This window comes from Bradyrhizobium shewense (assembly GCF_900094605.1).
In the GTDB taxonomy this organism is placed as follows: Bacteria; Pseudomonadota; Alphaproteobacteria; order Rhizobiales; family Xanthobacteraceae; genus Bradyrhizobium; species Bradyrhizobium shewense.
The window spans coordinates 1-57,528 of record NZ_FMAI01000034.1 but is presented as its reverse complement, the minus strand read 5'-3'; the positions used below and the strand labels follow the sequence as shown (position 1 = coordinate 57,528).

General features: G+C 58.6%; 51 protein-coding genes, 1 tRNA gene and 5 pseudogenes (1 of these 57 only partly in view). 32 read left to right on the top strand and 25 right to left on the bottom strand.

What is annotated here, in order from left to right; translation table 11 throughout:
• Together GA0061098_RS37815 and GA0061098_RS37810 are read right to left on the bottom strand one after the other, a co-directional pair.
• A protein-coding gene (locus tag GA0061098_RS37815) for a type IV toxin-antitoxin system AbiEi family antitoxin domain-containing protein (protein WP_091966406.1) crosses the window boundary here: on the bottom strand, nt 1-729 show its 5' portion. It extends 126 nt beyond the left edge of the window; 729 of the gene's 855 nt are visible here — the first part of the coding sequence; it begins with the start codon at nt 727-729; the stop codon falls past the left edge of the window.
• Nucleotides 730-876: 147 nt separating this feature from the next.
• Nucleotides 877-953, bottom strand: a tRNA-Met gene (locus GA0061098_RS37810).
• 770 nt (nt 954-1,723) lie between these two features.
• Here GA0061098_RS37810 and GA0061098_RS37805 point away from each other — a divergent pair.
• The 5 genes from GA0061098_RS37805 to GA0061098_RS37785 all read left to right on the top strand — a co-directional run bounded on the left by GA0061098_RS37805 (nt 1,724) and on the right by GA0061098_RS37785 (nt 7,670).
• Entirely contained in the window at nt 1,724-2,887 is a 1,164-nt protein-coding gene (locus tag GA0061098_RS37805; RefSeq protein ID WP_091966405.1) for a Fic family protein, read from the top strand.
• Entirely contained in the window at nt 2,884-3,723 is an 840-nt protein-coding gene (locus GA0061098_RS37800) for a S1 family peptidase (RefSeq protein ID WP_245323872.1), read from the top strand. Before GA0061098_RS37805 ends, GA0061098_RS37800 begins: the two co-directional genes overlap by 4 nt.
• 211 nt (nt 3,724-3,934) lie before the next feature.
• Nucleotides 3,935-4,972 carry an SIR2 family protein gene (locus GA0061098_RS37795; protein WP_091966430.1) on the top strand — a complete coding sequence of 346 codons (1,038 nt, stop codon included), beginning with the start codon at nt 3,935-3,937 and terminating at the stop codon, nt 4,970-4,972.
• The gene (locus GA0061098_RS37790; RefSeq protein WP_091966404.1) at nt 4,969-6,714 is read left to right on the top strand and encodes an ATP-binding protein; all 1,746 of its coding nucleotides are present in this window, start codon (nt 4,969-4,971) and stop codon (nt 6,712-6,714) included. The genes GA0061098_RS37795 and GA0061098_RS37790 overlap by 4 nt, the downstream gene beginning before the upstream one ends.
• Before the next feature lie 26 nt (nt 6,715-6,740).
• Nucleotides 6,741-7,670 (top strand): DUF6602 domain-containing protein, encoded by a 930-nt coding sequence (locus GA0061098_RS37785; protein WP_129591051.1) that lies wholly within the window; start codon nt 6,741-6,743, stop codon nt 7,668-7,670.
• 312 nt (nt 7,671-7,982) lie between these two features.
• Here GA0061098_RS37785 and GA0061098_RS37780 read toward each other — a convergent pair.
• Together GA0061098_RS37780 and GA0061098_RS37775 are read right to left on the bottom strand one after the other, a co-directional pair.
• A protein-coding gene (locus GA0061098_RS37780; protein ID WP_091966402.1) for an IS3 family transposase occupies nt 7,983-9,172 on the bottom strand; the annotation gives its coding sequence in 2 pieces (ribosomal slippage) (nt 7,983-8,923 and nt 8,923-9,172; 1,191 coding nt in all).
• A 31-nt stretch (nt 9,173-9,203) separates the two neighbouring features.
• Nucleotides 9,204-9,551, bottom strand: a complete 348-nt coding sequence (locus GA0061098_RS37775; RefSeq protein ID WP_091966401.1) for a hypothetical protein — start codon at nt 9,549-9,551, stop codon at nt 9,204-9,206.
• A 464-nt stretch (nt 9,552-10,015) separates the two neighbouring features.
• On the opposite strand from GA0061098_RS37775, the gene GA0061098_RS37765 reads away from it, so the two are divergent.
• Entirely contained in the window at nt 10,016-11,572 is a 1,557-nt protein-coding gene (locus tag GA0061098_RS37765; RefSeq protein WP_091966399.1) for an ISL3 family transposase, read from the top strand.
• A gap of 395 nt (nt 11,573-11,967) precedes the next feature.
• Here the strand turns inward: GA0061098_RS37765 and GA0061098_RS37760 are convergent, their stop codons facing one another.
• From GA0061098_RS37760 to GA0061098_RS37750, 3 genes and pseudogenes are all read right to left on the bottom strand, one after another.
• Nucleotides 11,968-12,312, bottom strand: a complete 345-nt coding sequence (locus GA0061098_RS37760; RefSeq protein ID WP_091966398.1) for a DUF1236 domain-containing protein — start codon at nt 12,310-12,312, stop codon at nt 11,968-11,970.
• A 183-nt stretch (nt 12,313-12,495) separates the two neighbouring features.
• Nucleotides 12,496-14,623, bottom strand: a pseudogene (gene mdoH / locus GA0061098_RS37755) (glucans biosynthesis glucosyltransferase MdoH).
• Nucleotides 14,611-16,119 carry a glucan biosynthesis protein G gene (locus tag GA0061098_RS37750; RefSeq protein WP_091966397.1) on the bottom strand — a complete coding sequence of 503 codons (1,509 nt, stop codon included), beginning with the start codon at nt 16,117-16,119 and terminating at the stop codon, nt 14,611-14,613. Before GA0061098_RS37750 ends, mdoH begins: the two are co-directional and overlap by 13 nt.
• A 219-nt stretch (nt 16,120-16,338) precedes the next feature.
• Here GA0061098_RS37750 and GA0061098_RS37745 point away from each other — a divergent pair, with 219 nt between their 5' ends.
• Entirely contained in the window at nt 16,339-16,794 is a 456-nt protein-coding gene (locus tag GA0061098_RS37745; protein WP_091966396.1) for a hypothetical protein, read from the top strand.
• 353 nt (nt 16,795-17,147) lie between these two features.
• Here the strand turns inward: GA0061098_RS37745 and GA0061098_RS37735 are convergent.
• Nucleotides 17,148-17,403 (bottom strand): annotated as a pseudogene (locus GA0061098_RS37735) (transposase); the annotation flags it as partial.
• A 383-nt stretch (nt 17,404-17,786) separates the two neighbouring features.
• On the opposite strand from GA0061098_RS37735, the gene GA0061098_RS46535 reads away from it, so the two are divergent.
• Entirely contained in the window at nt 17,787-18,023 is a 237-nt protein-coding gene (locus tag GA0061098_RS46535) for a hypothetical protein (protein WP_245323881.1), read from the top strand.
• A 282-nt stretch (nt 18,024-18,305) separates the two neighbouring features.
• On the opposite strand, the gene GA0061098_RS37725 is transcribed toward GA0061098_RS46535, so the two are convergent.
• The 5 genes from GA0061098_RS37725 to GA0061098_RS37705 form a co-directional block, all read right to left on the bottom strand.
• Complete coding sequence (locus tag GA0061098_RS37725) at nt 18,306-19,700, bottom strand: M20 family metallopeptidase (protein WP_091966428.1); 1,395 nt, start codon at nt 19,698-19,700, stop codon at nt 18,306-18,308.
• 31 nt (nt 19,701-19,731) lie between these two features.
• The gene (locus tag GA0061098_RS37720; RefSeq protein WP_091966395.1) at nt 19,732-20,859 is read right to left on the bottom strand and encodes an ABC transporter ATP-binding protein; all 1,128 of its coding nucleotides are present in this window, start codon (nt 20,857-20,859) and stop codon (nt 19,732-19,734) included.
• Nucleotides 20,856-21,998, bottom strand: a complete 1,143-nt coding sequence (locus GA0061098_RS37715; RefSeq protein ID WP_091966394.1) for a M24 family metallopeptidase — start codon at nt 21,996-21,998, stop codon at nt 20,856-20,858. The genes GA0061098_RS37720 and GA0061098_RS37715 overlap by 4 nt, the downstream gene beginning before the upstream one ends.
• A 123-nt stretch (nt 21,999-22,121) precedes the next feature.
• Nucleotides 22,122-23,858 carry an ABC transporter permease subunit gene (locus GA0061098_RS37710; protein ID WP_245323879.1) on the bottom strand — a complete coding sequence of 579 codons (1,737 nt, stop codon included), beginning with the start codon at nt 23,856-23,858 and terminating at the stop codon, nt 22,122-22,124.
• A gap of 66 nt (nt 23,859-23,924) precedes the next feature.
• Complete coding sequence (locus GA0061098_RS37705; RefSeq protein WP_165637858.1) at nt 23,925-25,040, bottom strand: ABC transporter substrate-binding protein; 1,116 nt, start codon at nt 25,038-25,040, stop codon at nt 23,925-23,927.
• A 127-nt stretch (nt 25,041-25,167) separates the two neighbouring features.
• On the opposite strand from GA0061098_RS37705, the gene GA0061098_RS37700 reads away from it, so the two are divergent.
• Complete coding sequence (locus GA0061098_RS37700; protein ID WP_091966391.1) at nt 25,168-25,650, top strand: Lrp/AsnC family transcriptional regulator; 483 nt, start codon at nt 25,168-25,170, stop codon at nt 25,648-25,650.
• A gap of 15 nt (nt 25,651-25,665) precedes the next feature.
• On the opposite strand, the gene GA0061098_RS37695 is transcribed toward GA0061098_RS37700, so the two are convergent.
• Nucleotides 25,666-26,889 (bottom strand): diaminopropionate ammonia-lyase, encoded by a 1,224-nt coding sequence (locus GA0061098_RS37695; protein ID WP_208610719.1) that lies wholly within the window; start codon nt 26,887-26,889, stop codon nt 25,666-25,668.
• Nucleotides 26,890-26,977: 88 nt separating this feature from the next.
• On the opposite strand from GA0061098_RS37695, the gene GA0061098_RS37690 reads away from it, so the two are divergent.
• Nucleotides 26,978-28,339, top strand: a complete 1,362-nt coding sequence (locus GA0061098_RS37690; RefSeq protein ID WP_430649291.1) for an aminotransferase class V-fold PLP-dependent enzyme — start codon at nt 26,978-26,980, stop codon at nt 28,337-28,339.
• 147 nt (nt 28,340-28,486) lie between these two features.
• Entirely contained in the window at nt 28,487-28,723 is a 237-nt protein-coding gene (locus GA0061098_RS37685) for a hypothetical protein (protein WP_091966424.1), read from the top strand.
• Here the strand turns inward: GA0061098_RS37685 and GA0061098_RS37680 are convergent.
• The gene (locus GA0061098_RS37680) at nt 28,720-28,965 is read right to left on the bottom strand and encodes a hypothetical protein (RefSeq protein WP_091966389.1); all 246 of its coding nucleotides are present in this window, start codon (nt 28,963-28,965) and stop codon (nt 28,720-28,722) included. The two genes, GA0061098_RS37685 and GA0061098_RS37680, sit on opposite strands and share 4 nt — an antisense overlap.
• Before the next feature lie 778 nt (nt 28,966-29,743).
• Between GA0061098_RS37680 and GA0061098_RS37670 the strand changes: the two genes are divergently transcribed.
• The 4 genes from GA0061098_RS37670 (at nt 29,744) to GA0061098_RS45385 (ending at nt 32,917) form a co-directional block, all read left to right on the top strand.
• Nucleotides 29,744-30,034 (top strand): DUF3892 domain-containing protein, encoded by a 291-nt coding sequence (locus tag GA0061098_RS37670; protein WP_091966388.1) that lies wholly within the window; start codon nt 29,744-29,746, stop codon nt 30,032-30,034.
• Between the two features lie 707 nt (nt 30,035-30,741).
• Nucleotides 30,742-30,969: a hypothetical protein gene (locus GA0061098_RS37665; protein ID WP_245323870.1), complete on the top strand. Its 228-nt coding sequence runs from the start codon at nt 30,742-30,744 to the stop codon at nt 30,967-30,969.
• Between the two features lie 527 nt (nt 30,970-31,496).
• Nucleotides 31,497-31,715, top strand: a complete 219-nt coding sequence (locus GA0061098_RS37660) for a hypothetical protein (RefSeq protein ID WP_091966386.1) — start codon at nt 31,497-31,499, stop codon at nt 31,713-31,715.
• 1,046 nt (nt 31,716-32,761) lie between these two features.
• A complete protein-coding gene (locus tag GA0061098_RS45385) occupies nt 32,762-32,917 on the top strand; it encodes a hypothetical protein (RefSeq protein WP_165637857.1) in 156 nt (51 codons plus the stop codon).
• Between the two features lie 533 nt (nt 32,918-33,450).
• On the opposite strand, the gene GA0061098_RS37655 is transcribed toward GA0061098_RS45385, so the two are convergent.
• Nucleotides 33,451-33,801, bottom strand: coding sequence for a restriction endonuclease (locus GA0061098_RS37655; protein ID WP_245323868.1), 351 nt, complete (start codon nt 33,799-33,801; stop codon nt 33,451-33,453).
• A gap of 1 nt (nt 33,802) precedes the next feature.
• Here GA0061098_RS37655 and GA0061098_RS37650 point away from each other — a divergent pair.
• Nucleotides 33,803-34,261, top strand: a pseudogene (locus GA0061098_RS37650) (IS66 family transposase); the annotation flags it as partial.
• Nucleotides 34,262-34,490: 229 nt separating this feature from the next.
• Here GA0061098_RS37650 and GA0061098_RS37645 read toward each other — a convergent pair.
• The 3 genes from GA0061098_RS37645 to GA0061098_RS37635 all read right to left on the bottom strand — a co-directional run bounded on the left by GA0061098_RS37645 (nt 34,491) and on the right by GA0061098_RS37635 (nt 37,265).
• Entirely contained in the window at nt 34,491-35,702 is a 1,212-nt protein-coding gene (locus tag GA0061098_RS37645; protein ID WP_129591049.1) for a hypothetical protein, read from the bottom strand.
• A 523-nt stretch (nt 35,703-36,225) separates the two neighbouring features.
• Entirely contained in the window at nt 36,226-36,765 is a 540-nt protein-coding gene (locus GA0061098_RS37640) for a terminase small subunit (protein ID WP_091966384.1), read from the bottom strand.
• 71 nt (nt 36,766-36,836) lie between these two features.
• Nucleotides 36,837-37,265, bottom strand: a complete 429-nt coding sequence (locus GA0061098_RS37635; RefSeq protein WP_129591048.1) for a hypothetical protein — start codon at nt 37,263-37,265, stop codon at nt 36,837-36,839.
• A 689-nt stretch (nt 37,266-37,954) separates the two neighbouring features.
• Here GA0061098_RS37635 and GA0061098_RS37630 point away from each other — a divergent pair.
• A complete protein-coding gene (locus tag GA0061098_RS37630) occupies nt 37,955-38,167 on the top strand; it encodes a RusA family crossover junction endodeoxyribonuclease (protein ID WP_129591047.1) in 213 nt (70 codons plus the stop codon).
• 750 nt (nt 38,168-38,917) lie between these two features.
• On the opposite strand, the gene GA0061098_RS37620 is transcribed toward GA0061098_RS37630, so the two are convergent.
• Nucleotides 38,918-39,379 (bottom strand): hypothetical protein, encoded by a 462-nt coding sequence (locus GA0061098_RS37620; protein ID WP_091966380.1) that lies wholly within the window; start codon nt 39,377-39,379, stop codon nt 38,918-38,920.
• Nucleotides 39,380-39,524: 145 nt separating this feature from the next.
• Here GA0061098_RS37620 and GA0061098_RS37615 point away from each other — a divergent pair.
• A pseudogene (locus GA0061098_RS37615) lies at nt 39,525-39,674 on the top strand (transposase); the annotation flags it as partial.
• A 113-nt stretch (nt 39,675-39,787) separates the two neighbouring features.
• Here the strand turns inward: GA0061098_RS37615 and GA0061098_RS37610 are convergent.
• The gene (locus tag GA0061098_RS37610; protein ID WP_091966379.1) at nt 39,788-40,663 is read right to left on the bottom strand and encodes a DUF4062 domain-containing protein; all 876 of its coding nucleotides are present in this window, start codon (nt 40,661-40,663) and stop codon (nt 39,788-39,790) included.
• Between the two features lie 204 nt (nt 40,664-40,867).
• Here GA0061098_RS37610 and GA0061098_RS46530 point away from each other — a divergent pair, with 204 nt between their 5' ends.
• Nucleotides 40,868-41,287, top strand: coding sequence for a hypothetical protein (locus GA0061098_RS46530; protein ID WP_091966378.1), 420 nt, complete (start codon nt 40,868-40,870; stop codon nt 41,285-41,287).
• On the opposite strand, the gene GA0061098_RS47100 is transcribed toward GA0061098_RS46530, so the two are convergent.
• On the bottom strand, nt 41,284-41,412 hold the full coding sequence (locus tag GA0061098_RS47100) for a hypothetical protein (protein WP_283808031.1): 129 nt from the start codon (nt 41,410-41,412) through the stop codon (nt 41,284-41,286). The two genes, GA0061098_RS46530 and GA0061098_RS47100, sit on opposite strands and share 4 nt — an antisense overlap.
• A gap of 435 nt (nt 41,413-41,847) precedes the next feature.
• Between GA0061098_RS47100 and GA0061098_RS37595 the strand changes: the two genes are divergently transcribed.
• The 6 genes and pseudogenes from GA0061098_RS37595 (at nt 41,848) to GA0061098_RS37570 (ending at nt 48,118) form a co-directional block, all read left to right on the top strand.
• Complete coding sequence (locus tag GA0061098_RS37595; protein WP_091966376.1) at nt 41,848-42,135, top strand: helix-turn-helix domain-containing protein; 288 nt, start codon at nt 41,848-41,850, stop codon at nt 42,133-42,135.
• Nucleotides 42,132-43,415 (top strand): type II toxin-antitoxin system HipA family toxin, encoded by a 1,284-nt coding sequence (locus GA0061098_RS37590; RefSeq protein ID WP_091966375.1) that lies wholly within the window; start codon nt 42,132-42,134, stop codon nt 43,413-43,415. The genes GA0061098_RS37595 and GA0061098_RS37590 overlap by 4 nt, the downstream gene beginning before the upstream one ends.
• A 180-nt stretch (nt 43,416-43,595) precedes the next feature.
• Nucleotides 43,596-46,216, top strand: a pseudogene (locus GA0061098_RS37585) (error-prone DNA polymerase); the annotation flags it as partial.
• 77 nt (nt 46,217-46,293) lie between these two features.
• Nucleotides 46,294-46,602 carry a hypothetical protein gene (locus tag GA0061098_RS37580; RefSeq protein ID WP_091966374.1) on the top strand — a complete coding sequence of 103 codons (309 nt, stop codon included), beginning with the start codon at nt 46,294-46,296 and terminating at the stop codon, nt 46,600-46,602.
• A 77-nt stretch (nt 46,603-46,679) separates the two neighbouring features.
• Entirely contained in the window at nt 46,680-47,180 is a 501-nt protein-coding gene (locus GA0061098_RS37575; protein ID WP_129591045.1) for a hypothetical protein, read from the top strand.
• Nucleotides 47,181-47,350: 170 nt separating this feature from the next.
• On the top strand, nt 47,351-48,118 hold the full coding sequence (locus GA0061098_RS37570) for a S1 family peptidase (RefSeq protein WP_091966372.1): 768 nt from the start codon (nt 47,351-47,353) through the stop codon (nt 48,116-48,118).
• A 12-nt stretch (nt 48,119-48,130) separates the two neighbouring features.
• Here GA0061098_RS37570 and GA0061098_RS37565 read toward each other — a convergent pair whose 3' ends face one another.
• Together GA0061098_RS37565 and GA0061098_RS37560 are read right to left on the bottom strand one after the other, a co-directional pair.
• The gene (locus tag GA0061098_RS37565) at nt 48,131-49,039 is read right to left on the bottom strand and encodes an ImmA/IrrE family metallo-endopeptidase (protein ID WP_091966371.1); all 909 of its coding nucleotides are present in this window, start codon (nt 49,037-49,039) and stop codon (nt 48,131-48,133) included.
• The gene (locus GA0061098_RS37560; RefSeq protein ID WP_091966423.1) at nt 49,026-49,421 is read right to left on the bottom strand and encodes a helix-turn-helix domain-containing protein; all 396 of its coding nucleotides are present in this window, start codon (nt 49,419-49,421) and stop codon (nt 49,026-49,028) included. The genes GA0061098_RS37565 and GA0061098_RS37560 overlap by 14 nt, the downstream gene beginning before the upstream one ends.
• 119 nt (nt 49,422-49,540) lie before the next feature.
• Between GA0061098_RS37560 and GA0061098_RS37555 the strand changes: the two genes are divergently transcribed.
• From GA0061098_RS37555 to GA0061098_RS37525, 7 genes are all read left to right on the top strand, one after another.
• Nucleotides 49,541-50,299, top strand: coding sequence for a multiubiquitin domain-containing protein (locus tag GA0061098_RS37555; protein ID WP_245323866.1), 759 nt, complete (start codon nt 49,541-49,543; stop codon nt 50,297-50,299).
• Nucleotides 50,296-50,628, top strand: a complete 333-nt coding sequence (locus GA0061098_RS37550; protein ID WP_091966369.1) for a hypothetical protein — start codon at nt 50,296-50,298, stop codon at nt 50,626-50,628. Before GA0061098_RS37555 ends, GA0061098_RS37550 begins: the two co-directional genes overlap by 4 nt.
• Nucleotides 50,625-51,128 carry a hypothetical protein gene (locus GA0061098_RS37545; protein WP_091966368.1) on the top strand — a complete coding sequence of 168 codons (504 nt, stop codon included), beginning with the start codon at nt 50,625-50,627 and terminating at the stop codon, nt 51,126-51,128. Before GA0061098_RS37550 ends, GA0061098_RS37545 begins: the two co-directional genes overlap by 4 nt.
• Entirely contained in the window at nt 51,125-52,024 is a 900-nt protein-coding gene (locus GA0061098_RS37540; RefSeq protein ID WP_165637856.1) for a HesA/MoeB/ThiF family protein, read from the top strand. The genes GA0061098_RS37545 and GA0061098_RS37540 overlap by 4 nt, the downstream gene beginning before the upstream one ends.
• Before the next feature lie 162 nt (nt 52,025-52,186).
• Nucleotides 52,187-53,332: an AAA family ATPase gene (locus GA0061098_RS37535; RefSeq protein ID WP_091966366.1), complete on the top strand. Its 1,146-nt coding sequence runs from the start codon at nt 52,187-52,189 to the stop codon at nt 53,330-53,332.
• Complete coding sequence (locus GA0061098_RS37530; protein ID WP_091966365.1) at nt 53,329-55,551, top strand: S8 family peptidase; 2,223 nt, start codon at nt 53,329-53,331, stop codon at nt 55,549-55,551. Before GA0061098_RS37535 ends, GA0061098_RS37530 begins: the two co-directional genes overlap by 4 nt.
• 40 nt (nt 55,552-55,591) lie before the next feature.
• Nucleotides 55,592-56,692: a hypothetical protein gene (locus GA0061098_RS37525; RefSeq protein WP_091966364.1), complete on the top strand. Its 1,101-nt coding sequence runs from the start codon at nt 55,592-55,594 to the stop codon at nt 56,690-56,692.
• Nucleotides 56,693-57,252: 560 nt separating this feature from the next.
• Here the strand turns inward: GA0061098_RS37525 and GA0061098_RS37520 are convergent.
• The coding region (locus GA0061098_RS37520) for a transposase domain-containing protein (protein ID WP_129591044.1) at nt 57,253-57,528 on the bottom strand (276 nt) is incomplete at its 5' end.

Below are 57,528 nucleotides of genomic sequence, written 5' to 3'. Positions count from 1 at the left end.
GGCATGGTTGTGGCGGTCGGCGAAGTAGAAGAATAGACGCTTGACCTTCACGCTCGCACAATCGTGCAAAAGTTTTTGCAAACGGTCCGGCCGAAGGTTGGCAAGCCCACCAAGCAGGGAATCGACCTGTTCAAAGCTTTCGTTGTTAGGCAGTTCATCGAGCAGCTCGAAGACGGCACGCTCGGGCGTCGAGAGCGTTAGAGGCCAGTCCCATTGCCCCCAGTTCAGTTGCGTGACGTCACCGCCGCGAAACGCTGTGACATCTGTCATCTTTCCGGTTTCGACATTCCAGCGGACGCTGCTTATGCCCTTCGCAACGGGATCGTTTTTGAAGAGCCTCCGGTCATTGTGATAGACGAACTTGACGGGCAGCAGCAGCTTGTGGACCCACGGCGGCGGCGCCTTAGGTCCATAGAGATGAACGCGAGTGGTCGATTGCGGGAGGTAGTGCGCATAGCCCTGTAGTTCGAGTGCCGTTCGTCCTCCGAGGACGAGAGGCGAATACTTCAGGATCGTCTGAAGCGAGATCACCACCTGTTGCCAGCTCAAGCTCCCGCGCGGTCGACGAAAGACACCGCGGGCAGGCTGCTCAAGCCAACCGGATTTGACATACTGGTGCTGAAGTTGGGTCGAATAGCCGTGGGCCTTGAGCCAAACCGCATCGACGAGCATTCCTTCCGGAAGGATGTTCGCGAGTTGGTTTAGAAGTTTCCCTCTTTGTCTATTCATAATTGATAATATAGCATACTTTCAAACCAAAGTCGAGTTTGAAAATAGGCCTATAGATCAAGCTGTTATTGATCAATCGATAGTTTTCTAAACCAGCTCGACAGCGGAGAGACGGCCCAGCCGGAGGCTTCTCGACGCCTGCGGCGTTGGTTGCGGGAGCTGGATTTGAACCAGCGACCTCAAGGTTATGAGCCTTGCGAGCTACCAGGCTGCTCCATCCCGCGGCCTGAAGAGGGGACCGGTATGCTCGCAACACCTTAAAGTTGCAAGATATTTATTTTCCTCCTGAAGTGTGTTCCCATCGTCGCGATCGACGGCCGACTGCGGCGAATGCTTCAAACGGAGGCTCCAGATCCGGGCCGGCACTCAAGGCATCTTGCGTGAGCACAGCACCCTTTTTTTTGTGCCGCTTTGTGCCAGTTTTGTGCCGTGGAATTTGTAGGAGAGATCGGGAATCTCGGACGGAATTCCCGTAACCCATTATGAAATAATGGTTTTTGCTGGTAACCGGTGAGAAGGATTTGTAAGGAATGAAAAAGCCCGCCAGAGGCGGGCTAATTCTTTGATTTCATTTCGAAATTTTGGTTGCGGGGATAGGATTTGAACCTATGACCTTCAGGTTATGAGACGGATGGTAATTGACGCAACCATTTGAAATATATTCACTAAATCGACGTCAAAATATTTACGTGCTAGCACTTGTGCTAAATCAGCGACTTGGACCGCCCCGAGTGTGATAGATGTCACACTATTGGGCAACGTTCTTGACGGGACCCCCAGCCGGGACGGATGGTCTGCTATCGCCTCGCTACCGAGCTCATCCACCGGAGCCTGCGCCCCTCCCCGCTCCTGCCCGCAATTCAGCACAGTTGCCAACCGGCAAAGAAACCGGCAAAATAACCGGCAATTTCAAGAACTTATTTTGTCATAAGCCATTGATTTACATACATTATAACCGGCAAAGAAAGCGGCAAAATTGACATCTCCTACCACCATGGAACCCCTCATTCCCGAGGAGAACAAGGCTCTTTCGGACCTTGCAACAGACTTGGTTGCCAAGAGCAACGCTCTGGCTGGCCGCCTGCACCCCGTTATTCAGCAAGGAATCGGCGACTTGGTCCGTTCGATGAACTGCTACTACAGCAACCTCATCGAGGGGCATCATACTCACCCGGTCGACATCGACCGCGCGCTCGCCGGGGATTACAGCGCCGAACCCGAGAAGCGCAATCTTCAGCTTGAAGCCCGCGCACACATTGATGTGCAGCGGAAGATCGACCTTGAACTAGCCCCCTCCCCCTCGACATCGAAGGAGTTCGTCCTTTGGGTCCATAAGGAGTTCTGCCAGCAACTACCTCCCGAACTTCTCATCGTCAAAGACCCGAAGTCAGGGAAGGAAGAAAATGTCGTCCCGGGCGAGTTGCGACAGATACACGTCAAGGTCGGCCACCACATCGCCCCGGCTCCTGAGGACCTAGCTCCGCTGCTCGAACGCTTTGCTTCCGCCTACGGAAACGAGAAGCTCCCGAAAATCCAACGCATCATCGGGGTAGCAGCCTCGCATCACCGGCTCTTATGGATTCACCCGTTCGCGGACGGCAACGGACGCGTTGCGCGGCTGTTCTCGCACGCCTTCCTCAAAGAGCTTGGTATCGGCTCCAGCCTCTGGTCAGTCTCGCGTGGCCTGGCCCGCGCCGTTGACAAATATAAAGCAGCGCTTCAAGCCGCTGACGAGCCTCGCCGTGGCGACCTCGACGGCCGAGGTAACCTGACCCAGGCTGGCCTTGTAGAGTTCTGCACGTTCTTCCTCACAAGCTGCGTAGATCAGGTGGCCTTCATGGAATCCCTGTTCGAACCCGCCGAACTCCAGCGACGCATGGAAATCTGGTGCGAGGAGGAAATGCGCGCCGATCGCCTGCCGAAGGGAAGCTGGCCCCTGCTTCGCGAAGCTCTGCTTGCAGGAGAGTTCTCTCGCGGCAAGGCGCCTGAACTTACGGGCTATCAGGAACGCCAAGCGAGAACCGTCCTCAACTCTCTCATTGAAAAAGGTTTCCTGGTCTCTCCGACCTCACGCTCGACAGTCCGGCTGGGCTTCCCGCTCGCTGTCGTCGACCGTTGGTTTCCTCGTCTGTACACCGGGCCAGCGGTTGCGGCATGACGGACACTTTGCGAGAGCAGTTTTCAAAGATTCCCTGGTCCTCTTTCGGGCGCCCGACACCTGTATCCAATCTTGCCCGCTCAGTTTTGCCAGTAGGTAATTTTCCGACACGAATGCCGTCGCGCGAATCCGGTTTCACCGTGGCCCTCGGCGAACCGGACTATGAAAAGTACCTGATGGACATTCAGGGTACAGCTTTCCAGGTCGGGCGCGGAAAACTGGTGACGTGCTGGCACGTCTGTGAGGCTCTCAAAGTAAAGGAGGGCCATGCGTATATCCAAACAACGTATCAGCGCGCGGACGGCGTGTGGCTTAAAGGCTATTGGCCCGTTGAAGGCCAGTTCAACTTCATCGATCCCCGCATTCAAAGGGGAAATCCTGACGTGGATATCGGGATCATAGTCAGCACAGCGGTCGGCGATGAAGTGGTTCCTTATGACGTGCCTCCCGTAACCTGGGGAGACTCTACGCAACTGGGTGTCGGCGATCGGGTACTTATCGGTGGCTATCCCTTGGGGAGGGATATGTTCCTGGCCCTCTCGACCAACCGTGGCATCGTCCAACCGACCTTCTACGACGGCATCATCAGTGCGATTATCCCAGCCACCAAGGAAACCGAGACGCGCCTCATCCAGATCAGCACGATTTCGATGGGCGGCATCAGCGGCGGTGTTGTCTGCGATCCGACCTCGGGCGCCGTTCTTGGCATGGTAACCAGCGGTCTTGAGACGGCTGGTCAGTCGATGCCAATCACCTATGCGATCCCAAGCGAAGTCATCCGCCCCTACGCAGACGCAATCAGCTTCAAGGTCAAAGGCGGAGAAGTCTGGCGATAGCAGCTCGCTGCTTAGCAAGCGGAGCCAGCTCGTTCAACCGGACTAAAGTACCCCACTCTGAACATGGACTCCGGTCTGCCGCGTGCAGCAGGCCGCCATCGTCCATCACACCAAAGTAGTGTTTCGGATTTTTACAACTATAATGCTAAGATAGATTCGCTCAATCCGCTCTTGAACTCAATAACCAGGTTTGAGCCAAAGAGGGATTAACTTGGATCTGCACGACCTGAAACTGATATTGCAACGTCACTTCTCCGACGGACTGGTGACAGTTGTGGGGTCGGGGTTATCCTGTGCCGAGGGATTACCTGGCATGGGCGCTCTCGCCGCTCATCTCCAATCGACAATCGAGGTCGACCTGTCGGCGGATGACAAGCTCATCTGGTCGGGATTGGCGCCCCAAATCTCCGCTCTTGGCCTTGAAGCAGCACTTCTAGCAACGCCACCTACTCCTACGCTCGAAGCCGCAATTGTTGCCAAGACCGCCGAACTGATCGCCCGACGCGAACGTGAGATCGTCACCGAGGTGTTCAACAAGACACGCACGCTAAGATTCACGAAACTTCTGAATCATCTTCTGAAGCAGGAAGCGGGCATACCAGTTGTCACAACAAACTACGATCGGTTGATAGAGATTGCGGCTGAGGAAGCTGGCCTTGGTGTGGACACGCTCTTCGTCGGTCAGTTTGCAGGGCACCTGAATGAGCAGGAGAGCAGATTAAGCTTTTGCCGAGAAGTAACTCTTCGAGGCAAACACGTTCAATACCGTTATCGACCAAGGGTGAATGTCTACAAGCCCCATGGGAGCCTGGATTGGTACCATCGCGATGGAAAGCCCGTCAGTTACGCGGGCGATCTGCCCCTCCCTCGCTTGATTATAACGCCCGGTCTGAACAAGTTTAGGAATGGCTACGAAAGCCCGTTTGACCGCCATCGCGAACGGGCGAACAGCTCCATCGACAGGGCCAGCCGCTTCTTGGTGCTGGGCTACGGATTCAACGATGACCATCTTGAGACCCATCTTACGCCCCGGATCAGGGGCGGCATTCCGACGGTTCTACTGACCCATACACTATCCGGAAATGCGCTAAAACTGGCGCAGGGGCATGACAACGTCATAGCGATTCAAAGTGGCAACGCCTCCGGCAAATCTGGCTCCTCGATCATCATCAACAAGAATGAACTCTTCGTTCCGGACCTTGCGTTGTGGGATGTCGATGCATTCGTATCGGAGGTACTCGAACCATGACCGAAGCCGCCCTGCAATTTGCGGAAACCGACAAGATCGGGCGTGTCGCCTCTGTCGATACCAGTCGCGTCGCGATCGACGTAACTAACTCGGTCCTGCTTACCCGCTTGGGAATCGGCCAGATCATCGCGATCAGAGGCACCACAGAACGAGAATACCTCATAGCGATGACGGAACGAGTTACCAGAAACATTCGGGATGAACTTCCAGAGTTGGAGGAAGCTGGCGGGGACGGAACTATCCTCACCACGGTCCCCACCGATCTCATCCAGGCGGTACTTATCGGAACATTCCGTACAGTCGAAGGCGCCAAGACCAACACATTCAAAAGAGGATCCGATAGCTTCCCACAGATAGAGCGTGAATGCTTCATCGTTGAGGGCGCCAATCTTCAACGCTTCATGGGAATACTTGGCAGCGGTTTTGCCCCCGACGAGCGCTTGAAGCTCGGCACTTTTGTCGCTGATCGCTCTGCTGACGCTATCGCCAGTGGCGACAAATTCTTCCAACGACATGCCGCGATCCTGGGCAGCACCGGCTCCGGCAAGAGTTGGGCGGTGGCGTTGATCCTGGAGCGCGCGGCGAAACTGAAGTTTCCCAACATAATTGTCTTCGATATGCACGGCGAATACGCGCCACTTGCTGACGAGAGCAAGGGAGGATTCGCAAAGCGGTTCAGGGTTGCGGGGCCCGGTGACCTAGAGAAGCCGGGTGAGGACGTCCTGTTTCTGCCATATTGGCTTCTAAACCGCGACGAAATGCTTTCAATGATCCTCGACCGGAGTGATCAGAATGCACCAAATCAGGCATCTCGCTTCACTCTTCATGTTCGAAACTTGAAAGGACAGACTCTAGACAAAGAGAAGCGGGAAGCCGTCAAGAAGACATTTACGGTCGACTCTCCGATACCATACGATATCAGCGAACTCCTCAGGCTATTGAATACGGATAACACCACAAAGGGTGTTGGAAAAACCGGACCAGTCAAAGGCGAATGGGAAGATAAGCTCACTAGGTTCATATCAAGATTGGAAGCAAAGCTGGAGGACCGCCGCTACGGCTTCATGTTCGAGCCTCCGCCGCAGGCCATGAACTACGATTGGCTGGCGAAGCAGGTGCTGAACCTCCTTGCATCAAGTGGAGGAGCGGGAATCAAAGTTATTGATTTTTCAGAGGTACCAGCAGACGTTCTGCCGGTCGTCACCGGAACGCTCGCCCGATTGCTATATGACATTCAGTTCTGGATGAACGCGGAAACCCGCACGCCTGTCACGCTCCTTTGCGATGAGGCCCATCTCTACCTGCCGGTTAGGGACGATGCAGATGCTGTACAGCGCCAAGCCCTTGGCTCCTTTGAACGCATCGCGAAAGAAGGACGAAAATATGGTTTCTCTCTTCTCGTCGTCAGCCAGCGGCCATCGGACGTTAGCAGAACAATTCTGAGCCAATGCAATAACTTCCTGGCTCTTCGGCTCACAAACGACACGGATCAAGGGGTCATCAAGCGACTGATGCCTGATTCCCTGGCTGGTCTTACAAGCATTCTCCCACTTCTCGACACGGGCGAGGCTTTGCTCCTGGGGGACGCCGTTCTTCTTCCCACACGTATAAAGTTAGATATGCCCAAGGTTACGCCCGATAGCGCAACGCGGGACTTCTGGAAGGAATGGGGAACCATTCGGCCAAATGACGACGCCATTCGTTCGGCCGTCGAGTGCTTACGAAGCCAATCACGCAAGTAAGCGCCATCCAGAGGAGAACGTTGCAATTGAAGAAGTCTTTCCAGGAACAGGTGGGAGAAGTTATCCGCTTTTATGAAATTGAGCAGGCGAAGCTTCTCCTCGATTTCGAGAAGGTTTCTCTCTTTACGAAACACCCAACGTCATTGGGGCAATTCCGTGAAAGTCGTCTGAGGCAGTATCTGAGGGACTTTACGCCGTCCCGCCTGACGGTTGGTACCGGCTTTGTGAGTGCTTGGAATCAGGGATCCGGAAAAATCAGTGACGACCAGAGCAAGCAAATCGACTGTCTTATATTCGACTCTCAGACATTCTCGCCCTTGCTCCACACGGATGACTATTCCATCATCTCCCCAGAGGCATTCTATGCGGCGATCGAGATAAAAAGCTCCCTCACCTTTCATCGCGAAAATTCGGGAACGAAGACGCGGTCCGAAAAATATCCCCTTGGCGGCGGCCATCAGGAATCATACCGATGGTCCGGCACGATGATGGAGGCACTTGCCAACATCGCGTCGCTTACACGCACTATCAAAGGTAGAACGAAGGGCAAGTTCCAGGGTGTCTTCGCTTACAGCATGACGTTTGATTGGAATCTTCTCTACCATGCCTTTGATAATAATGAGATCCAGACCCAGCTCGGCATTACGCACATCGACGAGTTGCCCGTCGCCATTTGCGTACCGGGCTCATTGATAATCCATCTTTCGCCCTACGACATGTTTGAGACTGCTCCGCACCATGACGAATCGAGCTCATTTTTCAATCTGATCCAGGCGACCGAGACACATCCTGCCTATCCGCTCCAGTTCTTTTCCACATTCTATACGAACCAGATCAATCATAAGCTGGAGAGCAAGAAGCCAGACAAGGGTGGGCTGTTTTCGGCCGTGGGGAGCAAGGTAGCAATCTGGAGCCATCATTTCGATCTGAACTCCAAGGGCTATGAAGACCAATAGCTTTACTCTAATCTCCAGCCGAGAGGACGATGAGCGCGTAGAGCAACAGCAGCAATGCAATGGCGGCGCCCCACAGGCAGGGTTCAAGGCATCTGGGCTGCTCTCCCGGAACAAACCACCGATAGAGACGAAGGATCTGCTTCTCTGAAGGGAAGAGGTATCGAACAACTAAGCGGATAGCGGTCATCGTACTCCAAGCCTTTTCTCACTTCGTCTGGACTTGATAACGGGGTGCACAGGTTTCTTGCGCAGCAGAACTTTCCTAATGTTCACGTGACGCAAGCTCATTGCCTGTGACCTTGCCCCCAAGTTTTATCCAGTCCTGAGTTCGCTCTGGCTGGTGGATTTACCCGAATGGGCGGTGGTAGCGACGGGAGCTGGTGCGGAGCCATCGGCATAGCGCAGCGCCAGATCCCGTCGCGGGTTGCAGGTGAAGGCGAACTCGGATGGTGTTTTCCATCCGAGTTGCGAGTGGGGTCGCGTATCGTTGTAGTCGGCCCGCCAATGTCCGAGTTCGACCCTGGCCCGGGCCAGCGAAGTGAACAGCGTCTCGTTCAACAATTCGTCTCGGAGGCGGCCATTGAAGCTTTCGATGAAGGCATTCTGCGTCGGCTTGCCGGGTGCGATGTAATGCCAGGCGACGCGGCTCTGATTGGCCCATGTCAGGATGGCGTTGCTGGTCAATTCGGTGCCGTTGTCGCTGACCACCATTTTGGGCTTGCCGCGCTCGATGATCAGCCGGTCAAGCTCCCGAGCCACCCGGGAGCCCGACAGTGAGGTGTCGGCCACCAACGCCAGGCACTCGCGGGTGCACTCGTCGACCACGGTCAGGATGCGGAAGCGGCGGCCATCGGTAAGCTGATCCGAGACAAAGTCGAGCGACCAGCGGTCATTCGGCACTATCGGCACCACTATCGGCGCCCTGGTCCCGAGCGCCCGCTTGCGGCCACCACGGCGACGGACCACGAGCCTCTCTTCCCGATAGAGCCGGAACAGCTTCTTGTGGTTGACCAGATAGCCCTCCCGCTTGAGCAGAACATGCAGGCGCCGATAGCCGAAGCGACGGCGCACCTCGGCGATCGCTCTCATGCGTTGGCGTAGGGCAGTGTCATCCGCCCGGGTTGTCCGATATCTGATGGTCATGCGGCAACAGCCGATGGCTTTACACGCCCGCCGTTCGCTCATCCCGTGGGCGTCCACGAGATGGGCGACAGCTTTCCGCTTCCCCGCGGGCGTCACCACTTCTTTCCCAGGAGGTCCTTCAACGCCGCATTGTCCAGCATGGCGTCGGCCAAAAGCCGCTTCAGCCGCGTGTTCTCGCCCTCCAGCGTCCTCAGCCGCTTGGCCTCCGAGACCTCCATCCCGCCAAACTTGGCTTTCCATTTGTAGATGCTGGCATCGCTGACCCCGTGCTTACGGCACAAATCGGCAACCGACACGCCAGCCTCGTGCTCCTTCAAAATCCCGATGATCTGCTCTTCCGTAAAGCGGCTGCGCTTCATGCTCTGGTCCTCATATGGGCCAGAGCGAACTTCAATCTGGATTAAGTCCAGGGGGCAAGGTCACCTGGGTAACGGTCGTCCAAGTTTCGCTGTATCCCGGCAGAAAATCCAAACCCCACGGCGAAGCGCCCTCACAGAAAATGACTCTGGCGAGAGGGTTGTGCCTTAGCGCAATGCGGGCCAGTTGAACCATCGCGCGGTACTGTGCGGACGTGATGGATATCCATTCGTCCGGCATCTGGACCAAGATCGTGAGATTGCTGACCTGGACTTCCGGATTCTTGGGCTTCAGGCTGCCATCGCGTCTGACAACCACCGTTGGCTTCGGCATTTCCTGCTTGTAGACAGAGAAGGTGACCGTCTCCGGAAATTCATTCATGCACCGCCTCCCAAACTCACTGAGTGATGCTATACACCTGTCGGCACCAGTTTTGATGGAGCACAACGATGAAAGCGTTTTGGGTCGACCACAACGTTGCGCACAAGATGGCCTTGCTCCGTGACGACATCCAGCTCTCCATTCTGGCGGCACTCACGGTATTCTTCTGCTTGGCCACTATAGCGCTCGTGGGCTCAGATTTGCTTTTCGGCATACCACTGAAAGCTCGTTGTGCCGCAACAGAAGCCCCAGCATGGGCGTCCCCCACGCTGGGGCCGAAGTAAGCGCGACCACGCGGTGTATCTGCGGGCAGGCGTCGGCAGGGCCGACCTGACTGGCTATCTCCTGGCCGCGTCCCGTGCGGCTCGAATCCTGGTGTCATTCGGCCTGCAATATTGGCTCTGACTCACTTTTGATGCAGTTCGGGCGATGTGTGGAGTTTTGATTGGAGGAGAATCAACGCCATGCAGCAGGCACTCCAGCGCTCTAGTCTGGTGCCGAGTGGGTTTGTTGTAGAGAGTGCGTGCTTCGAAGGTGATAAGATCATTATTGCGGTCCGTTCGTCGGGAAGCGTTGGGCGTTGCCCATGCTGCGGAACAATTTCCCGACGTGTCCGCAGCCGATACAAGCGCCATGTGATCGATCTTCCTCTTTCGGGACGGATCGTCCAACTCGAAGTGATTGCGCGGCGTTTTCGATGCGACGCAGTCCTTTGCGGACGCCAAATCTTCACTGAGCGCTTCGCCGAAGGCGTGCTGGCTCCATCGGCGCGACGCACGGCGAGACTGGATTCTATTGTCCATCATCTCGGTCTGGCGCTTGGCGGTCGCCCGGCGGCCGGCTTCGCAAAACGACTAATGCTGCCAGTGAGCAAGGATACGCTGCTGCGTGTAGTCCGACGCCGCAGCCGCCCGCCGACCGATCCACTCCGAGTTATCGGCATTGATGATTGGGCGTGGCGGCGCAATTATCGATATGGCAGCATCGTCTGCGACTTGGAAAGGCGCCGAGTGGTAACCCTGCTGCCGGATCGTGAACCTGCGACCGCCCAAGCGTGGCTTTCTGGTCATCCTACGATCGCGGTCGTCGCCCGAGACCGCGGTGGAGGATATGGCGAAGCGGCCGCAAGGGCGCTGCCGCACGCGGTACAAGTCGCGGACCGTTGGCATTTGATGGAGAACGCCAGCCGGGCCTTTCTTGACGCGGTTCGCAAATCGATGCGCCAGATCCGCCATGCAATCGGTGCGACAACCATCAATCCCCAGTTACTCACCGCTGCCGAGCGCCTGCAGTATGACGGATACCTCCATCGCGAGGAGACCAACGCGACTATCCTGGCTATGTCCAAAAGCGGAACGCCGATCAAGAAGATCGTGCGCGAAACCGGCCATAGCAGGAAGCTGGTCCGGCAAGTGATCCGTGGCGAGCGCCATGACGTCTTCCGGACCCGGCAGAGTTCGCTTGATCAGCACCTGCCCTGGCTCGACGGTCAGTGGGCGTCCGGCTGTCGTAATGGTGCCGAACTTTGGTGTCGTTTGAAGACGCGTGGCTTTCGAGGTTCCCTGCGCGTTATAAGTGAGTGGGCGACCCGTCGACGGCGGTCAGAAACGGCCGACGCGCAAAACCTCCAGCGGATTCCGTCGGCCAGGACAATTGCGCGCCTCATGACAATCGGACGGGACTTGCTCACCAAAGCGGAAACCATCACGGTCGCAGCGATTGAAACCGGAGCACCAACCCTGGTTGAGGCACGCGAGATCATCGCCAAGTTCCACTCGATGATCCGGCGCAACGCCGAGGCCGAATTGTCACCCTGGATCGAGCGCGCTCGCACCAGTCTTGTAGCATCGTTCGCCCGCGGCGTGACGAACGATGAAGCGGCGGTTCGCGCGGCGATCATCTCGCCCTGGTCGAACGGACAGACCGAGGGTCAGATCACGCGCCTCAAACTCATCAAACGCCAGATGTACGGTCGCGGCAAAATCGATCTGCTTCAAGCTAGACTCGTCGGTGCCGAATGATCGAAGCTGCACCAGAATTGCGTCAGAGCCAAATTTGAACGCCGATTGACACATGGCTTCTCGCATTTGCTGCCGGGGTTCTTCAGGGAGCGGATCGGCCTGAGCAATTGTCGGCACATCGGGGCGTGGACGCGTGTCGAACACGATCTTCTCGGGTAGCGTTCGCCCTGAGGCGATCCGGATGACGGTCCTGTCTGGATCGGGCGGGCCCGCGCGCTCGACAGGGGCCGGTAGGTACCGATCCGCAGCGAAGAGCAGCGCCAGCAGCAGCTCGCCGACGAAGACAAAATAACGGATGATCGGCATGAACGGCCGCTCGCAAATGGAGAGTCAGGTATCGGAGGGGCCGGATGGGGGTTAGCGGGCCGCTGCAATCAGCGACCCGCCAGGAAGGCTTAGTCGATCTCCTGGACGACCGTGCGGGTCGACGGATCGACCAGCATCACGCGTTCGCCCGAGTAGACATAGCGGTACTTGGTCAGCGAAGGACCCCAGTCGGCGGGCACCGCCTCGAGTTCGACTTCGCGCGGCAAGGGCTGACCGACCACGATCTTCTCGCGGGTCTGCACCGGCCGTACCTTGTGCTCGGTGACGTAGGTGCGGATCTTCGTGCGGTATTCCGGCTCGATCTGCACGGCGGCCGCGTGACCAGTGCCCGTGGTGGTGACGACCGTCGACTGCGCCAGCGCGCCCGTCGAGATCAGCGCAGCCATCGCCGTCGTCAGTAGAAGCTTGTTCATGTTGTTCTCCTCGCCGCCAGATGCGGCATTCGAGAACCCGCTTATGATGGCAAGGTTCCGGAACGCGGCAGGAGAATTGCCTGATTTCCCTAGTCTCAGAGACGAGAGCTCCGTGGCCCGCGACTGAGAAGTCCGGTCAATGACTGGTTCGACCCAAGGGGGTCCGCCAAGGCTGGGTGCGCTTCATCGCTTCTGCAGTACGGTCGAGAGGGCTGAGCCGTCGTTCAAGATCGAGAAGACCTCCCGCGAAGACAGATGCGCGGCGGCCTCCTCGAACGTCTCGCTCACATCCGCCCTGGCACGGCCGACAGCCAGGTTGACATCGACCGTATCGGGCCGGGCGGCGCGAGGAGGCGGCAGCTGAGCGACGTGAAAGGCCAGCAGCTCGGGGTCTTCGCGAAACTCCACCAGAGCGGGTTTGATGCCGGCCTCCGCCGCCGCACTCAATTCGTTGGACCGGCGCAGGACCGAAGGCGGTTCTCGGTCTTCAGGGGTCGCAAACAGCTTGCCTGGCGCCGGCTTGGCGGTCAGGGCCCCGATGGGGACAGCGAACAACAGCCCAATGATGACCGGCGACATCCAGAGCAGAAGCGGCAGCGAAACGGCGTAGGCGCTTGCCGCCATCGCAACGCCGCACAGGGTTGGAACGCCGTATTTCCGATAGAGCTCGCGGCGCTCCACGGTGCCGTCGTCGCGCCTTTGAGTCTGCCAGCCAGCATCGCGGCCGGCCAGAATCTCGACGACCGCGATCGACTGAAAGATCATCATCACCGGCGCCATCAACGCGGAGACGACGATCTCCGCGAGAACTCCGGCTAAGGTTCGCAATGCCCCGCCAAATTCGTGCCGCTCCGAGCGCCGCATCCAGACGAGGAGCAAGGCTGAGCAGCTTCGGCAACAGCAGCAGCCCCATGGTGGCGACGAACACCCAAATGGCGAGCACCGGATCCTGGGCCGGCCAGGTCGGAAAGAGCGAGAAGCCCTTGGGAAAATACTCCGGACGCACGAAGCGGGCCTGCAGCGAGATCAGCATCCCCAGCAGCAGGAACAGCAGCCACAGCGGCGCCGTCAGATAGGCCCCGATCCCCACCATGAAATGCAGGCGCGACAGCCAATGGAGACCGCGTGCAGGCACGACAGCGAGATGCTGAAGATTCCCCTGACACCAGCGCCGGTCGCGCGCAGCAAAATCGAGCAACGACGGCGGCACCTCTTCGTAGCTTCCCCGGAGCGTCGGCAGCATGTAGATGCCCCACCCAGCCCGCCGCATGAGCGCAGCCTCGACGAAATCGTGGCTGAGGATGTGCCCGCCGAACGGCTTGCGCCCGTGAAGCTGCGGCAGCGCGGCCGCTTCGGCGAACGCCTTCACCCGGATGATCGCGTTGTGGCCCCAGTAGTTGCCTTCGGACCCATGCCACCAGGCCACGCCGGCGGCGATCATCGGTCCGTACAGGCGGCCCGCGAACTGCTGGACGCGGCTGAACAGACTTCTCGCGTTGACAATGATGGGAAGCGTCTGGACGAGGCCGGCAGTGGGATTGGTCTCGATGGCATGGACCAATCGGACGATGGTCTGACCGCTCATGAGACTGTCGGCGTCGAGCACGATCATGAAGTCGTAGACGGCGCCGAACCGCTTGATCCACTCCGAGATGTTTCCGGCTTTGCGCTCCGTGTTGTCGGCCCGGTGACGATAGTACAGCTTCGGCGTTCCGACCGCCTGTCGCAAGGCGAGGAGCGCCTTTTCTTCGGCGACCCAGATGTCCGGATCGGTGCTGTCGCTCAGAACGAACCAGTCGAACAGCTCTCCATGGTTCGTCGCTTCCAAGGACTCGATGATCGCCCGCAGCCGGGCCGTCAATCGGTGGGGGTCCTCGTTGTAGGTTGGAAGCAGCATGGCCGTGCGGCTTGCGATTGCCGGCAGCTCCACACCGGCGGCGAAGGCGTCCCCGTCAAACCGATGGCCCAGCAGCACGAAGAACCCTGCTACCGCAGAAGCGAAGGAAAAGGCGACCCAAGCGAGCAGAACCAGAAAGAGCGTCAGCACCATGGCTTCGAGGACGGTGACGCCCCCGACCTCCAGCACGCGATACATCTCATAGCCGCCGCCACCCGTGAGGGCCGCCGTCGAGAGCAGGATGAGGCCGCGTCGCCAGGCCATCGCGGGCGCAACCGCCGCAGGAACACGGTCGGGCACCCGGTTCTTTCCGAGGTCGCCAGGAGCCATCGGGAGGGGCGACTCGCGCGGCAGCAGGCGCTGCGTCGCGATATCGCCGGCGGCCGGCCGGGGCGCCGTGTTCAGGGTGCCCATCGGTAGACCCAGACTTCCGACAACGCCTTGTCGCCCTCGGTCAGAAAAGCCCGTAGCTCGATCGGCTCTCCCTTCACCTGGCACTGGAAGCTCAGCCGCCAACCACCGGTGTAGGAATTGGGCTGCGTGACAATGTTCTTCACTTCGGACTTCTCCGCCGTCACCACGCCTTTGACACCCGCAGGATCAATGCCCTTGAGGTTGTCGCCGATCAGGTCGAGGACGAAGAGGCGGGAGTCTTCGCCCCTCGCCCCTATGCCGCTTCGCGTGAAGCGGGCCAACGAATGCGGCTTCGGATTATCCGGGCTCCAATGCAGTCGATAGGTGTAGTTGTGTTCGCCCTTGGCCTGCAGCGGGTTCTTTGGCCGCCAAAATGCGGCGATGTTGTCGTGGACCTCTTCCTTGGTCGGGATCTCGAACAGCATGACGCCGCCCTCGCCCCAATCGCCGATCGGCTCCATCCAGAGACTAGGCCGTTTTTCGAAGCTGGATTCGATGTCCTGGTACGCGAAAAAGTTTCTCTCTCGCTGCATCAAGCCGAAGCCACGAGGATTGAGATCCTGAAAGGTGCTGATCTGGAGGTCACGGGGATTGCTGAGCGGCCGCCAGAGGCTTTCGCCCTTCCCATTGAAGATCGCAAGGCCATCGGAATCGTGGACTGACGGACGGAAATCGTCGATGTCGTTGCGATCGTTCGGACCGAAGAAGAACATGCTGGTCATGGGCGCGAGACCGGCTCGCTGCATTTCGACCCGCGGATAGACCGACATCTCGACGTCGAAGATCGTCGTCTCCCCGGGGCGCACGGTGAAACGGTAGCTCGCTGCGCAACTCTTGCTGTCCAGCAGGGCGTGGATGACCATCGAGGTGGCACCCGGCGCCGGCCGCTCCAGCCAGAACGCCTTGAACAGCGGAAATTCCTCCCCCTTGGCTTCGCCAGTATCGATCGAAAGTCCCCGCGCTGATAGCCCGTACCTCTGCCCCTTGGCCACGGCGCGGAAATAGCTGGCCCCCAGGAACACGCAGACCTCGTCGTAATAGTCGGGACGGTTCATGGGCGCATGTATGCGGAAGCCCGCGAACCCGAGATCGGCGTCCTCGAACGCCGGCACCTTCTCGCCGAAAGAAAAGTCCGCCTTGCGGTACTTGAGCTCGGTGGCCTTTCCCTCGGCGACCTCGAAGATGGTCACTCTGTTCTTGTAGAAGAAGCCGCGATGGAAGAACTGCGCTTCGAACGGCAAATTCTTGCCGCGCCAGAGCGAACGCTCAGGCAAAAAGCGAATCGAACGGTACTGATCGTAGTCGAGGTCCTTCAATCCGCCCGGCAGCTTCTCGTCCGGCGCCTCGAACGGCTTGCTTGCGACCGTACGGGCCAGGTCCCTCACCGTGGACGGCCCGAATGAGTCATCGGACGCAGCGGCGGCGAATCCGCTTCGCGATGCGAGCAGCAATGTCGGCAGCAACGCCGACCCTCGAACAAGCTGGCGTCGGTTCACGTGCACTCCTCGCTACTGCTGCCGCGGCCAAGCAACGACCATTACGCCCGCGAGTTCCACCGGTCGGCCGTTGCTGGGCCCAGGTGGACTTAACGGCCCCGTCAACCCACAAAAAGAGCTGAAATCGGAGGACCGAGCATCCCTCGTCCTGTCCCGAACTTGTGGGGCGATCCTGCGGAACGTCTCGGCTTCGTGCGCCTTCTCTGATCGGAGGACAAAATGGCGCGCGTCTGGGAAACACCGATACTCGCTATCGCGACCTTCTATTTTACCGTCGATGCGCTGTTCTCGGCGATCACGGGGCAGATCACCGCCTGGCTCAGCAGAAAGAGGCTCTTGGAACGGGTTCGGCGCTGGGTAACGTCGTTGGGGCCCCTATCAGTCCTTCGCCCTGTTTGCTGTACTGTCATCGTACTGGAACCGGCCAAGCCGCTGAGCGCCTATCTGCTCGGTACCGGCCATTTTCTGCCGGGAGCGATCGTCTTCATCGCCGCGGAAGTCCTCAAGCTGACCGTCGTGGAGAGACTTTTTCAGTTGAACAAGACGAAGCTGGTGTCGACACCTCTCTTCGCGTGGGGCTACGGATACTGGCGGCGAATGATGGACTTTCTGGAGTCCACCGCCGCGTGGCGGACTTCTCGCCGGGTGCTCTCCGAAGCTTGGCAGCGGACCTGATATCTGAAGTCGAGATTGCGATCCCGATTCCGTTCTGCCCAGGCGAGCCGCGTCGACTAGGCCGCCAACGCCCAGGTCCGCTCGCGCAACGGCGTCGCCGCAAAACGTCAGGAACACGTGGACAAGCCTGAGCTCCCCCGGTTTCGAATCCCTGCCCCGTGCTAACCGCCAGCGACGAGCGGAGGACCGAAGGATTCGTCCCGGCAGGAGCGATCTCGATGCTGACGCCCAAGGCAAGGCGACCCGCAATCCGAACGCTCCGCGGTTGGGCGATCACGGTGTTGCACGAAGCCGGTGCGATCCGCGAGTGCGAGGACCACCGCTGGATGCAGGACCGCGCCGATCCGCATGCCGGGGAAGTAGGAGCCTTTGCGCAGCTTGGGAATGCGCAGCTCGACCGTGCCGGCGCGGGTCTCCCCAAATGCGGTCGCGGTAGCCGTTGCGCTGCGCCAGACGCTCGGGATTCTTCTCGCCCTAGGTGGCCCCGGTCTGGCCTTCCACTTCCAACTCCATCAGTCGCCGGGCGGCAAAGCCGATCATCTCGCGCAGCAGATCCGCATCAGGGGTCTTCTCCACAAGCGTCGGCAGGTTCATCATCTCATCGGTCATCGGTGGTTTCTCTTTAGGTTGGTGTCAGCAACCCGACCCTACCGGCGAACCGCCGGTGACCACCGCAAAGCCGCCCGCCCGCTACGGCGTATGGGAGGGCGCGCGTGCGGACGGCTTTGCTCTATCGAGCTACACCACATCCGGGGACACGACCTACCGGAAAGCGCGTTTCTCGTCTGAATCCTGAATCCGAATGGGTAATCCAAGAGGTCCCCGAGCTACGCATTGTCGATCAGGAAACGTGGGATGCGGTCAAGGCGCGTCAGCAGACGCTCGCCTACGAGCCTTCAGCGCCTGGCGAGAACAAGCTTAATGATCGCCGCCGGCCCAGATACCTCTTCGCCGGCCTTGTGAAGTGCGGATGCTGCGGCAGCGGCTACACGATGATTTCGAAGGATCTGCTCGGCTGCGCAACGGCGCGCACCAAGGCAACGTGCAATAACCGCTTGAACATTCGGCGCGTCGCGCTGGAAGCGTGCGTTTTGAGGGGGCTAGACGCATCTCATGGAGCCCGAATCGTTCAAGGAATTCTGCCAGGAATTTACCCGGGAGGTGAATCGGCTGAGGATCGAGCGCGGAGCCGATATCGTGGCACAAGGGCGCGAGCTCGAGCGCACTGAGCGCGAGCTGGATAAGACGATTCAAGCTATCCTTGAGGGTGTGCCGGGAACGAAGTTGAAGGAGAAGATTGGTGCTCTGGGAGCACGCAAGGCCGAGTTGGCTGACCTCCTCGCGAACGCTGAGGAGCCGCCACCCCTCCTCCACCCGAATATGGCGGAAATTTACCATCAGCGCGTGGCCGCCCTGTACGAGAGCCTGCAAAGTGAGGGCGAGAGAGCCGAGGCGGCGGAGGTTTGCCGCACGTTGGTCGATCGGGTGACACTCGTCCCCGATGAATCGGTTCAGCCTCGTCGCACCGGCGGAAGGGTATCCAGCTCCCCCAGATCCCAATATAGGCCCGCCATAATCTCCAGGGCCTCACGCGCGAGCTCGATCGGCAGGTGCTCGTCGGCTGCGTGTTGGTGGCATCCAGGATAGGCATGGGGCACCCACAACGTGGGCAAATTTAGCAGGTTGGCAAAAATGTCGTTCGGAAGCGAGCCAGCAAAATTGGGCAAGACCGCTGGCGATTTCCGCGTCGTCCGAACGATCGAGGCTTGGGCCCATTTGGCCCAGGGATCCTCAGGATCGAGGCGCGTGGCGAGAAAAACATCATCCTCAGGGCTGGGCGTCACCTGGACCATGTCGAGACCGGCCTTCGCGAGATGTTGCCGCAGCGCCGGCACGACGTCCTCGCAATCAACGCCGACCACGAAACGGAGCTGACAGCGCGCCCAGGCGCTCGCGGGAATGGCATTGACCGGCGCCTGCGGATTTCCGCAACTGATAGCGAGAACATCAAATGAACACCAGCCATACACCTGCTCTGCCGGAGTCAGTCCCGGCTCGCCCCAGGCCGGATCGATCTCGGGTCCGTCGGGTCCCCCGTCAACGACACAATCGGCAAGCACCCGCCGGACGGAATCAGGCAGCTCACTTGGAAGCCATTCTGCGATCAGGATGCGGCCGGTCGGAGAGACGATCGCAGCCAGGGCATGCGCGAGCTGGATTGCGGGATCGGAAAGCAGACCTCCCCAATTGCCCGAATGATATGCGCTCTGGCGCGCATTAATTGAGATATCGAATGTAACACATCCCCGCGAGCCCAGGAATACTGTCGGCCGATGCTCGGACAAGCGCGGTCCGTCCGACGCAACGAAGATATCTGCGCACAGGAGCTTCTTGTGGGTTGTACATAGTTCGCGGAGGCCAGGCGAATCGACTTCTTCGCCCATTTCGATCAGGTATTTCAGGTTGAATCCGAGCCGACCTCTTGTTTCGAGCACAGCACGGAGGCTGGCAATGTTGATGACGTGCTGTCCCTTGTTGTCGGCGACACCACGTCCGTACCAGCGATCATTCAGCTTTGCGAGGCGCCATGGGGACCTTCCTGCGGCCCACGATCCGTCCATTCCCCGAACTACGTCGCCGTGCCCATATCCGAGCACTGTCAGCAATGATGGATCTTCTATGCGTTCTGCATAAAGGAATTGCGCGCCTGCAGCGGCCAAAACCTGGCAGTCACAGCCGAGCTCTTCAAGTATGCAGCGGAGCTGATCAAGATACTCAGCAAGCTGACGTTTTCGCTCCGGATTCTGACTCTCGGAAGGAATAGCAACGAGCCGCGAGAGCACAGTCTCGAAGCCCCCAGATTCCAGATGGCTTCTCGCGCGTGAGATTGCGTCGTTCCGGCTCATTAGGGGCAGCTCCTCGCAAGCCAAAGGCGGCTCAACGGGCAGCTGGAAACACCCGGGTATGCGCAGCATCGATCTCAATGCGGACGCGTTGACCGGATTGGAACAGCGGCCGTCCGGGGCTCACCGAAGTCCGAGCGGTCAATCGAATGCACCCCACCTGCACAAGCACGCTCTGGTTCGTGCCCGTGTAAGCAGATTCCAAAACGGTCGCGGTAGCGCGCTCGTCCGGTGTCAGGCCGATATACTCCGGGCGAACCGCCAGCAACCCTCGGTCGCCTGACGTCAGCACCTGACTGGCCTCCTGCACAACCTCGAGGCTGAGATCGGCGCTGCGGGCACAGATCTCGCCTCCAGCTTGCCGCAACTCAACCGGCAGAAAGTTCATCTCACCGATGAAATCCGCGACAAATGCAGTCGCCGGCTGCTCGTATAGCTCACGCGGTGTCCCACACTGCTGCAAGCGGCCTCGCTCGAGAACGGCAACGCGATCGGCCATGGACAGCGCTTCCTCCTGGTCGTGGGTAACGAAAATGATCGTGCTGCCGACCTCCTTATGGATCAGCTTGATCTCCATTTGGAGCTGCTGTCTGAGCTTGCGATCTAGTGCACCGAGCGGCTCGTCCATGAGCAACAGGGGCGGACGGAAGACAAGAGCGCGGGCCAGAGCGACCCGCTGCTGCTGCCCACCCGACAGCTGGCTTGGAAGTCGCGTGCCATATCCGTCGAGTGCAACGAGCTTCAGGGCTTTTGTGACCTCACGTTCGACGTCTCCGCCACTCAAGCCCCGGCGCCGCAGCGGATAGGCGATATTCTCAGCGATGGTCATATGGGGGAACAACGCGTAGCTCTGGAACACCATGCCGAAACCGCGACGATAGCTCGGAACATCATTGATCCGCACGCCGTCGAGCATGATATCGCCGGAGGAAGACACTTCGAACCCGGCGATCATCATCAGAAGAGTTGACTTTCCTGACCCGCTCGGTCCGAGCAAGGCAACGAACTCTCCTGGCTCTATCGACAGTGAGACGTCGTCGACCGCCTTGACCGGACCGAACATCTTGGTCAACGAGTTGACCGAGACGGAGCCACGTTGACTTTGCGACGTAGCTACACTTGCCGTTGCCCTTTCGCTCACCATTGCTGTGCTGACGCTCATTTCGGCCTCGTCTCGAATATCTTGCGCGGTATTGAGGTCAATCGCTTCCCACCCGAACTGGTCACCACGACGGACTCGCTGAAGGCAAGGCCAGCAGCGGATGTGTACATGTGAAAGACCATTCCTTCCTCGATGGCCCAATCCGAACGAGGCGTGAAACAGCGATATAAGTCACTCGTGTGCTGGGAAACGAGCGGAGCGGTACCAAGCGTGTACCCGGTGATATTATCGTAGCTCTCGCGCAATCCTGCCGCGACAACGCCTTCCCGCACGATGCGGTCGACATCAGCGGCAATCGCGCCTGGCCGGAGCGCGGCGATTTGGCGATCTTGGAGCTCGATTAGAGCCTGGGCTGCGGCTTGCTGCTCGCCGGTTGCCCGTCCCACGATGACCGATCGCATGATTCGTACCGTATAGAAGCGTAACCGCGGCAAGAGCTCGATATGAACGATATCGCCATCGACCAGCGGTCTCTCTGCGAGGAACCCATGCAGCGAATCCCAGCCCGATCCGACATTGAGAGGCCCAACAAAGCCATCGTCGAACCCAAGCCGATAGTAGGCCGCAGCGGCAGCTGCAGCGATATCACGTTGGCTCTTGCCGCTCGCCACCTCCTTGACAGTCGCCTCGAAGGCCGCATCCAAGAGTGAACCGGCCCGGGACATATGCGCAATCTCTTCCGGAGACTTGCATCGCCTGAGATCCCATCCCGAACGCTCAAGGTCAAAAAACTCGGTATCCGGCAAGAGCTTGCGAAGCGATTGGAGTCTTTGGATCGTGAACGAATTCGATTGAAACTCAGCGCCGATCCGGGCGGGCACCGAACTCCTTTCCCGCAAAGTGCTGACCAGCACCGCCAGCGGATCGTCCCAATCGCCAAACCCTACGATGTTATCCATCCACGTGCGCTGCCGCGCCGGGGGCATATCAAGCTTGCGCACCAGCAGGAACGGCTCGGACGATGCCGGCACAATGCACGCTCGCCAGAGGTTTTCGGAGACTGTATAGCCCGAGAGCCAGGACATCATCTCGGGCTCGTCAAAGATGACACAGTTAAGACGACGCTCTGCCATCAGTTTTCGGACGGCGTCACATCGACGCTTGTACTCCTCGACGGAGAAGGTGAGATCGCGGCTCATGGTCGATGCTCCGTTACGATTGCGAGACCTCGACCCAGATTGGGTCGAGAGGATTGCTTCAGGAAAGGCGCCATTGGCTTCCTCGTAGGGTGGACAATGCACAAGCGCGATCCATCGATCTGCTCAATGATGGAGGCTTTCCTGCGGGCGGCGACTTTGAACAACAGCGCTCACGAAGAGCCGCAGAAGCATCAGAAGCGCAAGCACGATGAGAAACAGAACGGCGATGACGGCGATCTGGGGACTGATTTCCAAGCGGATGTTGTCCCACATTCTCATGGGCAACGGCGTCGCGGTGGGCCCGCTCAGGAACAGACCGAACACAACGTCATCGAACCCCACGATGAACGCGAAGAGCGCCGCGCTCGCTAGCGTCGGCAACAGCAATGGAAGCGTCACCGTTCTCAGCGTCACGAGAGGGCTCGAGCCTAGGCTCGCGGCAGCGAGCTCCAGGGTACGATTGAAGCGCTTAAGCCCCGCGATCATGACAACGACCGTATAGGGTGCGCCAATGATCGTATAGCTGAGGGCAAATGCCAGCGGATTGCCGATCAGCGAGGATCCGGCGAGAGCGAAGAACAGGGAAACTGCGATTACGACGTGAGGAACAATCAGCGGGGAAATCAGGAGAAGATAGACAGGCACGCGCGCAGAGAACCGGTACCGCACGAGAGCGAAGGCGGCGGGTACACCAATCGCCACGCTCAGGAGAGCGGACAGTCCTGCCCATCTCAGGCTGAAGCTTAGGGCATCGAGCCATTGCGTATTCTTGAGCAAACTTGAGAACCACCGCAGTGAGTAGCCGGGCGGCGGAAAAGTAAGGTATGGTGCATCGCTGAATGCAAGAGGAATTACGACCACGAAAGGCAGCACCAGAAGAAGGAGTGTCAGCCCTGCGCTAACGTACAACGCGGGTCGGCCGACGACCGTCAAGGCCTCATGCAGCCTCATTGACGGGCCATGTAAAACCGCCGTCAGTCGCTCCAGGATCGGCCACCGCGCGGAGAGACCGGATGTCGACTTGCCGGCCAGGGGAATGTTATTATGCGGGCGATCGTCGAGTTCTTCCGCAATCCTCTGACGAAATACGAGAAAGACCGCGATCACCGTCAGCATCAAGATCGATGATTGGGCTGCGGCTTCATCAAAGTTGCCGAGAATCAGCACGCGCAGGCTAATGCCCTGAGCGATCAGATAGCTGTCAGGACCACCAAGAAGCTCTGGCGTAATATAGAAGCCGAGACTGGACAGAAAGACGAGCGTGCAGCCGCTAATCACGCCTGGCATCGAGGCTGGCAGTGTGACCCTCAAGAAGGCGTCGGTAGGAGGACTTCCGAGACTTTGTGCCGCTTTTGCAAGGCTTGGATTAACCCGTGCCAAGACAGCGTAGAGAGGAAAAACCATAAGCGGCAGCTGGATCTGTACCATGCCGATATAGACGCCGATCGAATTGAACACCATTTGCAGCGGCTCTGAGATAAGGCCAAGGTGCAAGAGGAGCTGGTTAATCGGCCCGTTAGGGCTGAGCAGGACGATCCATGCATAGGTCCTGATCAGGACACTCGTCAAATATGGGAGAGTGACAATAACAAGCAGAAATGCCGCCGGGCGCGGCGGGCATTTCGATATGGCATACGCGAGCGGATAAGCAATGAGCAAACAGACGATCGTCACGGTCGCTGCTAGGGCGATTGTCCTGAGGACGATCCATAGAAACGCCGGCGAGTTGGCGATCTCGATGTAGCTGTTGAGCGACCACGCACCATCGTGCCGCAGGCTCTTGAGCACGAGTTGCGCGAGCGGCACGACGTAGCCGACCGAGAACAGGATCACGACCGGCAAGAGAAGGAGGACTGGCACCAAGCGCACCCATCCTGAGGTGTCTCTCCTATGCGGCATGGCCAGACTCGCATCCACCATTTTGAGCTACCGTACGCCGGAAATCCAACGTTCCCATTGAGCAACGGCAATTTCATTGTTGGCCTTGCCGTTGGAGCTCACGGTGTTCCAGAATTCGTAGTCCTGAACGAACTGCAGCTTCCGTGCTTCGGGGGAGGTTGGCAGGAGCTTCGCCCGTTCAGACGGCACATGCTCGAATGCACGCGAGTTCGGTGGCGCATAGAGGATGTGCTGGACGAATTTCGCCTGATTTTCGGCTCGCGCTGAGAACGCGAGAAACTTGAATGCATTGTCCGCATTCTTCGTGCCTTTCAGGACCACCCAGGTGTCGTACTGCAGCATTCCCTGATTCCAGGTGTAGCCTATCTTGGCCCCCTGCTCGTTGGCTGCCGAAACCCGGCCGTTCCAGGCGCTACCGGCCGTGATCAACTTATCAATGATCATCTGCGGAGCTTCCGCGCCGGTGTTCCACCATTTCAAGATGCTCGGCTTGACCCGGCTGAGACTCTTGAACGCGCGATCCCAATCAAGTGGATAGAGCTTCGACGGATCAACACCGTCCGCCATCAGAGCAGCTTCAAACGTGCCGCCGTCCGAGGCCCAGGTTCCTGCCATGAGTGAACGCCGTCCCGCAAATTTTTGGGCGTCCCAGACATCCGCCCAAGAGTTCGGAGCATCGGAGGCAAACTTCGACGCGTCATACGCAATGAACAGCGAATAGATGATCGCGGGCACAGTGAACTTGCCGACCTTGACCGGACTGAACGCGCCGAGGTCTGCCTTTTCGAAGTAGCCATAGTCGATCGGAAGCAGAAGATTGTCCCGCTCGAAAGTCGGGGCCTTGCCGCCAGGAAGAATCGTCACGTCATATCGGGGAGCGCCGGCCAACACGCTCGCTCGGACGGCTCCCGTGTCGGTCCGCGGTTGAGCTATGACCTTGATGCCGGTCTCTTTCTCGAACGGCTCGAAATAGGCGATCCGCTTGGCCTCGCCCCAAGATCCGCCGCCGTCGTAGACCACGACCTCACCGGTGCCCTTCGGGATTTGCGCAATCGCGGGGGCGGGAAACAGCGAGCGGGCGGCCGCTAGTCCCCCGGTCAAGGCGGTGCCCTGAAGCAGCTTGCGTCTGACGATATCCACCATGCTCCACTCCGTTGTGTGCGGCCAATGCTTGCTCGATCCGGTTTTGCGCATATAATCTGACAAGCGGGTGGCTGAATCCGCCGTTCTGCGCCTCAAAATGCCAGAAAACTGCAAATTGAAATATTAAATGGCTGTCACGCGCACTGACCTCGATCGCCTCGATCTGAAGCTTCTCATGCTGCTGCAGGAGAATAATCTGCAGACCTCTGAGGAATTGGCAGAACGCGTGGGGCTTTCGCCGACTTCTTGCCTGCGTCGGCTCAGGCGATTGCGCGAAAACGGGGCGATCATGTCCGACGTCTCGATCATATCGCCTTCGGTCGCCGGCAAGCGGGTCACGTCGATCGTGCTTGTTGCGCTCGAGCAAGAGCAGCTCGACCTTCTGCACACCTTTAAAAATCGAATGAGCGCCTATCCTGAGGTTACCCAGTGCTACTACGTAACGGGTTCGGCTGATTTCATTCTGGTCGTCAACACTGCCTCTATGGAGGAATATGGGGCTTTCACTGAGCGGGCATTCTTTCCCGACAAGAACATCAAGTCGTTCAACACATATGTGTCGATGCAGACGGTCAAGTTCACCACCCGCATCAATCTTGACGTATCCTGACTGGCCGGGCCCTGTTCATGCCTTTTCGTTTCCGCTCCAAACCGATAGGTCGGTGGGCCCTTCCGTGGCAAAGAGCAGAACCTTGGCGGACTGATCGAGGCCAAGTCTCTTTCTGTCCTTCTCTTCGGCCGCCCTTAAGAGGCCTGCCAATCCCGCCGCTCCCGACTCTCCAACGCGAAGACGCTGATCGCCTGAAATGCCCTCATTAAGCAAACGTACCGCGTCCGCGGCCTCTTCATCCGTTACCGTGATGTAGCCGCTGGTCAGCTCTTCGATGATCGGCCAGACCAACAACGATGGGCTTTGGCATTCAAGCATCGACATGTTCGTCGCAGGCCCAGGCGGGAGCCGCACGGGCATCTTGGCTCGGGCGCTTTCGTAAAGGCATGCCGACCGTTCTGGCTCGACCATCCAAAGATGGGTATCGCGCCCGAATAGACCCCGTGCCGAGCCATGGCCGAACACGCTAGCTGCAAGACCTCCCACACCAGCCTGAACCAGAACATGCGTAAACGGCTTTGACTGTCTTGCCGTGGCCGCAATGATTTCATCGATCAGTATCGCATACCCCTGGACCACAAACGTGCAAGCAGTGTCGTCCTCCCCGGGGCCGACCGTATCCGGGACAGCGATCCAACCGTCCTGCGAGGCAGCCTTGGCCGCAGCCTCGACCGAGTCGTTATAGTCTCCGGCCACGCGCACGATCGCAGCGCCGAGCCGCGAGATATGAGCGGCCCGCTCGTCGCTCACGCCGGCGTGGAGATATACGACCGCCCGCGCTCCGATGAGCCTCGCTCCGGCCGACACCGAACGGCCATGGTTGCCGTCCGAAGCACATGAAAATGTGAGCCCTGAAAGCATAGATCGCACGCCCGGCTCCGCGAACTCTGCAGGCAGAATCGAGCGTCCAGTCCGCCTCTCAACGTGCTTCATTGCGAGTTTCAGCACTGCGTAGGCTCCGCCGAGCCCCTTGAAGCTGCCTATGCCAAGCCGCTGTGTCTCATCCTTGATCCAGATTTCGCCGAGACCCAGCTTTTCGGCGGTACGCGGCAGAGAAATCAGGCTGGTCGGTGCATAGCGCGGGCAGGCCTGAAGGAGGCGGAGGGGCTCATTTCCTGCGTTGCGGTCGCACCACCAAGGAGCCTGTTTTAAGCCGGGTGAACGATTGCGCAGCAGAAAGGGCCGATGATTGGCAAGCGTTTCCGACGGAGTTCCCGCGGGCTTCGAGGTGGGTACCAAGGTCATCCTCCTGGCAAGCAAGTACGATCCTCTCGGACCGTACTTTGCCAACCCGTGAGGCCGTTTGGCGCAATCTATGAAGCCACAAATGACGGATTTTGGCATTGTGGGCCTTAAAATGGCGGGTTTGGGCCCTTCTGTCAGGCATGTTTCCAGAGATGCTGATCGAAGACGGGTAGTGCCTGCGAATCTGTCCATCTACCTCGTCGCGAAGAAGGGACTTCAGGTGCATAATATTCGAAAGCAAACTGCAAGCTCGATCAGCGATCTTTCCGATGCCGACGTCGTTCGCTTGCGAGCGGATACGCCCGGCGTTGCACACCGAATCCACTTTAATAATGCCGGCGCTGCGTTGATGCCGAGCCCCGTCGTCGATGGCATGGTCGCATACCTCCGGCGCGAAGCCACAATCGGCGGCTACGAAGCGAGCGCCGAAAGCACGGCGCGTTTGGAGGGCGTATACGATAGCATTGCTCGACTAGTCGGCTCAAAGCGCGAAGAAATTGCGTTGACTGAGAATGCCACTCTGGCATGGCAGCGCGCCTTCTATTCGCTCCGCTTTGGCCCTGGCGACCGAATTCTCACCACCTCCGCAGAGTTTGCGGCAAACTATGTTGCGTTCTTGCAGGTCGCCCGCCGTACGGGCGCACGGGTCGAGGTTATACCCGACGACGCCGATCAGGTTCTGGACCCGGAGGCGCTCGAGCGAATGATTGATGAGCGCGTAAAGCTGATCGCCATCACGTGGATACCGACCAACGGCGGCTTGGTGAACCCAGTGGAAACCGTGGGACGCATTGCGCGCACTTATAGTGTTCCCTACCTGCTGGATGCGTGCCAGGCTGTTGGCCAGATCCCCGTCGACGTCCACGCACTTGGTTGCGACATGCTGACGGCAACAGGTCGGAAATTCTTGCGCGGTCCGCGCGGAACCGGCTTCCTCTACATGCGCGACGATTTCCTAAAGGACATTGAACCGGCCATGATAGATCTGTTCGGCGCACCTTGGGTTGGACCTGAGCGCTACGAACTTAGATCGGACGCACGACGATTCGAGACGTGGGAAGCGAACTATGCGGCCCGGGTTGGACTTGGGGTCGCTGTCGATTACGCACTTTCAATCGGCATCGATAGAATCGAACGACGTTGCCGCCTGCTTGCGAACGAATTGCGCGCAGCACTCGGCGCAATCCCGGGAGTGTCGCTGCACGATCTCGGAGATCGTCCCGCTTCAATCGTCTCCTTCACCGTTCGCAACGTGGGGGCACGCGAGGTCATGCGTCGGTTGGCAGCAGGGAAAATTAATGTGTCAGTCTCACCACCAACAAGCACCCCGTTAGACGCAACGCGCAGAGACCTTCCTGATATCGTTCGCGCATCGCCGCACTACTACAATACATTCCAGGAGGTCGAAACTCTCGTGTCGGCTGTCCACCGAATATGCACTTGATGGTAGCGTTCCCGAGGCTGGCTAGTCGGACGCATCGGCGCTCAAAACTGGCTCCCATATAAGCGAGTGGCTCCGCTCGCGGGGCTTGAGGCCGCCAGATTAAGACGGCAGTTTCCCATTCAACCGCCGCTGACAGGATTGGCTGTCGTGGGAGAGTCCTTTGGCAAGTCCTTCACGGTCGTTGAGGCGACCGGTGATGACGGTGAAACGCAGGTTTGGCTCGCCGTAGCAAAGCCCAGCCAAGCGCTGACGCTGGTCCTCTCCGCCGTTCCTGAAGGATGGACTGCGGAAGTATTGAGTGTCGGCCTGACACCCAAGCAGCAGCGGATGTTTGAGGAGCTTAACCTGGAACCCGGGGATGTTCATAGGTTGGACAAGGCCTAAGAAGGCTTCCACCTTTCGCTTTCAGCCCTGTTCGCGGCCTTGAGCCGGTCTCCAATGTAGTCGGAGATTTCGCCAATCTCAGCCTGCAAATCCGCTTCTGAAATATCCTGCCCCTTGGCAGCCTCGACTAGACGCCGCGAGAGTTCCGCCACATCCTGCGAGGCGCCGGCAGTCCGATACTGCTCGACAGCGTGGATACTGTTCTCGGTCCAGAAATCTATAAACTCGCGAGCCTTGCTCACCGTATCCCCTTACGCGGTCCTTAGAGCGTTAGCGCTGGGCGACAAATAGAGCAAGAAAAACGCGCCACTCTCGCGAGCGAGGCGCTATAAAAGGCGCGTAGAAACCGGTTGGTCGTACCCTGTTGGTGCTACCGCGCGTGGAAACGCGACTTCATTGGGAGACGGGTCGGCACTTTTGTGTCGGCCCGTTTCTCGTCAATCCGCTTCCGGCTATTCAGCCGCCTGCGCGAACATCCCGTCAGCCGACTCAGCCAGAGACAGGCGTGCGGCGTCCTCCCGGAGGCTCTCACAGATACGATCAAGCCACTCAGGCTCATAGGGCAACTCATCAAGCAGCAGCAGGGCCTTCCGTGCCTCCCTCGGCCCGAGATTGGGTTTCACCTAATCGAGTATGTCCACCATTGCCTCAGCCTCAGCGGCCTTAGATGTCGCGACTTGGCGATCTGATGGGCTCAGAGACGGATCAACCGCGTGGGCCTGATTGGCTGCAAGCACCGCAAGCGCTTGCGACCGCAGGGACGTGATGTGCCGCTCGAATATGTGCATCCATTGGTCCGTACTGCGCCGATGGATTTGAGCCGCTAACTTCGGTGGCCAGCCCGTCCTCGAAGACTGAGGCTGGCCACCTTTGCTCCCGAGAGGCTCAAATTCCCAAGGGGTGCGATCAAGGAGTATCGCTGAGAAGGACTGGAAGCACCTACCAGAATTGGCGGCCGGTCGAATTGACTGCCCCGGTCTAAGCTAGTGCCTCAGGCTTGCAGATTTGGGAGAGACTCAAATGGCCAAACGCGCACGCATTCGTTACGCCAACAAGACGGACCAAAAGAATCCTCACGAAAGAATAACACATGTCGGCGGAGTAAACCCCGATGGAAAGCCGTGGAAGCGGTCCATCGACCAGGTTGTCAAAGATATCGAGAGCGCCGAATGGGAGTTCTATGTCGAAGAAAATGGACGCAGGGTTGGTGTGGTTTGGACCACGCACAACGGGCACAAGTACATCAAGACAACGGCCGACGACATTCAACCAGACAATGTTCTCCCGCTCCTAGCCGAGTGCCCCGAATGATCTCAATCACAAAACCGTAGGCAGCGCGGGCGCGACTCGGCGCCGGTCAGCTGGGAGGGATCGGACGCTGTCCCCACCACGCCTGCGCTGCCAGTGAAGTTAGCGGCAACGTGACTCGGCGCTTGAAAGTGGACTGATGAGCGCTGTCCCTGCCACCCACCGCTAACTTCAATACGGCCAGCCTTCCGTCTGGTGGCAAAGCTGACCGCGCTCGCTCCCGAGAGGCCTAAATTCCCAAGGGGCCACCAAAGCAAAATCGTCGAAAAGTACCGGAGGGCACCTACCCGCACCAGTGGGTTGCCGCATCCCCGCGTGCCTGTCATATTAAACGCTCGGCCTGCAACTGTTCGAGCTGGCTCCGCTCATAGGAGTAACCGCCGTGCCTAGGACGGAAGTCGTAGCGGCAATCCAAGCATTCACGGACTACGTCCGTAGGCCAAGCCAGACACCGGCAGAAGACACGTAGGGGCCACAGCGAACTGAAGAACAGCTGGCCGATTGGCGATCCGGGGTTGAAGTTATCGGCTCAAAATGGATGCGGTGGCGGATTGCCCTCTTTCGACCTTATACGGATCCGAGGCGCTCAGACGCGAGATGGGGACAGATTTTCCCGCAACGCCACCCGCTTTACTTAACCGTGTAGCGGACGCATTTTTACGCCGTGGTTCGGCGGATGCCGGACCCTTAATCAGGACGGAGCCGAGATGATGCCTAGCACATTCTCGCTGCACAAGATCGGCGAAGCTATACGCGACCTCGAAGAAAAAGTTGCTCACGGTGCAGAAATCAGCCGCGAGGAGCTCGCGAGCGGCATTCTGCGGATTACGAAGCGTCTTCGAGATGAACTCGAAGCCGCGCTCAAGGTAATCGATAGCCTCAAGGATCACACCGGGCTCACGGTGGCAGCCGCGCGACCTAAACAGCGGGAACGTTAGCGGCCACGTGACTCGGCGCTTTGAAGTGGACCGATAAAGCGCTGTCCCTGCCACGTGCCGCTAACTTATCAGCTTCAAGCGGGGGCAAGAAGCTGACAGGGGTGTATTCTCCGGACGAATGCCCTAGAGCAACTACCAAGACAGGGCGGTGACTTGGCGATCAGTCTCAGGTCGCAGGCAGTGCGGGCGAGACTCGGCGCTGTTCGGTTGCGTTGGATCAGACGCTGTCCCTGCCCCGCCCGCGCTACCATTTGAAGTTAGCGGGAACATGACTCGGCGCTGACCGTTCTGGTGCCATTGCGCTGTCCCTGCCACTCGCCACTAACTTCAAAGGCGTTTTACGCGGACTACCTTTCCGAAAGCTGACAAGACGGGGGACTATAGGTCGCCGTCACGCTGCGGGCCTGCTTATAACCTCACGTAATATATTTTGTGAACAAACCTTGGATCGGTCAAACCACTGTTGCTAACCGCTGGTATTGAGCCGATGACCGGCACGGCTGGAGGCAACGCCCCAACGGACGGCCATGCCTAATACTATTCGCGAACAACTCGATGAAGTGGAGTGTGATATCAAACTCTACGAGGAATTCGACGAGCGCGAGAAAACTCGCTTCGAGCGTGAGTGCTTCCTTTGGACCGCGGAAGATCGCATCGAGTGGCAGAAGACGCAGCGTTCGGTTGCTGAATACCTTCGCGAGCGTCAGGACAGGCGCAACGCCTTGCTCGACGAGCTTGAAGAATGAGTTATCATTCGCCGACTCCAGCTTACCCGCGTCGCTTGAATCGTTCCTGCGCAAGAATAGGACGCCCCGCTATAGGTGGCCTGCACGCCTCGCCTTCGAATGTAGGCGCGCCGAGTGATTACCGAGATGTGCGCCAGGAAGGGATTGAATCCGAGCCCTCGCGTATGAGCGTTCTCAGCGCCTGGTGCTGCATCGCTCGCGTGTTGTCGTCGATGTCAACGAAAGCGAAAACGCCCGGGCGGCAAGTTGCCGAGATTGATTTTCATAGTTGGCTCGCCAGTCATCAACGCGCAGCCACCTTCTGTCCGACGACATCACCAGACCAACGATGAATGATCCGCGTAGAGATGCCGCCATTGGAAATTGTCGTCAGTTGCGCAAAGCCCCGACCCAACACGGAGTCCGGCCGTCCTTGTAATCTCGGCTGGCAATCTCGCGCTGTGCTTTCAACGCCGCGATGGCGTGTCCCCCAAGAGTTGCCGGTGCAGTTGTCAACGCCGCCCGGATTTCTTGTACGTCTGCTTCGGTGTTGCACGGGCACGGATTAAAAGCCGCGCGGAAAATCAATTACTCGCCATGGCTCCAGGTGCTCGCTACTGGCCTCCAGTGACGTAATCCGAAAACCGGAGGGGCCATGCTGTCCGGCACACCGATAGCCTCGTCGTCGAGGGGAAGTCGAGGCCTACTTCATGAGCCATGAGCTCTTCACTTGGGTGCGCTACCGGCAGCTGCTTTCGACCGAGTTGGCACCGCGATCGACGCGGTCGCAGGGACCAATGACCGAACGCCGCGTCGCATTTGTTGGGCGGGCCGCGCACGGCGACGATGGATCGGCCGAGTTGCGCGACCATCCCCGTTCCGACGCCAAGCCTTGCCAGGTTCTCATACACTCTCCGTCGCCGCCGTGGCGCAGACGGCAACCTAGCAGTTGCGGCGGAACTTAGCCGCATTCTCGGCGGCAACAGATTGTCGCATGAAGCGCGACAGCAGGCCGAGGACGAGGTGATGGGCGATCTGCTCGACATCGACGACAGGAGGCGGCGCTGGTGTTCGCCGCGTGGGAACAGGGTCTTGCTTGCGAGCATCGCCGCGACATCAGCCCGCTCGCGCTTTTGCAGGTGCCGTTGATCACCGTACCGCGCGCACCCGACGGACCATCGTCGCCGGAGCGTGCTGGCTACAACCTCATCGGCGGGTGGTGATAACACTGATAGCCACTCCGTCCCACCTCCAACCGCGACGCCACCCGGCGTCGAGCGTCGCGCGGGCTTCGTCAGAAGGCCATCTAAGAAGGCACCTATGGCCGGTTTCTTCGTTCTAAACCGCGACTGGGTATGGATACCCTCACGTACCCTCCACCGACGACGGCCCATCATTGGATAGCGGGGACAGGGCGATCGTGTTCGTTTCCGACATGAGAATGCGCCTCCCGGGAACGTGCACGGTCCACTTCCAGCCTGTTGGGCTGGAGATCTGAACGACCTGATACTCCAGGTTACGGTACTCCATGATCGATCCTCCCTTGACTGCTGACCGATAACGAAGTCGTCCCGGATCAGTTGCTGTCCGCTATCCGACATAGCGGACACCCGGGTCCGCGCCTGGCGCACCAATGTCACCGCCGAGTGGACGGTGACCCGGGGCCCTCTTGGTGTCGGTTTGTCGGGGTGGGGTCTAGCGCCACTCCTCCTCGCTCTCCCACCGAACCGCCGCGCTCTCCGGACCATGGTGGAGGCTAAAATGCCGGTGGCTCTGCATGCCAGCGCACCAGATCATCCATCGCAACGAGCATGATCTTGTCAGTCAGGGCTGTCGATGCAATGGCTTCCTCTGTAAACGTTGACGTAGTGATGATGTAGCCGCGATGGGCATTTTGCTCTTCCACAACTCCCTTGAATTGCTGGATGGTCGGTCGGCCTACTTTGTTCTCCGTCGAGTTTCGCTTGCACTGGACGATCATCAGGCCGTCAGGATGGACGGCAAAGACATCGACACCAAAGTCGTTCGATCTTCGAGTAGCCCAAGCTTCAAGGCCAGCCCTATGAAAGAAGCTCATGCTGTGCTGCTCAAAATTAAAAGGGTCCATGCTGAACGGCAAAACGCCGGAACAACGGCTTGCGGTACGTCGTGATAAGTCGAGGCCGATCGTCGCCGATCTCGAAATCTGGATGCGCCAGCAGAGAACGTTGCTCTCATCAGCGAACGATACTGCAAAGGCGATTAACTACCTGCTCAACCGCTGGGCCGCGTTTACCCGCTTCCTGGACGACGGCCGCATCTGCCTCTCGAACAACGCTGCCGAACGGGCGTTACGCGGTGTGGCTGTCGGAAGACGAAATTGGACCTTCGCCGGTTCAGATGCTGGCGGCAATCGTGCCGCCGCCGTCTATACCCTGATCGAGACCTGCAAGATGAACGACGTTGATCCGCAAGCCTGGCTCGCTGACGTGCTGGCCAGGCTTCCAGATCACCCCGCCAACAGAGTCGCCGACCTACTCCCGTGGAATTGGAAGGCGACCCGACAGTCCAAAGCGGCTGCCGCCTGAGCGCTGCGGCAGACCGGCGCGCCTCCCCGGGGTGCTGGCCGGATGCGTACTGCGAAGGACTGGGCGTCATCATCTGACATGGGTTGTGGAGGCCATTCGAGAGCTTCGCGGCTGGTTGGCCAGATGGGCCTTAGAAGGTCCCGAGCAGAGGAGGCTGTTCTCCAATCCCAGCCCCGTGGGATTTCAGGGAAGTGCGAGCTTAGCGCGAAAGCAAAGAGGTTGCCGCATCTCAGCACCACAGTGTGCATGACTTACCGACGGATGGGATCGTTAATCCTTCGGTTACCTTTGGCGTTCCAGGCGCGAGCTTTTCATATATCCCTTGAATCCCAGCTAGCCCTAGGAGCCTGCCGTTCAGCTGTCGAACAGCGCCATCCACGGTGATCGGCCGACTTAGCGCCGCGAATGCAGCAGCTATTTCCCTTGCAGCAACCTTACTTTCTGCCAACTTTTCGGGCCGGCCCACCAAATCTATTCCAATCAAAGCACCAGACCGCGCATAGTTCGCCTTGCCTACAGTATGCAAATATCCTCTTCCACGATAGCTCCACCCGTCGTCGGGCCCGACATTACCAAATCTGCCCGAATACACTTTATTTGCCAGCGAACGGGCATTGCCGACGAAAGGCTTAGCATCTGAAGCATTCGGAAAAATGTTCGGAAGCATAACCGCTATCAGCTCTGCCGAGACAATGTTGAGATATTGATCGTATCCGTTGAAAAAATCTGAAGTAAATAAAGCGTACGCTAGGATGATTGCCACTGAATCTTTTAAGTCGAACTCTCGGGCTGCGTCCAAAATATCCGCAATGCGGTTCACTCCATCGGGAGTCTTTAGAGCAGAATAACGCGCCAACACATAATCCACCGATATAGATGGCTGCTGCGTAGTTACTGACGAGCGGGTTTCGGCTAGGGCTAGCTTTACGAATCCGTCTAACCAAGCCGAGCGCACTCGATCATCCGCCGCGTGATCTGCCGCCCTGCGAGTGATCATTATACCGACAGTATTGGGAAGGGCAGACATAACGATTTCTCGCAGATAATAGACCCGTTTGATTTCTTCAGTATTGATATCGCTCTGTCTCTCCAACATTAGGCGTGCGACATCGAACTGGAACGTTCGCTCATCCTTTTCTTGGGCAGCGCTTGCCTTTGATTTCTCTAAGTTCAACTGCGCGTCGCTGGTCGACCGCTGAAGTTCAAGCTGATTTGCGCTGGACTCGCGGTTGATTTGGAGCTGAAGGTACGAGACCGCAATTGTGACTGTACCAATGATGGCAGTAATGATGACGCCGAGATTGCTATTGAAGAAGCGAAGCCCCCGAGACTTTGACTTCTCGAACTCGAATTTCTGAACCTCAAGCTGGAATTTTCGCTCCTCCAGCGAGATAGGGCCGTTCTCTGGTGGAACGGGGGGCTCTTTCGATGTGTCAGGCATGGCCGCCTTACCCAAGTATTGGCAGTTTATGCGGGCAGGTTGTCTGAACTGCCACACTGAGCTTTCTGGTGGGACGGGTGGCTCGTTCGATCTGTCAGGCATGGCCGGCCCTACCCAATGAGCAGAGTTTCCCTGATTTATACCGGCAGGTTGTGTGAACTGCCACACTAACGCTTAACGCACGTGCCTGTAAGAGCCGCTTAGCGGACATAGCTCGTCAAGAGCGGAGAATTGCAAGTCCTGCATCAGCTTCCCGGCACACGGTGCTGAGTCCCCGGCTCATGAGTAGCGGCTTTGGGCACGCCGAGCCAAGCTTCCTGTGGCCTAATCGGCTCCTCGTGGGTCGGAATAATAACACCCACGGGTATCCGCCGATGCATTTCAACACGGCAGGCTAGGTTGTGGGTGGTAGCAGTCCGTGGTAGCAATCACCCCTCAGCAAAGCTGATTTGTATTTGTTTTTCAGTATCTTCCTGTGCGGCCCGTTCCCTCCCCTAGGGAGCGTCAAGCTTCTCAAATCACGTTAGCCATCGCTTCCGTTACGGAGTTTCGCGCGGGCGATCCGATCCGCCAGCCCTTCGACGCCGCTCATCGCAACCTGATCCTGAAACGCATTCACGTGCACATGCTTACCGATCAGTTCCAACCGGCGCAGGCGATCACTGAGCTTGATTTTCTTGACGTGGCCGACCTGCCTGCGATCCTCGCTCGACCCTTCGTACAAAGCGTCGATCTCGACACCCGCAACGAGCCCTTGCCGCCAAATCTCGGGCCATTCGTCAATCGGTTTTAGATCGTTGTTGGCGTCATAGAGATCGGCAAGATCGGCCTCAGCTTCAGCGGCGAGGCGGCGCAACATCCAGTCGGCGTCGATTTCGGTTCGTTCGGAGCGCTGGAGCTTGGCGGCGTCGATCGCGGCCATGATCTCGGGATGGGCCAAAATCTGTGAGCCTTGGACGTGCGCTGTTTTCGCGCTGTAACCGGCGCGGATTGCTGCCCGAGTTGCGTTCAGGTCCAGTAGAAACTCCTGGACGAATCGTTGCTGTTTCGCGGTTAACGCCATTGGCGAGACAAGGCATGCGAACGGTTGCCGCCACCACTCGGGTCTAAGTTTTTACAAGGAGCCTCGCAGGGCTAACGTCGTTTGCCCAATGACGGCAGTCCGCCCGACACCGCGCGAACGTACCATTCGCCGATGCGTTCGGCGTCGTAGGCGGCCACCAGATCTTGAATGTATCGATCGACACCCAGCAGGCGCCGTTGGAATTCGGCGAACGTCATCGCCTTAAGACCGGGTTCGTTGTCGACCAACGCACGGCCATCCGGACTGATGGGGCCTTTCGAGATCAGCCAGGCACGGTGGGCCTTGCCGCTTCGCACGAGACCGCCGTACTCGGCCGTGAATTCGGTGCATTCCGATTTGCCCAACGTACCGTCGTAGTTCTTGGTCTCGAGCAGCTGGGTCATGCGACCGTCGATCTCTTCGCGCCACCAGCGCGCATCGGCCTTCTTGAAATCCTCGCGCACCTCGCTTTCCGCGGCGAAGCCGGCAGCCTCGAGCATTGAGACGACGGTATCGCGGAAGCCATCGCCTTTGTCCACGGTATTCGTCATACATTCCCCGGATGAGTTCCGCGGAACCGATCGAACCGCGCACTGCCCCATTCTATACGCGTCCAGCCTATACGCATCCAGACAAAACCGAGCGGCGTGAAGATCGTCCCCGGGGTGGTTCGTCAGGCGGCGCCAGGGACCACAATTCGCCGCCCCACAGGAGGACCGTGCCGACCTCTTCGAGCGGCACCGTCTGTGCGATCTCGCGCAGCGTGCCCTTCACGTTGAGCTGATGACTTGCGACGTGGAAATGCGCGCCCACTAAACTCATCAAACCATCACCAGCACCACCACAAAAGCCCCGCTACGGCGGGGCTTTTGTTTTTGCAATATCCTCTTCCACTCTCGCGTACGCTCTAGCGCGTAAAACGCCCATACCCTCGACGCGAGTCGCCCGAGGAACACCTCCACCTAGAAGAGCAGGACTGCCGGGTGCCCAAATAAGGGCGCCCCACTCATCGCCCACCGTTTTGTACTTGATGGTGTACCCCTTGTAGACTTCCTCCTCCATGAAACTCCCCAATTTGCTGTGTTACTCTTAGGTAGTGCAATGCCGCACGATAGTACTCACGGGCGAGCCCAAGTCCACCCTGCACATATACGGCCTCGCGTGGCGCGGCCGCTTTCCGCAGCGCTACATGACGCCGGTTGAGGGCGATATCGCGCTCGACATCACCCTCTACTTCGGCACCAAACGGAAGGCCGACCTAGACAACTTCAACAAGCTCTCGCTTGATGCGCTTACGGGCATTGTGTACGAGGACGACAGCCAGATAGCTGAGCTGACGCTACGGCGCGCTCACGATAAGGCCAGTCCGCGCATTAAAATCGACATCTCGGTTCAACCCTAGGAACTCTTGGGTTACTTCTTTTTGAAGTTTTCGTGCCGCAAATAAGAGCTGCTGATCAGGCCTTCCTCTGAAGCAACGCCGTCGTCGCAGATGATCGACCCGCGGACCTCATTCCAACGACGAGCAGGAGGCGGGAACGGCGTGACCGTCACGGTTACGCCTCGCGTGACGTCGCCGGAAGCAAGCGAGAACTTCTCGCCGTAATTCGTCGACTTAATAATCAAAGGCCGGCCGTCCGCATGGATGTCGAATCGGCAGTTGACCGCCGTTTTCCGCCCCGTTTAGTGAATGTGAGCGCGCAACAACTACGTCACCCTCCTCCTCGTAAGACGAGTTGAGGACGGTTACGAAGCTTTCGATGTCGATGTTGACTTGCTTCTCGCCGGCTATGCCGAAGAATGTAACGATCTGGCTTATGGCCGTAAGCAGTCCCGCTATGCCCGCACGACAGCAACAGTGATAGGCGCCCATTTGACGAGATAGTCCCACCAAGGCTTCCAAGCCTCAGGCAAAAACGAGGGCATTTCCACGGCAAATTCTCCCCAACCGGCGCAACCATATTCGCCCGCGCTACGATTTGGCAATGGCTGCCGAGGACAGCCGGGAGCCGGAGGGTTCGCCGCCCGCTTCGACGCATAGGGGCAACGGGTAACGCGAGTTCGATTCCGCGTGCGGTGCAAGTCCGCTTTTCATAGCCTGGTCGGCTTATCCGGGGCGGCTGCGGTTCGACTCCGCGCGGCTCGACAATCCCTATACCAGGCCCATTGAGCCAAGCTGGCCGAGCAGCTGGAAGATAAAGCCCACGACGATGAGGAGGATGCCCGTTCGGAGGGGCGGCCGCCATCGATCGTGCAGCCGTAGGGCCGCAGCATCAATCGCAGCGGTCACTTCCTTCTCGCTGGCGCGCAGCATGGCTTGCGGGTCTTCCGACGACTTGACGAAGTCTAGCTGAGACAACCCGACAGCATGCCTTAGAAAGCCCAACGGGCTTAGATAGCGCATGTCCATGGCCAAACCCTGAAATGGATCCTCAGGACGCTGCCGCAACTGCTCGATCTCCGACGTGAATTCCGACGACGGCGCGTGGAAGAGCTTATTTTGCGCGCGCCATCGGTAGATGCAGTATTCCGGCAGGATGTCCCACGCGAGCACCGAGGCACCGGCGATATCGGCCACCAGTCCCGCCACCGTCAGCCAGCCCACCTGAAGCATCGCCCTGCCCTTTCCATGGTAGGATGGCAACGTACGGGCGAAACATCTCCTAAGCAATGAACGACGCGGCCTACCTAGAACATATGAGCTGCTGCCCGTTTGATGGACACCAAGATTAGGTGTTTCATGAAGCCGGAGGTGGGCGATGAAGAGACGGAAGATCGAGGCGGTCAAGCTGGTCAGGGAGCGTGGGGTGTCGGTGGCGCAGGCCGGGCGCGACCTGGATGTTCATGAGAACGTTCTGCGCAAATGGGTGAAAGAGTTCGGCTCCGACCCTGTGCAGGCCTTTCCCGGCCCGCCAAGGCCAGATATACGCCTCACTACGAGGCACTTCGACTTGCTTATCGCCGCAGCCATCGCGTGGCAGATGCGCCATCACGCCACAAAACCTTAGGACTTCGATGTCTATTAGGTTTTGACGCGGTCTGCCATGTCGTATCCCTCCCGCGTAACTTGGAAGACTTGACGCTTGGGACCAGTTGCTTTGATCAGCCCGTCGTTTTCAAGCTCTTCAAGCGCGCCTTCCCAGATAGCGGATGAGCGGGGATTGCCTACTTCAACAAACTGCTTGCCGTTAGTTTGAAGTTGGGGCCCGGTCATCAACTTCGCGTACAGAATGATGCCGCCCTTGTCGTCCGCCGCTTCCACCAGAAGAGTTCTCGCTTCTGGGCTCAGAGTCGGCTCTCCCACATTATCGAAATTTCCGCCGCGAATGATCGGCCTATAACCTGCCTCGGGCACCGAGGGGATTTCCGGTTCAATCTGAACGAAGTACGGATCATCGTTCAGCCTTGTTGCCAATTGACGTCTTAGCTCATCTCGAAACTCGTCTGTTGACTGATATCCCCAGAGTACGCCGCGAGGTTTGGCCCAAGTATCGATGAACTCGCCCAACTTCTTATATTGGTCACTTGCGAACAAGCGAGGGTCGGCCGGAGTGAACGATTGGAATACCATCGCCGGCTTCTCTGTTTTCATATGCCGCGCAAGCTCCTCAACGGAGCCGCCCTCAGCTTCACCAGTCGGAGTGCCTATCCGAGTGCCAAAAATAGCGATTAGCAGATCGGCATCATCCACGATTTGCTTGTTCAGCTCGCCCTGCGCACGCCTGCCCATGGAAGAGTAGGCATCTTTCTCCCACCCCCTCGGCATGAGGACAATCTTACGCGCCCGAGAATGCATGGAATTCCACTCATGCACGACCTCGCGCGCGATGCGCCGCTCTTCCTGAACGTCCCCCGGCGAGGCAATGAGCACGTTGAAAATAGTTGCGGTATACGACATTGATTCTGCCCAACTGGTGACGCAACTTTATAGACGCGGGAGCGGTTACTCACAACTCCCAACGCGGGCGCCATCGAGTGGCGCTACACTTACGCCATGCAAGCCGCCACTGACGACCGCGCGGAGGACACGACTGCTACCGACGAAGAGACTAAAGCGAGACCGAGCGCCAAGAGGCGCTTCTTCGCAAGATAGAGGCGGAGCATGCGCTGCGACGACCCCACGTGGCGCAACAAGCAGCTCAAGCGCCTCAAGCTCTACAACAACCAGGCCCGTGACGAGAGCAAGGTGGGCGCCCCCCTGCTCTTCACCGTATTCCAGACCGTGTTCGCCGCGCTCTACGACGACCGGCTATCGAACTGTCCGTTACGCAACTCGAAACCAACAAATGGCAATGCCCCCAGTATAATCGGGATTATTGGTAATCCCATGCTGGACGATGAATTCAACCAACACCGGTCGATATTGATCCGCGAGCTGGCCGACAAAGCCGGTGATCCCTTTATCAAGCGGCGCCTGCTCGACCTGGCCCCTCGCTACGAGAAGCGGCCGATCAAGACGCGACCGCTCCCCGCGCTCGGCTGGCCCAAATCCCCGGCGCCGGGCAACGGCGAGACCCGCTAGTACTGCGGTCGCCGCATGAGCTCCGGCAGCCGTGAGATGGCCTTGGCGATCCGCCGCGCCTCATCGCGCGTCAGATAGCTGTCGGCATATTGATACCCGTTATTGTGCAGGTCCTCGCGATGCATGACGCCCGCAGATGTAGAAGCCCGCCAGCAAGTCTGGCAGCCAGCGCGTAAGGGTGCCGGCATCGTCAATCGTCAATACATTGTTCGCACAAGACCCGGCGCCCATGGGCAGGCATCCAGCGGGCCAAGTACCCCGGGCTTCATTCACTGCGACCCTTGTTTTGCGAGCTGGTGCATCAACCGCAAGGTCGATCGCGGCCTCGAACTCCCTCCAACGTCGTCCAGGAAAGGCTAGGTCAGTCCACGATTGCCGTGACTCTCGATATCTATAAGCACCTGTTTCCGCGCCATGACGACAGCGAGGAGCTTGCGGCATCGCAGAGGTTATGTCAGCGATCGCTGACATATGGAAATGTTGGCGAGCGACGACATTTCTGGATTGTCAGCGATCGCTGACATATGATAATGTAACCGAACGCTGACATTGGATCGCCCATGCTCATTCGCACACCAGCAGACCTCGGAGCCGTCATTCGGGACAGGCGCAAACGCCTCAAGCTCGACCAGTCGTCACTGGCCAAGCAGATTGGCGTCAGCCGTCAATGGGTCATCGAGATCGAGCACGGCCATCCACGTGCAGAGCTAGCACTCGTGCTGCGCGCGCTCGACGCTCTCGGCATTCCGGTGGATGCTGGCGGCCAGCAGACAACCAGTCGCGGCCCGGCTCGCAGCGGCGTCGACATCAACGCCATCGTCACCAAAGCCAAGAAGGGGAAAACATGACAAGCGAGCTTGTCGCGCTCCTGGACGGCACTGAAATCGGGCGCGTGCGCAACGATGCGCGCGGACGGCTGACCTTTGTCTACAACGACGATTGGCGCGGATCGGATGGAGCGTACCCACTTTCGCTTTCGATGCCCCTTGCCGCGCAGGAACATGGTTCGGCCGTGGTACAGGCCTTCCTGTGGGGGCTGCTGCCCGACAATGAACAGGTGCTCGACCGCTGGGCCAAGAAATTCCAGGTCTCCGCCCGCAACGTCTTCGCGCTCATTTCAAACGTAGGCGAAGATTGCGCAGGTGCCGTTCAGTTCGTTGCACCTGATCGTCTCGAAGCTCTGCGAAGCGGCAAGGATGACAAGACCGAATGGCTTGACGAGCTCCAGATCGCCCAACGCCTTCAGGCTTTGCGCGAAGATCACGCGGCATGGCGCCTGCCGCGCGACACAGGCCAGTTCAGTCTTGCCGGCGCACAGCCGAAAACGGCGCTTCTGTTCAAGAACGGACAATGGGGCGTTCCATCTGGGCGAGTTCCGACCACTCATATCCTAAAGCCACCCACCGGCCATTTCGACGGGCATGCTGAGAATGAACATGTCTGCCTGCAGCTCGCAGGAGCCCTCGGGCTGCCGGTCGCAGATACAAGGGTCATGCGGTTCAAAAACGAAATCGCCATCGTCGTTGAGCGATACGACAGGCAGCTCAACGGAAACGACATCCTCCGGGTCCATCAGGAAGACGTCTGCCAAGCGATGGGCCTTCTACCAACCAGCAAGTACCAGAATGAAGGCGGCCCGACCCCGTCCGATGTTGTCGAGCTCCTGCGCACCTACTCGACAGAACGGGCGGCCGACGTCGAGACATTCGTCAACGCTCTGGGTTTCAACTGGCTCATTGGAGGCACTGACGCGCACGCCAAGAACTACTCCCTCCTCCTCGCCAGCGGCTCCAATGTCCGGCTTGCGCCACTTTACGACGTCGCCAGCATTCTCCCCTACAAAGACATCGACATGCGCAAGGTCAAGCTCGCCATGAAAGTCGGTGGGGAATACAAGCTCGATCAGATCGGCCTGCGCCAATGGCAAAAGTTTGCACGCGAAACACGCGTCGATGCAGAGAAGCTCATTGCTCAACTGATCACGATGGCCCACCAGATCCCCAACCTCGTCACGACCATTCAAGCGCGCACGAAAAAAGAGGGGCTCGAGAACGCGGTCATCGAGCGATTAGCCGGTGTTTTGAGCAGCCGGGCGAAGGATTGCGAACGCATCTTGAAGGGGACCTAGTTACGGTACCGGCAGCACCAGTAGCATGGTCATCGTCGACGTCGGCATCGACACCGCACTCATCGCGGCGATAATCGCCGTCGGCGGCGCCGGAATTGCCGGAATACGATGATCGCCATCGTGATCGGCGTCATCGGCATTATCAGCAGCAGCGCTCATGTTGGCAAAAATGCCTGGGAATTCCTCAAGGAAAAACATACCGACCGCTTTCTAAAGGCGCCTGAGGAGATGAAGCGGTTATTTCGCCGCTATCCGGATGCCATCCGACGGACGGAAGAAATTGCGGCACGCTGCACATTCTCGTTGGATGAACTGACCTATAGCTATCCGACCGAAGTCCTCGAAGATGGTCTTACGGCCCAAGAGCGCCTTGAGAAGTTGACTTGGGAAGGTGCCGCTGAACGCTATCCGGCAGGCCTGCCGGATAATGTCGCGATGCAGCTGCGCCATGAACTGAACCTGATCGAGCGGGTGCAATATGCGCCTTACTTCCTGACGGTCGACAGCATCGTTCGTTTTGCCCGGTCAAAGGGCATCCTCTGTCAGGGACGCGGCTCGGCTGCCAACTCGGCTGTCTGCTACGTGCTCGGCATCACCTCGATCGATCCGGTGCGTCAGGGGCTCTTGTTCGAGCGCTTCGTCTCGGAGGAGCGTCGAGAGCCGCCCGACATCGATGTCGATTTCGAGCATGAACGGCGCGAAGAAGTCATTCAGTGGATTTATGAGACCTATGGCAGGACCCGCTCCGCCCTCACCTGCACGGTGACGCGCTATCGTGCGCGTGGCGCGGTGCGCGAAGTCGGCAAGGCGCTTGGCGTGCCGGAAGACATCACGGCAGCGCTTGCGAAGCTGACTTGGGGCTGGAGCGATGAAGGCGTATCCGACGCGGAGTTGAAGGAACTGAATCTCAACACGACCGACCGGCGCCTGCGTATGACGCTCAGCCTCGCTAAAGAATTGATGGGCACGCCGCGGCATCTCTCGCAACATCCGGGTGGTTTCGTGCTTACGCTGGACCGCCTCGATGAACTCGTGCCGGTCGAGCCCGCCGCCATGGAAAACCGGCAGGTCATCGAATGGGACAAGGATGATATTGATGCCCTGAAGTTCATGAAGGTCGATGTGCTGCGCCTTGGCATGGCTGCATGCGCCGCGCCTTCGATCTTCTGAAATCCTCCAAGAAGCTTGACCTCGATCTGGCAACCATCCCGGCTGAAGATCCCGCCACTTACGCCATGATCCGCAAAGCCGATACCGTCGGCGTCTTTCAGATCGAAAGCCGCGCCCAGATGGCGATGTTGCCGCGCCTGGCGCCAACACGCTTTTATGACCTCGTGATTGAAGTAGCGATCGTACGGCCCGGTCCCATTCAGGGCGACATGGTGCATCCCTATCTGCGCCGCCGGGAAGGCAAGGAGCCAATCGTCTTTCCGGAACCTGAATTGGAGAAGGTGCTCGGCAAGACGCTCGGCGTGCCGCTCTTTCAGGAACAGGCGATGCAGGTGGCGATGGTAGCCGCGGGCTTCTCGGCGAATGAAGCCGATCAGCTGCGTCGTGCGATGGCAACGTTCAAATTCACGGGCGGCGTCAACAAGTTTCGCGACAAGCTGATCGCCGGCATGATCGACAACGGCTACGATCAGGAATTCGCCAAGCGCACGTTCAAGCAATTGGAAGGCTTCGGCTCGTATGGCTTCCCGGAGAGCCACGCCGCCAGCTTCGCTCTGATTGCCTACGCTTCATCCTGGATGAAATGCCACCATCCGGATGTGTTCTGCTGCGCGATCCTCAATGCGCAGCCGATGGGCTTCTACGATCCATCCCAGCTCGTCCGTGATGCATGCAATCATGGCGTGGTGGTCCGGCCGATCGATGTGAATGCCTCGGAATGGGACTGCACGCTGGAGCCGCTGGACGGTAACCGACGCGCGGTCCGGCTTGGCCTGCGCTTGACGCGGGGCCTGGCTGAGGTCGACGGAAAGCGGCTGGTTGATGTGCGGCAGGATCGGCCTTACACAAGCATCCTCGAGCTTTCGCGCCGCGCCAACATGCATCCGGGATCACTGGTGCGCCTAGCCAAAGCCGACGCTTTCCGGTCGTTGGACATCAGCCGCCGCGAAGCGGCCTGGGCGATCAAGTCGCTTCGTTCAGATACGCTACCCCTCTTTGCCGACGCGGATTGGCGTGAGCAGGGCATCCAGCCCGAGATCAACGAAGCCGCCGTCGAGCTGCCGCCAATGACCAAGGGCCGTGAAGTCGTCGAGGACTATCGGTCGGCGGGCCTTACCCTGCGATCTCATCCGCTAGCCTTCCTGCGTGAAGAGTTGTCACGGCGCTCGGTCAGCCCCTGTCAGGCTCTGCAGCAAGCAAAGGATGGGTCGCGGATCTCGGTCGCGGGTCTTGTTCTGGTCCGGCAAAAACCTGGATCGGCGAAAGGCGTCATGTTCATCACGCTGGAAGACGAGACGGATATCGCCAACCTGATTGTCTGGCCATCGGTATTTGACAGGTTGCGTCGCACCATCCTGGGCGCACAAATGATGACCTGCCGGGGCCGCGTGCAACGTGCGAGCGGCGTCATTCATGTCATTGCCGAGCATCTCACGGATGAGACCGAATTGCTCAACAGTGTCGGTGGTCAGAACGAGGCCTTCACCCTCTCGGCCGGTCGCGGCGACCAGGCACGCCATCCCGGCGGCCCGGACCCGCGCGTGGCCGTACCAGTCAAGAAGGTTCGGGACATCTATATCCCGGACCTGCACATCGATACGCTGAACCTGAAGGCGAGGAATTTCAGATAGCCCCATCGCGGACCCGTCTTGACGGGAAAGCACAGTTCGTTCCACCTTAGGTAGTTCAGTTTGGGGGGGGGGTCGAGATGCAAGCCTTTGTTGTGAGCATAATCGCAGGAGTTTTTTTCCCATTGCTTCCGTTGCTAGCCGAGTATGGCATCACGGGCGAGGTACAAATGGACGCCCTTGTCGTAACCGCGCTCGTCTATGTCGTCGCGGTGGGTCTCGTTTCAAGAAACCAGGTGATCGCAATATCCAGCTTTTTCTTCGCTACGATCTGTGCAGTTATGTATGGTGTTGAAAAAAGTGGTCCGCCCATAAATCATCCGGATGCTTTCTTTCATCACTACGACTTGTTCATTGGCGGGGCGATTATCTGCACATATTCCGCCTGATGATGCGATCCTTTTTTGAAATATTGGCTCGATATCTCGCTGGTCTGACTGCTTCTTTGCGAGACAATCTGAGGTACTTGATCACTGGCGTTTTTCTGCTTTTCGGCTTTTTCCTCTTGATTGGCTTGACCCACGAGTATGGTGCAGCCATTTATCAAGCTGCCCAACACCAACTAATGAGCATAAATCAGGTCGACACGGTCCTTACCGTCGTGCTGGCCACCGCAGGCATCGTATTGGTGGCGCTCGCGATCAGTGATCTTGTCTTCAAAATCAAAGCGAAACGCCAATTGGCGCAGGCCATCTATCACACGCCGTATTCCAACGTTGAATACCTACGCCTCTTTATCGACCGGCCTGGAACGATGAGTTTTCGACCATTGGGTGACCGAGACCCAAGGCTTAGGCGCGACGAGGATCGAGACGGCGATCTGCATCTACTCTTTATATTTCTGGAGCAGAACCGTTACGGCATTGAAGCCTCAAAAGCTCTCTTTCAACGGTCGCGCGAAGGAAGACAAAGATATCTAGAGGATGTGTTGCGCATCGCTCACGCCATGGGACGCACGAGAAGCTAGCGTGGTCATGGGCGCCATTCGATACTCTCAAAGCTTGAATAGAGCGGTGTTGGCTTACTTGTTGCGATCTCGCACCAATCGGAATTCGCGATCGCCGCTTCTCCTGTGGCGTCCAGAAGATCGCGATAACCCACGGCGCTCATGATCGGCGGGAATCCAACGAAAATCCAATGACCCGAATTGATCGTTACTCGCTGGCAGTCGTGCCGCTCGAACAGCTCTTTAATGAAGAGAGCCTAGGCATTGCTACGGGTTTTATTTGGAGCCGAAACGGGCGCTTCTACTTGGTCACGAATTGGCACGTGATCACATGCCGGCGATTTCCAACTGGCGAAAACTTGCATTGCCAAGGCGCGCGGCCGAATAGGTTGCGTGTCTTGTTCAATCTGGGATTTCAGCAATTTGGAAAGCAGGAGCACCTGATAACGATACGTGACGACGACTCTTGCCCTTGTTGGCTGATCCACCCGAACCGGAATGTCGATGTCGCTGTGTTACCGCTTCACTATGACGGCAACGATCCCATTTTTGCGCTTAACCCGATCAATGGCAGCGAAGATCCGGACCTCTTCGTCGGCATCGGGATGGATTGCTTTGTTTTAGGCTATCCATTCGGTATCGAGCCACCCGGATATCCCGTCTGGAAACGCGGAAGCATCGCAAGTGAACCTGATCTCACTCGGATGACGGGCGACCATATGCTGGTCGACACCGCATCACGGCCGGGGATGTCGGGCGCGCCGGTGATCGTGCGAACGTGGGGTTATCATCTCTTCGACGATGGGCACACGGAAGTGGACGAATACGCGCACAGCAAACTCGTCGGCATCTATTCCGGACGGCTGGCCGCACGGCCGATGGAAGCTCAAATCGGGATGGTGTGGGGTGCCTATTTGATCGACGAGATCATCACCGGTGGTCGCCGCGACGAAGACTAAGCGGCCAACCCACTACGCAAAGACGCTCGGTGTCAGTGCCTTCTTCGGGTAGACCAGAATCAATACGTTAAATGTGGTGTCAAAGGCTTCGGCCAGACATTCATGCGCCTGCCCGTTCAGATCGGTCATCGAGATCGGCGTTGCTCTCGACATTTTGCGGCCAATTGGAAGCACGCGGCCTAGCGAATGCATCCGTGTGATAACCGTGTCTGCGGGCCTACCAAACCGCTGTCCGAAGGACGGCGAAACTTCAATGCGCCGTACCTCGGCGCGCGCCCCCGTCTCTGGATGGTAGGTGATCGGCTCCAGCACATAGACGGCGCAGGCCCGGTGATTGGTGCGTGCGAACTCGCGACATGAAGCGTAGATGGAAGCACCGAACTTGCCCGCCAGCTTCATCGGCGTCCTGATGGAAAGCTCGTGGTCGGCGGCCATGTCGCGGTAGCCGTCGCCCTGGAACATCACGTAGCGGGCGAAATTGTTGGCCTCGCGCTCGAAGAGATCGGAAATGTCGGGATCGAGCATCTTTTCGCAGTCTTGAAAGATACGAAAAATCTTTCGATGCGCCGGGAGCTCGAGATGGCCGGCTTCATGAAGCTTGAGAAAGTTCTGCTTCGATTCCCGAACGGTATGATCGATATGGATCGTGTTATCCAGGGTGTCGGCAACACCGAACATCTTGGAGATGGCCGACCGGATTGCGACCGCCGTGCTTTCGGCCTTGCCAATCAGAAATTCCATGATGCGACGCGGATCGAAGATGCTCGCGGTAGCCACCTTGATATTTGCGGCTGTCAGGACATCGCCGATCGGCGTCGGATAGACGCCCCACCCCGACGCGCGATCAAGAGCGCGCCGTGCAACAAGCTGCACGGCGCGCAATTCGTGGGGGTCAAGACTGCTATCGTCAGCCTGCACCATCGGGTTTTTTCCTGCTTCGCAAGTAACCAAGAAATTCGACCATCTTGGCCTCTTCTTCATCGGTCAGATTGTAGTCCGCGAAAGTTGGAATACGGCCGTGGCGCTGCTCAGCGTTGCGACGCGAGCGCGTGGGCACGACAAAGCCGGCCCGTTCCATCAGGCCCTCGTACGGAATGGCATAAAGCTCAGCGAGCGCATGTAGGATGTTCGGGCTCGGTCGTTTGATCTGGTCGGTCTCGATCTGGCTCAAATACGCGTTGGACACGATCTTCTCGGTCGCCCTCTCTACTTCACGCAGCGACATACCGCGATCGGTACGAATTGAGGCGAGATATTGACCGAGCGTGAGCTTTACCTCCGGCTCTTCGTCGGCGTTCTTCATAACCTCCTCCACGAAAACCATTGATTCATAAAGCAATTTAGTTCTGATCGCTAGGAAAGTCAAGCACGCTCGTAAACTGCTTGCAATTCTTAGCACGCCACCTTATCTTAGCATCAGGTTTGGCGCTGTGCCACACCGCACGACGAGATGACGGAGATAAAGTCATGGAAAATGCAGTAACCGGCGGCGAAAGCCGCATTGCCGGCGGCGCGGGCCAGATCGAGGCGCGTATTGCCGGACCGGATGGGCACTACTTCACCACAGTGAACGGCGAGACGGTGAAGTTCGCCAACCCGGACCCCAAGGGCGGACACATCCTTGAGAAGGCTGGATTCAATCCCGCCGGAGACTTCGCGCTGATCCAGCTCTTGGGGCATAGCAGCCGCTCGATTGGCCTCGATGACGAAGTCGATCTCCGCGGGGCTGGCACGGAGGTGTTTCGCGCCTTCAAGACCGACCGCATCTATCGCTTCACGCTCAACGACCACGGCTTTGAGTGGGGCACCGACAAGATCGAGGAAAACGAACTGCGCGTCATCGGCCACGCCGCCGGCGACGAAGTGATCGTGCTGGAGCGGGTCGGTGAAGACCGTGTTCTCGGGCCCGCCGATGTTCTCGACCTTGGTCATGGTGGGACCGAGCACCTCTACACCGAGAAGCGTCTGATCACGGTTTTCTACGAGAACGAACCCCGCGAGATCCCGCGCGGCACCTACACGACCGAGGCGCTGAAGAACCTCTTCGGCGTGCAGGAAGGATACATCCTCGAGTTCATTAATCACGAGGGGCAGCTGACGCCGCTGAAGCCCGGCGCCAAGCTCCGCGTGAAGGAAGGGATGAAGTTCTTCGAGCAGGTCCCGTGCGGGGGTTCCTCGTGACCGAACAGGCCAAGCAATTCGCCGGCCTCAAGGCCATGCACGACGGCGCCGTCCTCCTGTCGGAGGGCGGCCAACCGGTAGTACTGATGCCCGGCTTCAGCTTCACAACCGGCGGGCAGGCCCAGACCATGGATCTGCTGCTCGTGCCGTTCGCCCATTCCGGCTACCTGACCCGGCTGTTCTTCGCACGGCAGATCACCGGGCGCGCTTCGAACTGGAATCAGCATCGGGTTGTCGAGCGGAACTGGTGGGCACCATCCTGGAACCACGTCCCGGCGACCATGCCGTGGACGAAGATGTTGCTCGCTCATCTGAGGGCCGTCGAATGAATATCCGCTTCAAGATCACCAGCACCTTGCTGAAGGCTATCCGCTACGACTTGCACCGACCGCACCCGTTTGCGCATGAGCGCGTCGGCTTCATCAGCGCCGGTCTTGCCGCCTCCCATGATGAATTACTGATCTTGGTTCGGAGCTACGAGGCGTTGCGCGACGACGAATACCTGCGAGACACCCGCGTTGGCGCGATGATGGGTGATCAGGCGATCCGCCGCGCTCGGCAGGCAGCGATGGACACCCGCGCTGCCGTCTTTCACGTGCACAGCCATGGCGGATCCGGCATCCCCGGCTTCAGCGGCGTCGACAATCGCGAGAACGCCAAGTTCGTACCGAACTTCGTCTCGGTGGCGCCGCACAGCGTGCATGGCGCGATCGTGCTGAGCGATACGGCAGCTTTCGGGCAGGCGTGGATTGGCCGCACCGGGCCGCACCCATTCGTCAACCAGTTTGCCGAGATCGGGATGCCGATCAAAAAATGGAGAGCCGCATGAGCCGTCTCGACCGTCAGAGCTTTCTTGGTCCCCACAGCGACGCCATCCTCGATGCCGCCACCATCGGCATCGTGGGCCATGGCGGCGGCGGTTCGCATCTCGCGCAGCAATCCGCCCACATGGGAATCGGCGGCTACGTCAACGCCGACCCCGACATCATTGAGGACACTAACACCAACCGTTTGATCGGCGGCACCTTGGCCGACGTCGCCGTCGAGCGGCGCAAGGTCGACATCGCTGAGCGGCTCATCCGGGGCCTCGTCCCCAACGCAAGGGTCATCTCGGTACCCGACAAGTGGCTGACTGCGGTCGATGACCTCAAGCTCTGCGACGTTATCATCGGCGCCGTCGACGGCTTCAAGGAGCGCGAGCAGCTGGAACGTTTCGCCCGGCGGCATCTGATCCCCTACATCGATATCGGCATGGATGTGCACGATCTCGGTAAAGGGGGATTTCTCGTCAGCGGCCAGGTGATCCTCTCGATGCCGGGCTACCCCTGCATGCGCTGCTGCGGCTTCATCACGGACGAGCGGCTGGCGCAGGAAGCCAATAAGTACGGCGCGGCCGGGTCGCGGCCGCAAGTGGTCTGGTCCAACGGGGTGCTGGCCTCGACGGCGATGGGCTTGCTGACGCAGATCCTGACGCCCTGGTATCCCGACCCGCCGCGCTTTGTCTTTCTCGACTATGACGGCAACAAGGGCACTGTCACGCCGAACAAACGTATGGAGCTAATGAAGGACCATGTGTGCCCGCATCACCCCTTGGCCGAGGCCGGCGATCCGCTATTCGACGTGCGCAAGCAGAAGTTCTCGCCCAGGCCGGTGCCGGCTGTCATCGTACCCGCCGCGCCGTGGGGGCGCCGGGCGTGGAATCGGCTGCGGTCGTGGATCTGGTGATCCGCACTCCACCACGGCTCGATCGGAAAATTCTCGTCCACTATTAACTATCGGAGAAAACAAACAAAAATGACATTATGGACGACTTTTAAAACAACCTTTGAAAAGTCGTCCGCCCGGCCCTATGGTGTTCCACCCGCCCTTCTTCTAACGACTGTGGACATGACCGAGCCTAATAAGAAGACTGTAATCGAAGCTGATCTCCTCCAACTCGCGCGCATCGCCCTCTCGGGCCGCACACAGGACGTCCAAGTTATCCTGCGGCGCTTTGCAAAACGTTATTCATCGTCAATCCCGCCGCTGTCCGACGCCCTGACGTCGTTATTGCAGGAACTGCCGACCCAGGCCTCACCGCTCAGGCAGGCCGATGTTCCGCTGCCCGTCGATTTGGACTCACGTCTTCACCTCCTGCGGGTCGAGACCGATCCCGTGCTCGACCATGAGCCTATCTTCGCGCCAAACGTAACCGAAGCGCTAGGGCAGATCATTGCGGAACGGCGCCATCCACAGAAGCTGATGCGGGCCGGGCTAGATCCGACACGCGCGGCCCTCTTTCTCGGACCGCCGGGTGTTGGAAAGACCATGGCGGCCCGGTGGCTGGCGCGCGAGCTCGGGCGCCCGCTGCTGATCCTTGATCTCGCCGCTGTCATGAGCAGCCTACTTGGCCGAACCGGCGGCAATCTCCGGCAGGTGCTTGAATACGCCAAGACCATGGATTGCGTTCTGCTTCTGGACGAACTCGACGCCATCGCAAAGCGCCGCGACGATCACGGAGAAATCGGCGAACTCAAGCGCCTCGTAACGGTTCTCATTCAGCAGATCGACGATTGGCCTCCCTCTGGTGTGTTGCTGGCGGCAACGAACCATCCCGGCTTGCTCGATCCCGCCATATGGCGGCGTTTCGAATTGCATATCGAATTTCCGCTGCCCGATCGCGCCGCCATCAGCCGCTTCATCGATGGCCTGCTCGCGCCTCATTTTCCGGCCGTAGGCGAATGGAGCCAATTGCTCGGTGTCGCCTTCGCCGGCCGCTCGTTTAGCGACGTCGAACGCGACCTCTCGGTGACGCGCCGGACGGCGGTGCTTGAGGACATTCCACTGGACGAACAGTTCGGCCGCCTACTGGCAAATGGCTCGATCGCCAAGAAAAAGCGCATTCAGGTGGCAGCCGCAATGGTTGAGCAGGGCCTGGCTTCGCAGCGTAAGGCAAGGGAGCTGACCGGTGTCTCGCGCGATGCCATCCGGCGCCGAGCAACGCCGGGCAAGACAAAGATTGTGCGGCGGCCTAACAGAAAGGACACCTCATGACTAAGAGGAATTTCCTGATCGGAAAGGGCGAGCGCCTCGTCGGCGACGTTCTCGGCGTGCGCGGAGGCGGCCCCAAAAGCCATCCCTACACCTTCTCACAGGCGCGCGAGCGTATCGCGCCGATGCTCGCCCGCGCAGTGCGCGGTATCGATCATTTGCCAGACAATGCCTGCCCTGGCGATCGCGCTGTTGCGACGATCACCCTTAATCCGGAATACATCGCAAAATCGTACTTCCCCGATAAACTGCTCGGCACACTCGGCCTCGAAGCTGTAGGCAGCCGCCCGCGACGCATCACGCCCGAACGGCGTTCGAAAGGCCGCGAGCCGGAAGAAGCGATCACCACCGAGTTGTTCGTTATGGGCCCACGGTCGGCGTTCCGCGCTTGGCGTGCGTCGCTGCCGAAATGGAACGAAGACCGCAGTGGGGCAGAGGAACTGGCGACGATTGAGCAGGTCGCCGCGCCGACAGCTCACGACAAAATCAAGGGCCGCTTGCCGAAGGCAGGAAAGGTCGTGTTCGAAGCCGTCCTACACAGCGATGCGGGAAGCATGTCGAATGGCGTGGTACCGATGTTCCGCGAGTATTTGGAAGAGCTCGGTGTCCATCAGGGCCTCGAACGCAAGTTTTCGGCCGGAGGGCTGTGCTTCGTCGAGCTAGAAGCTCCGGTGGACCTTGCCGATGATATCGCAACTTTTTCGCCCCTTCGCGCGCTCCGCCAGATGCCGACCCTGCGCATGCTGCGGCCAACTTTCCGATCGTCGAGGGTTTCCATGGAGCACACTGTTCTTCCGACCAAGGCCCCGATCGATCCAAAGATCCGTGTCGCGATTTTCGACGGAGGAATTCCGAAGGGTCATCCGCTGACGCGCTGGGTGAAGGTCATTGAGCCGCCGGGCATTGGCAAGACGATCCCTGACTTTCAGAAGCACGGCGTCGGCGTGACTTCCGCGTTCCTTTTTGGCCACGTCGATCCGGCCAAGCCGCTTGGTAAACCGTACGCCGGCGTTGACCATTATCGCGTCTTGGACACGGCGCCGGGCCAGAATCCGCATGAACTGTACGAGGTCCTGGGGCGCATCGATCAGGTTCTGGTCGAGAAGCATTACGACCTTGTGAATCTTAGTATTGGTCCTCGGCTACCAGTCGAGGACGATGATGTGCACGCCTGGACGGCCGTGATCGACGACCGTCTATCGAAGGGCACGACGCTGGCGACAATCGCGGTCGGCAACGACGGCGATAGTTCGGCCAAGGACAAACTCAATCGCATTCAGGTGCCGGCTGACTGTGTCAACGCGCTCGCCGTCGGGGCATGCGATAATCCTGAAACGCCATGGCAGAGGTGCACATACAGCTCGGTCGGGCCGGGCCGTAGTCCAGGTCTCGTGAAGCCGGATTTCGTGGAGTTCGGCGGCTGCTTGAAACGGCCCTTTATCGTGGTCAGCGACGTAGCGGCCGGCGGCCTCGAAGCGACCGAAGGCACGTCTTTCTCCTCGCCCTCAGTTTTACGCCTAGCCGCTGGTGTCCGCGCCCACTTTGGCGAAACCTTGAGTATGCTCGCCATCCGCGCGCTGTTGATCCATACGGCAGAAGGCAGCGACTTTGCCTGCGAAGATGTCGGGCGCGGCCGGGTGGCCAGGTCTGTGCAGGACATCGTGATATGTGACGACGACACAATCCGCGTTGTTTACCAGGGTGATATCGCGCCCACGCGCTATATCCGCGCGGCCATTCCGGTGCCATCGGTCCCAATCCCCGGCAAAGTCACGATAACCGCCACCTTGTGCTACCCAACCGGCGTTGATCCGCATCACCCCGGCAACTACACGCGGGCCGGTCTGGAACCAACTTTTCGGCCACACGATCAGAAGCGGAAAACGCCTGAGCAGGTGCATGCCGACAGCAAGACCTTTTTCGGTAAGACCCAAAGTGGCTTGATGGAAGATGAGCTGCGGCGCGATGCGTGGAAGTGGGAAAACTGTCTGCACACCAGCATCGGCATCATGGGCAAAAATCTGCGGAACCCGGTGCTCGACATTCATTACAACGCGCGTCTCGGCGGGAAGAATTTCGCACCGGAAGAGAAATTGCCGTATGCCTTGATCGTCAGCGTCCACGCCAAACAGCTCGGCGACCTGTACGACCGCATCATCCGCAAATATGCAGGACAGCTTGAAGCACTTCGGCCAGTAATTGAGGTTCCAGTCAAAGTGTGAGCGTTCGTGACTCATTCCACATTATTTTAGGGAGCTCCAGATGTGGAGCAAGGATAACGAAGACACTATCACCGACGAAGACGGCAACATTGTTTATTTCGGGATAGAGCGCTTCGTCCGGGATATTTGTCTCGGCGACTGCTGCTTCATCTGCGGCGCCCCACGAGACTCTGTCCCTTTCAACGATGAGCATATTCTGCCGCAATGGGTCCTGGGCCGCTACGATCTACACGCTCGCACGATCAATCTTCCTAACGGCACGAGTTTCCGCTACGACCGCTATACCATCCCTTGTTGTGAGAGCTGCAATACTCTGATGGGACGCACGCTCGAAGAACCGATGCGCGCGCTTGTTGAAGGGGGAAACAGCGCAATTTTTGGTCATCAAGAAAACACTGGTCATCTGCTTTTTTATGTATGGGTCGGACTAATCTTTCTCAAGTTGCATCTCAAAGATCGAAGGCTCCGCGCCAATCGCGACCTGCGAAAGAGCGCGGCGACGATTTCGGAGGATCTGGAGTATAACTGGCAGGGCCTGCATTACCTCCATACGCTTGTCCGTTGCTTTGCGACCGGGACAGTGATTGATCCAAGCGCCCTCGGCTCCTTTGTCTGCATACGGGTCCAGGAAGACCTATCGGCGAAGTCCTTCGACCTCGCCGATCTCTACGATGCGCAGGCCATCATGGTTCGCATTGATGGGTTTGCTTTCCTTGCGGCATTTAATGATGCCCGCGGCTCAGGATTATTCTTGAAACAGAAGCTTGACAGGGTCACGGGACCGGTTTCGAGCCTTCAATTACGTGAGCTATTTGCCGAACTTTGCTTTTTGAACCTTCACTTGAAGGAACATCCGCCTATTCAATCGGGATTTTCACTCGACGATGAGCTCCATGCAATGAAAGGGGAAATAATCGTGCCCGAGTTGCATGAGCTCGATTATGGAGTGCGAGCGCACTTACACGAGTATTATTTTCGCGATCAAATCGGGAAAATAAAAAACTATCAGTTTAGCGACGCCGAAATCGTCGCCATGATTAAGTCGGGCCGAATGACCTTTCTGTTTGACCGCAACGGCCGTTTTTTCGAGACAAGCGTAGCGGAGCCTCCCGCAAATTTCACTAGGTCAGAAGAGCCGTGACCACGGGGCAGTGCTCCGCAGGGAAAGCTGTCCTTTAGCGAGTGAAGAACTTCGGACTGCGACGCTCGGACCGGCGGCACCCATGCTGCGTCCATGCTGCGTGGAGCTGCCGAGACTGGTTAGTAGTCCTTGAAATTAAACGGGAATTTTTGCGAAGGGCACCCCCTCGAAATCCGTAAGACGAAATCGCAATTTTTGCGATGAAATCAGATGTCTTGGGATGTTTTGGTGGTTGGGGCGGGAGGGATCGAACCTCCGCCTGGTGGAATCAAAATCCGCTGCTCTATCCATTGTGCTATGGGCGCGATGGCCCGTTGCCTATAAAACTCGCCGGGATTGGCTAGACACTCCGTTAAAAACCTTTGGTCCATGTGCGGTCCGTTGTGGCGCCGAGACAAAATTAAATGATTGATTTTGTTGAAGGGTGGGACTTCTGCCGGGCCCACCATCCGGTCACTCGGGCTTTGATTTATCACGATTATTTTGTAAGCATACGACGAAGACCGCCTGATTGACGCATGCGCGCGGGCACAGTGAGCTCTATGATTGCTTGGGTGAGGTCAGGCAGCCTGCTGACCGGCGGGCTTGTCGCCTTGGCGCAGGAGCTTCCATTCCCAGGGCAGCAGTTCGTGTAGCCGTGATGTAGGAAGATCGGCGATACGGGCGAGGACATCGGCTAGCCAGGCCTTTGGATCGACGTCATTGAGACGACACGTCGTGATCATCGTCAGCATGATGGCGGCACGGTCGGCCCCGCGCTGGCTGCCGGCGAAGGTCCAGTTGCGTCGTCCCAAGGCGATGCCTCTCAATGCGCGTTCGGCGCAATTGTTGGTCAA

Bases quoted from the DNA above. Each gene is read 5' to 3' on its own strand.
- GA0061098_RS37525 (WP_091966364.1), top strand. From the start codon at position 55,592: ATGTGGAGCAAGGATAACGAAGACACTATCACCGACGAAGACGGCAAC.
- GA0061098_RS37660 (WP_091966386.1), top strand. From the start codon at position 31,497: ATGCCTAATACTATTCGCGAACAACTCGATGAAGTGGAGTGTGATATC.
- GA0061098_RS37805 (WP_091966405.1), top strand. From the start codon at position 1,724: ATGGAACCCCTCATTCCCGAGGAGAACAAGGCTCTTTCGGACCTTGCA.
- GA0061098_RS46535 (WP_245323881.1), top strand. From the start codon at position 17,787: ATGATTTCGAAGGATCTGCTCGGCTGCGCAACGGCGCGCACCAAGGCA.
- GA0061098_RS37565 (WP_091966371.1), bottom strand. From the start codon at position 49,039: ATGGTGCAGGCTGACGATAGCAGTCTTGACCCCCACGAATTGCGCGCC.
- GA0061098_RS37765 (WP_091966399.1), top strand. From the start codon at position 10,016: ATGCAGCAGGCACTCCAGCGCTCTAGTCTGGTGCCGAGTGGGTTTGTT.
- GA0061098_RS37670 (WP_091966388.1), top strand. From the start codon at position 29,744: ATGGCCAAACGCGCACGCATTCGTTACGCCAACAAGACGGACCAAAAG.
- GA0061098_RS37540 (WP_165637856.1), top strand. From the start codon at position 51,125: ATGAGCCGTCTCGACCGTCAGAGCTTTCTTGGTCCCCACAGCGACGCC.
- GA0061098_RS37690 (WP_430649291.1), top strand. From the start codon at position 26,978: ATGACGGATTTTGGCATTGTGGGCCTTAAAATGGCGGGTTTGGGCCCT.
- GA0061098_RS37635 (WP_129591048.1), bottom strand. From the start codon at position 37,265: ATGCTCGAGGCTGCCGGCTTCGCCGCGGAAAGCGAGGTGCGCGAGGAT.
- GA0061098_RS37590 (WP_091966375.1), top strand. From the start codon at position 42,132: ATGACAAGCGAGCTTGTCGCGCTCCTGGACGGCACTGAAATCGGGCGC.
- GA0061098_RS37535 (WP_091966366.1), top strand. From the start codon at position 52,187: ATGACCGAGCCTAATAAGAAGACTGTAATCGAAGCTGATCTCCTCCAA.
- GA0061098_RS37595 (WP_091966376.1), top strand. From the start codon at position 41,848: ATGCTCATTCGCACACCAGCAGACCTCGGAGCCGTCATTCGGGACAGG.
- GA0061098_RS37560 (WP_091966423.1), bottom strand. From the start codon at position 49,421: ATGAAGAACGCCGACGAAGAGCCGGAGGTAAAGCTCACGCTCGGTCAA.
- GA0061098_RS37545 (WP_091966368.1), top strand. From the start codon at position 50,625: ATGAATATCCGCTTCAAGATCACCAGCACCTTGCTGAAGGCTATCCGC.
- GA0061098_RS37800 (WP_245323872.1), top strand. From the start codon at position 2,884: ATGACGGACACTTTGCGAGAGCAGTTTTCAAAGATTCCCTGGTCCTCT.
- GA0061098_RS37640 (WP_091966384.1), bottom strand. From the start codon at position 36,765: ATGGCGTTAACCGCGAAACAGCAACGATTCGTCCAGGAGTTTCTACTG.
- GA0061098_RS37620 (WP_091966380.1), bottom strand. From the start codon at position 39,379: ATGCTTCAGGTGGGCTGGCTGACGGTGGCGGGACTGGTGGCCGATATC.
- GA0061098_RS37705 (WP_165637858.1), bottom strand. From the start codon at position 25,040: ATGGTGGATATCGTCAGACGCAAGCTGCTTCAGGGCACCGCCTTGACC.
- GA0061098_RS37610 (WP_091966379.1), bottom strand. From the start codon at position 40,663: ATGTCGTATACCGCAACTATTTTCAACGTGCTCATTGCCTCGCCGGGG.
- GA0061098_RS37530 (WP_091966365.1), top strand. From the start codon at position 53,329: ATGACTAAGAGGAATTTCCTGATCGGAAAGGGCGAGCGCCTCGTCGGC.
- GA0061098_RS37715 (WP_091966394.1), bottom strand. From the start codon at position 21,998: ATGAGCCGCGATCTCACCTTCTCCGTCGAGGAGTACAAGCGTCGATGT.
- GA0061098_RS37645 (WP_129591049.1), bottom strand. From the start codon at position 35,702: ATGCCTGACACATCGAAAGAGCCCCCCGTTCCACCAGAGAACGGCCCT.
- GA0061098_RS37700 (WP_091966391.1), top strand. From the start codon at position 25,168: ATGGCTGTCACGCGCACTGACCTCGATCGCCTCGATCTGAAGCTTCTC.
- GA0061098_RS37630 (WP_129591047.1), top strand. From the start codon at position 37,955: ATGACGCCGGTTGAGGGCGATATCGCGCTCGACATCACCCTCTACTTC.
- GA0061098_RS37760 (WP_091966398.1), bottom strand. From the start codon at position 12,312: ATGAACAAGCTTCTACTGACGACGGCGATGGCTGCGCTGATCTCGACG.
- GA0061098_RS46530 (WP_091966378.1), top strand. From the start codon at position 40,868: ATGCGCTGCGACGACCCCACGTGGCGCAACAAGCAGCTCAAGCGCCTC.
- GA0061098_RS37720 (WP_091966395.1), bottom strand. From the start codon at position 20,859: ATGAGCGTCAGCACAGCAATGGTGAGCGAAAGGGCAACGGCAAGTGTA.
- GA0061098_RS37665 (WP_245323870.1), top strand. From the start codon at position 30,742: ATGCCTAGCACATTCTCGCTGCACAAGATCGGCGAAGCTATACGCGAC.
- GA0061098_RS37570 (WP_091966372.1), top strand. From the start codon at position 47,351: ATGACCCGAATTGATCGTTACTCGCTGGCAGTCGTGCCGCTCGAACAG.
- GA0061098_RS37775 (WP_091966401.1), bottom strand. From the start codon at position 9,551: ATGAATGAATTTCCGGAGACGGTCACCTTCTCTGTCTACAAGCAGGAA.
- GA0061098_RS37725 (WP_091966428.1), bottom strand. From the start codon at position 19,700: ATGAGCCGGAACGACGCAATCTCACGCGCGAGAAGCCATCTGGAATCT.
- GA0061098_RS47100 (WP_283808031.1), bottom strand. From the start codon at position 41,412: ATGCATCGCGAGGACCTGCACAATAACGGGTATCAATATGCCGACAGC.
- GA0061098_RS37745 (WP_091966396.1), top strand. From the start codon at position 16,339: ATGGCGCGCGTCTGGGAAACACCGATACTCGCTATCGCGACCTTCTAT.
- GA0061098_RS37580 (WP_091966374.1), top strand. From the start codon at position 46,294: ATGCAAGCCTTTGTTGTGAGCATAATCGCAGGAGTTTTTTTCCCATTG.
- GA0061098_RS37655 (WP_245323868.1), bottom strand. From the start codon at position 33,801: ATGGACCCTTTTAATTTTGAGCAGCACAGCATGAGCTTCTTTCATAGG.
- GA0061098_RS37790 (WP_091966404.1), top strand. From the start codon at position 4,969: ATGACCGAAGCCGCCCTGCAATTTGCGGAAACCGACAAGATCGGGCGT.